Below are 57671 nucleotides of genomic sequence, written 5' to 3' on the forward strand. Positions count from 1 at the left end.
TCTTCCCTTTCGGTATTGGAGGGACTCGCGGAACGCGGGTACAGCGTGCCAACACCCGAATCCAGTCACCTCGACCAACATTTGGAATCCGGTAGAGAACCGGGTTCCTTTTTTATTATAGTTAAAAGGTGACTGGGTGAGAACCAGCCGGTGCAGATACCATTTTCTTTTCTTTCTTTGCATTTTATATTTATAGTGCTATTATATTAATATATGTATGGGAAATTTTTCGGGGCCCCCCTACCTATCATAATGTATAGCACGCAATGAAACAGGAATTTGCATAAGAGTAATAATAGTAAGGTTGGAGATGAATTTATGGAATATTCGCAGATAAGGCAAAACTTTGAGCGGCATGGATTTACAACACAGTTTTTTTCAACAAAGGAAGAGGCTTGCTGTTATCTTGCCGATGTTTTACAAAATCAAACCATTGGATTTGGCGGAAGTGAAACTTTAAGGGAAATGGGACTGTTTGAGGCTCTGCAACAAAAAAATGCTGTCATATGGCACAATAAGATTCCAGGCTTGGCAGTGCGGAAACTTGCAAATTGTGCGGATACTTATATAACCAGTGCAAACGCAATAGCGGAAACTGGAGAGATTGTTAATATAGACGCAACGGGAAATCGTGTTGCCATGACTGCCTTTGGCCCTCAATCCTGTTACTACGTTATAGGGAGAAATAAAATTACAGCTAATATCAGCGAAGCCTATTCGCGGTGTAAAAATGTAGCTGCCCCCTTAAATGCCAGACGACTGGGCGCAAAAACACCATGCGCAGTTAAGGGAGATAAATGCTATAATTGCAACAGTCCTGACCGAATTTGCCGCATTATCTCGGTAATTGAACGAGTACCACGGGGTATGAAGTGTGAAATTATCTTTGTGGATCAGGAATTAGGATTTTAACCTTAATTATTTGTATGATAGCTATAAGCAAAAATTGTAATTGCTCTTTATTATATAATATTAAGAGAGATAATAGAAATTTGTGGAGGCTTGAAATGATTATCGATAATAATCCAAAAGAAATTGAGGCAATGGAAGCGTTTCATCGTGGGGATAGAAAAGAAGGGTCACGATTACAGGAAGAATTTGCTTCGGAATTTCGGGAAGAGTATAAGACCAAAGACCATTGTCCATGTAAAAAAGCGTGCCGTTATCATGGAAATTGTAAAGAATGTGTAGCCATTCACAGGGCACACCAAGAACATGTTCCGAATTGCATGAGACCATTGATAAACAGGAAGGTTAAGCTATTATCAGAACTTACCGAGCATACTATTTCCTATGAGATTGAACCACCTAAAGAAATATTGAGAAAAGAATAGATTTCCTGAGTAAATTCACATACAGAAAAAGGTGCAAAACTTTTTATTGTAGATTGAAATTATGAGTACAGTGTCTTCCGTTCCTTTGAAGCTACGCATTGTGTTTAAATAATGCATCTCTAATTTATTATTAATGATTTTCTAATTCTGCTTAAAACTGTTTTCGTTATAATGTAATCATAGTGATTTGCAATTTACTGTGCGCCATCGCGCCATAAATAAAACGCCAATGATCTATCAGGATTTACATTGAGGATTGTGATGACGTCTGATGACTTTTGATAACCGCTGCAAAACGAACTACCCGATTATTCTTATACATGGTACAGGGTTCCGTGATAGGAAATGGCTGAATTATTGGGGCAGGATCCCGAAGATTTTGATGAATTACGGCTGCGAAATATATTACGGACATCAAGACAGCTGGGCAACCATTGAGCAAAACGCAATAACAGTGAAGAAAAGTATAGAGGAGGCACTCGCAACTTCCGGATCAGAAAAAGTCAATTTGATTGCGCATTCCAAGGGCGGCATGGAAGCAAGATACATAATCTCTACCCTCGGTCTGTCGAACCATATCGCCAGCCTAACAACCATAGGTTGCCCCCATCACGGCTCCAGAACCATGGATTTGGTTTGTAAGCTACCGGTGATGCTGTTTCGTCCGGTGTCTGTGTTTATCAACCTGTGGTTTCGAATTCTAGGAGATCGGAATCCGGATTTCCATCAGGTATGTCGCCAGTTTACCACATATTTTGCCGAAGAATTCAATAGACAGAATCCCGATTCCGAGAGTGTATATTATCAAAGCTATGCCGCTGTGATGAAGAATTCGTTCAGTGATTTTATTTTGGCTGCTCCACATTTTGTGGTTTCCATCATCGAGGGTGAAAATGACGGCCTTGTTACCCCGATGTCTGCAAAATGGACGAATTTTCGAGGTGTTCTACGAGGAAGCACCAACCGTGGGATTTCTCACGCGGATGAAGTAGACATACGCAGGAAAAGGCTGGCCAAAAAGGTACAAGCCGGTCGTGTTCGGGATATTTGCGATGTTTACGTTCAAATTGTTGAGGGACTCAAACAGCACGGTTTTTGATTTACATGAAAAGGTTTGATGGAATGATTCTTTTGTTTGTAGAAACAGATGATATACCGTATGATCCACCCGTTTGGCCGGAAGAACAAGGCAAGCAGCAGAAGCAAAGGCATTTTAATTTTCAGGTTGACGACAGGAGAATTAGAGTATGGAAAAAAAGCGAAAACTTTTCTGTGAGATATCGCCATTTACATATAAAATATCTTTACTGAGGTGCCGAGTTGTTCGCCATATTTTTAATTTGTTCTCCTTTAAAAAATTCGCTGTAAAAAAGAGTAGTGATACTTTGCCTGTTTTGGTATACAGTCATAAATCTTTAATTCGTCGAAATCTGGGAAATGTAGATGCACAGCTACAAGAAAATAAAGCGGTAAATTTAAGTATTGCCGCACCTAAAGTGTCAAATGTTTTAATACGTCCCGGAGAATACTTTTCATTTTGGAAGTTAGTTGGCCCATGCACAGCAAAAAAAGGATATAGAGAAGGTTTGACCATCAATAGCGGGCAAGTAGGGAAAGATATTGGCGGCGGTATGTGCCAATTCACAAATTTAATACATTGGATGATCCTACATACCCCTATGCAGATTACGGAACATCATCATCATGACGGGATGGATTTGTTTCCGGATTATGGCAGGCAAATTCCTTTTGGAGTGGGGACTTCTATTATGTACAACTATCTTGATTACTGCTTTAAAAATACAACTGAGAATGTCTTTCAGCTCATCGTCTATACTACGCCAGAATATTTATGTGGGGAACTAAGGACGGATAAAGAGCTTCCATACAAATATCATATCAAAGCGGAAGAAGAATTTTTCTCTAAAGAGCAGGACGAAGTGTTTCGCAACAACTGTATCTATAGAGAATGTTTTGATAAGAAAACCGGTAAGCTTTTCACAAAAGAGTTGATTAAAAGAAATCATGCAAAAGTTATGTATGATACAAGTAAACTATTGATAGAATCTACGGAATGAGTATAAATTTACAAATGCAATGGGAAGCAGTGAGGTTTCAGCTCACTGCTTCCCATTCTCATGTATGTTTCACGGTTTTAGTTATCGGTTTTACATTATTAAATTTCCGTATCCTTATTGCAGCTGCTTCCGCTTATTGAAAAAGCCCCTGTAAGAAAGATAGCAGGCCATAAATGAGGAAATAGCGGTTGTCGACATCAGCATGAAGGTTACCAAAATCTGATACCGGATAGCCAGTAGAGGAGATGTTCCCGCAAGAATGAGCCCCGTCATCATGCCCGGCAATGAAACGATCCCAAGCGTTTTGGCTGAATCAATCGTAGGAATCATACCCGTCCGGATGGAATTGCGGATAATCTCAATAGAGGACGGCAAGATATCCGCGCCCAGTGAAAGCTTGGTTTCCACTTCGTCCCGCCTGCTTTTAAAATCGGAAGACAGCTGGCGGAAGCATAGTCCAAGCGCAACCATAGCATTGCTTATAATCATCCCGCTGACTGGTATGATCTGGTTGGGCTGATATTTTATCGCGCCTGAAAAAACAAGGATGGACAGGGTAATCCCAGCTCCAACTGCAATTGATACGAATGAGACGAGCAGCCCGTTTTTAATTTCTTTTCCTCTTTTGGATGCGTTATAAGCGGCATTAAACGTCATAATCAATACCAGCAGTGTCGTAAATAACGGATTGTTCAGGCCAAAAATATACTCAAGGATATAACTGACCGCAATAAGCTGGATAACAGCTCTGACAACACTGATGATGGTTTCTTTCTCAAGCTTGAGCTTTTGAAAATAGGAAAACAGCAAAGATACCATCACAAGAGAAGACGCGATCAGAAGGGAACCAATACTGATGTTGGCATTGTTCATTTAAGTTCCTCCAGCGAATTTATTTGGCCGTCCTCAATGGTCAACAGCTTTCCGGCGTATTTTCTGCCTTGCTCAGGGTTGTGTGTAACCCATAGGATAGTTACCCCTTCCCCATTGAGCGCCTCAATCGCTTTTTCCACGATGAGCGTGTTATCGGCATCAAGAGCGGAAGTCACTTCATCCAGCAGCAAAACATCGGGCATAAAAAGTAAAGTCCGGATCAGGGCAATCCTTTGCTTCTCCCCACCGGAGAGGCCCTGAATTTTATGACCCAGATAATCCTGGCTCATATTAAACCGGGAAAAGAGAGAATGCACCCTTTCCCGATCTACATTTTGTTTACGGATTGCATAGGAAAACGATATATTATCCTCTACCGTTTCTCCAAAAAGCGTAGGCGTTTGAAAACAGTAGCTGATTTTCTTCCTTACTTCAATTGGATCCTGCTGCATAAGATCGTCACCGTTAAACAAAATCCTGCCTCCGGTTGGGCTAATCAGGTGGCAGCAAAGCTTCAACAAGGTGCTTTTCCCGCTGCCGGAAGGTCCCATGACGGAAACATAGTCGCCCGGCTCGATACTGATTGATATGTCTTTCAGTATGGATTTTTCATCATTGCTGTACGAAACGTCCTGAAACTCTATTTGAGTCAACACAAGCCCCCCTTTCTATTTACCTTCATGAAACAGGGTTTCTTTACTCACATTGCTGAGCAGTTCATTCAACAGGTACAAAAGCTGCTGACGCTGCTCAGACGGAAGGGTATGAAACATATTCCGCGCAAAAAGCCTGTCTTCACGCATATGCCCCTGTAAAATGATATTTCCTTCATCAGTTGTCACAAGTTCAATCGCCCTCCTGTCACGATCCTTTCTGACACGCTGAATATACTTTTTGCGTTCCAGCCTGTCCAATATTCCGGTAAGGGTGGACGGCGGAATACCATAGTTTTTTGTTAGATCTCTGATCTGGACTGTTTTATGAAAATGAATTCTTTCGAGTACATACATATCCTGCGGCTGGATTCCCGAGCTTTGCAGTTGATATGCATCCTTATACTGGACAAGGCCAATTATCCGGTGCAAAATCATGTTTTCATCCATTTACTCACCTCTCTGTTATTAATACGATATTAAAAATTTTCGATACTCGTAATTTATTTAATAATATCACTATCTGTTTTGAAAGACAATGTAAAAACAAAACTCCGCGTGGTTTAAAGCCCACACGGAGTTTTTTTGTATAGATTAATATTAATTAGCCCTATCTCCATTTTATCTCCACATTAATACGTTAATATCAGGATGACCCCAAGCTGGCATGCCAGTAAAAATGGGGATGATCCGGGGTTCAATCACAGTCAACAGACCTAAACTGCTGAGTTCGAAGGAGGGGAATGAATATGGAGTTTCTGATAAGTCATTGGCATTGTATTTTACCTGCCATTGGCATAATCGCTGCGCTATTTTTTATGCGGGAAAAACCGAAAGAAAAAGAGGCTGATTATAGCGAAGATAAAAGACGCAATGACTAATCAAAACACACTGTGAAATTTGGAGAGGTGATATATTTATGGATAGTCAGGTATTGAGTATAAGGGGAATGACGTGTGCCGCCTGTGCGCAAAGAATTGAAAAAACGGTGCGCAAACTTTCCGGTATCGGTCAGGCTACGGTTAACCTTGCTAGCGAAAAGCTGTTCGTGGAATACGACGACAGCGTTGTACAGCTTACCGCCATTAAAGAGGCTGTGGCAAAAATCGGCTATGAAGTCGTTGAAAAAACCGACAACAGCAGTGTTACCATCCCAATAGGGGGCATGACATGTGCCGCCTGCGCCCAGCGTGTGGAAAGAGCGATTAAAAAAGTGGATGGCGTGACGAGCGCATCTGTTAATTTCGCCACAGAAAAGGCTACAGTCGTATATGAGCCACAAAAAGCACGGCTGTCGTCCGTTCGGGAAGCGATTGAAAAAGCTGGATACAAAGCCTTAGAAATCAATAAAGCGGACGCGGCAGACGAGGATCGAAAACGAAAGCAAAAAGAAATCCGGATTCTCTGGACAAAGTTCATTGTTTCCGCCATGTTCTCTGTTCCGCTTTTGTACATTGCCATGGTGCCGATGATTAAAGTGATTCGGCTGCCTTTCCCGGCGGGGCTTGACCCGATGCAGTTTTCCTTGATCTATGCACTGGCGGAATTGATGCTGGTAATTCCAGTGATCGGCGTGGGATATAAATTTTACACCATCGGATTTAAATCGCTATGGCAGCGCAGCCCCAATATGGATTCCCTGATTGCGATCGGCACAACTGCCGCAGTTCTGTACAGTATCTATAACACATGGCAGATCGCGCAGGGAAACTTCAAGGCAGTGGAGCATCTGTACTTTGAAACAGCGGGCGTAATCATTACTCTGATTTTGCTTGGCAAAACGCTGGAGGCGGTTTCAAAAGGCCGGACGAGCGAAGCCATTAAGAAGCTTATGGGGCTTGCGCCGAAAACCGCAATTATTATGCAGGATGGTATGGAAAAGGAAATTCCCATTGATGAAGTGGAAATCGGCGATATCCTTGTAGTCAAACCGGGGGCGAAGATCCCCGTTGACGGTACTGTCTTGGAAGGACACACCGCGATTGATGAATCTATGCTGACCGGGGAGAGCATGCCGGTGGATAAAAAAGCCGGCGACCCTGTTTACACCGCTTCTCTGAACACTACGGGTACCATTCAGTTTAAAGCTGAGAAAATCGGCAGCGATACCGCCCTTGCACAAATCATCAAGCTGGTGGAGGATGCGCAGGGGTCGAAAGCTCCCATTGCACAAATGGCGGATATTGTATCCGGTTATTTTGTTCCCGTCGTTAGTATGATCGCCCTACTGGGCGGGATTGTGTGGTACTTTGCTACCGGCGGCAATCTGGAATTCGCCCTCACGATCTTTATTTCCATTCTGGTTATCGCCTGCCCCTGTGCATTGGGCCTCGCGACTCCCACCGCTATTATGGTTGGAACAGGCAAGGGAGCCGAAAACGGAATTCTGATCAAAGGCGGTGAAGCACTGGAAACCGCGCATAAAATCAACACGATCATTTTTGATAAAACAGGAACCATTACTGAGGGTAAGCCTGCTGTAACAGATGTGCTTCCCGCGGATGGAATCGAAAAAGAATATCTTCTTCGCATAACAGCGTCGGCAGAGAAAGGATCCGAGCACCCCCTCGGCCAGGCAATCGTTCATGGCGCGGAGAATGCGGGACTGAAGCTCCTTTCGGTAGAGAACTTTGAATCTCTCACAGGGCGGGGAATTGAAGCAAAAATTAACGGCAGGGCTGTGCTGGCAGGAAACCGTAAGCTGATGGATGAACGGGGGATTTCCCTTGTAACCTTGGAGAATGCAAGCGACAAGCTGGCTGGGGAAGGTAAAACACCCATGTATGTCGCCTTGGACGGCAAATTATCCGGAATCGTCGCTGTGGCCGACGTTGTAAAGCAAAGCAGCCAAGCGGCAATTGAAAGCCTGCACAAAATGGGGATTGAGGTTGCCATGATTACCGGGGACAACAAAAAGACCGCCGCCGCAATTGCAAAGCAGGTTGGAATTGACCGTGTGCTCGCGGAAGTGCTGCCGCAGGACAAATCAAATGAAGTTAAAAAGCTGCAGGCCGAGGGCCGGAAGGTAGCAATGGTAGGCGACGGCATTAATGATGCGCCCGCTCTGGCGCAGGCCGACATCGGGATTGCAATCGGCTCCGGCACTGATGTGGCAATGGAGTCCGCAGACATCGTACTGATGCGCTCCGATCTGATGGATGTCCCGACTGCCATTCAGCTTAGTAAAAAGACCATTCGCAACATTAAGCAAAACCTGTTTTGGGCGTTCGGTTATAACGTAATAGGAATCCCGATTGCCGCAGGTGTTCTGTATTTGTTCGGCGGGCCGTTGCTCAACCCGATTTTTGCTGCCGCGGCCATGAGCCTGAGTTCGGTTTCCGTACTGACAAATGCGCTGCGTCTGAAGAGATTTAAAGCAGCAACGAGAAAGAATAGAGAGGTATCAACATGAAAAAAATTCAAAGGTTATGATTGCTGTTGGGGCGGCCGTCGTTATAGTTGCTGTATTGCTAACAGTTATCTTTAAGACGGCAGGCGGCAATCTGGACGTGGTGGGAAAGGAATCCATTACCTCGTTTGAAAGTATATTAAAAGCAGTACCGGATAAAGTAACAGCAGACCAAACAAACGCGGGCTGGTCACTGGCAGCTCCCGACGGTTCCGTTCGCTTCATTTGGAGCGAGGATTACAGCAAGAGCCCTCTGCATGATGTGATGCTTGAATTTGATGCGGAACCCTTTGTAAATGCCGGACTTGATAAAAGCAAACTGCCGAAAAATTATGCGGCATATGATGAGATGCTGATGGTTGGAACCAAATTGGGAAATAATAAGCTGACTTATAAGGGCGACCCGACGCCTCTTGCAGCCTATGAGCAAATTGTTGGCAAATACCGTAGCTCTATCGGTTACCATACGGCTTTGGACCATTACAATGTAAATCTTGGCAACGGGAATCTGTTTGAATGGGCAAAAGACATGAAAATCAACAAATCTACGAACGAGAATCAGGACAAGGACATCGTATTTGTCCTGAACCCCGAGCCGCTGATTGCAGCTGGGGTTAATCCCGATAAGGTCAAGGGTTGGGTCTACACCACAGTGAAAGTCGATATAGACGGAAAACCCACAGATGTGTATAAATTTTTAAAACCCTTTAATTTACAGTAAATAAACAAAAGGAGTCAGTATGGAAAAAATATTATTCAATGTAAACGGTATGTCCTGCGAGCATTGTGTCAGGTCAATCACTAAGGCAGTCAGCGCACTGTCGGGAATTGGAGGCGTTTCGGTCAGTCTGGACGCCAAAACCGTGGAAGTGGAGTATGACCCTGCGAAAAGTTCGCCGGACCAGATTAAATCAGAGATTGAAGATCAGGGCTATGATGTAGTTTAGTAGTCCAAAGGGGAGCCGCCAACCAAGCGACTCCCCTTTTCGTACGGCCAAAAAAGCGGTGGTATCGTTATGCGTTACCACCGCTTCTTTTTGCCAATTCTTATCAGATCAACAATTTTACCTAAACCGGTAGAGCCTATCCCTACGAAAGAATAACAGACTCGCTTGACTTTATGTCCGTAACCGCTTTTATCTCAAACGGTTAAAAGTTTGTGTCATAATCCCAAGGCTGACCACCGCAGACGCAACCGCCGTCAACGCGGTATTCGCAGCCGGTGATGTAGGAGGAAGCGTCCGAAGCGAGGAGCAGACACACGCCCGCAATATCCTCCGGATAACCGGGACGGTTAAGCGCGATGCGGTCGAGCAGGTATTTGCTGCGCGTCGGGTGCGCCCAAGTCACAGTTGTAAGATCCGTTTTGATGTGCCCGGGGCTGATGCAGTTGGCGCGGATATTGTATTTTGCCCACTCCACAGCCATAGAACGTGTCAGCGAAAGAAGTCCGCATTTTGTTGCGCCGTAAACAGAACAACCACCCAGGACAGGCCCTGTGTTATGCGAGCCAATATTGATGACGCTTCCGCATTTTTTCTCTTTCATATATGGCGCGACAGCCTGTGAAACAAAGAATGCGCCTTTGAGGTTGATCGCCATAATTCTGTCGTAGGTAGCTTCGTCAACGTCGACAAGTCCCTCGCGCTTGTTGATTCCTGCACAGTTTACAAGAATATCGATCTTCCCGTATTCAGCCACGACAGCCTTTACCGCCGTGTCAATGCTCTCGCGCTTTGTAACGTCAAGAATAACGGCAGACGCTGTGCCGCCCGCGTCTTCAATAAGTTTTTTGCGCTTATCCAAAGCTTCGGCGTTGATATCGCACAGCGCGACGGACGCACCCGCTCCCGCCAGCGTCGACGCAAGTTCTCCACCAATGCCGCCGCCCGCTCCTGTGAACAGGACTGTTTTTCCTTCAAGCGAAAACATTTTAAGTAAATTTTCAGCTACACCCATTAAAAATTCCTCCCCTAAACGGGGACAGCTGCGAAAGCCGTCCCCGCGCATAATAGTTTCTTGTTATTTTATTTGCCAATCTTCGTTCCAGAAACTTTCGCGTAGTAATTTGCCAAACTGCTGTGATCCTCCTGACCACGTCCGTCTGCATGGAGCGTCTGCAGCATTTCCATTACCGCGGCTGTCAGCGGCAGCGGGGAACCGACGCCGTGTCCGGTTTCGAGTGCATTGTTCAGGTCTTTGATGTGCAGGTCAACTTTAAAGCCAGGTTTGAAGTTGCCGTCGATCATCATTGGAACCTTTGCGTTCATTACGGTGGAACCCGCAAGACCGCCCTTAATTGCTTCAAAAACAAGCTGCGGGTCTACACCGGCTTTTTTAGCCAGCGTAAATGCCTCTGCGCAGGCTGCAATGTTGCAGGCCACAACGACCTGATTTGCAAGCTTGGTCGTATTGCCCGCACCGATTGTTCCACAATATACCGCTGAAGCGCCCATCTTCAGCAAAATGTCCTCTTTGACACTCTCAAATATTTCTTTATCGCCGCCAACCATAATGGAAAGCGTACCGTCGACCGCTTTCGGCTCGCCGCCGGATACCGGCGCATCGATCATTTTAATCCCTTTTGCAGCACAGGCTTTGTGAATCTCCTGAGAAGCGAGCGGTGCAATCGAGGACATGTCGATCAGGACGGTACCGGCCTTCGCGCCTTCCAGCACACCATTTTCGCCCATGACCACTGTTTTTACATGGGGGGAGTTAGGGAGCATGGTAATAATCAGGGAACACTGTTCAGCAACAGCTTTTGAGGAAGCAACGGATTTTGCACCGGCCGCCACTACATCGTCAACATTTGCCTGCACTACATCGAACACGACTAATTCATGTCCGGCCTTCATAAGATTTTTTGCCATGGGTTTCCCCATAATGCCAAGTCCGATAAAACCTATTTTCATATCCATAAACCTCCGTAAAAAGAGAATTTTCCTTTTGTATCCGCTGAATTGGCGTTATTTCCGGCCTTTATTTTACCGATAAAATCGCCTTGACGATGTGATCCTTCGTAATGCCGAAATGTTCGAGCAGCTCGGTGTAATTGTGCGCGCTACAGCCAAATGTGTCCTCAACGCCGACGAACTCAATCGGTTTGCGGGACTTGCGCAGTGCTTCCGCAATAGCGCTGCCCAATCCGCCAACGATGTTGTGCTCCTCCGCTGTGACAACGGCTTCGCAATCTGCGGCAAGCTCGATGATTTTCTCGTCGTTCAGCGGTTTGATTGTACTAACGTTGACAACTTTGACAGAAACTTCGTCTTTCAGCGCTTCCGCTGCCGCGAGTGCAAGGCTTACCGGGTATCCCGTCGCAAACACAACAACGTCTTTGCCCTCTTTGAGCACAGATGGTTCGCCAATCTTGAACGGCTTGCCCTCTGGGGTAACATTATCGTAGTCATTGCGGTTAACACGCAGGTAAACAGGGCCGCAGTAATCTGCGATCGCCTTTGTTGCCTCTACCATTTCATTGGCATCGGCGGGGTTGATAACAACCATATTGGGAATTGCTCTCATAATCGCCATGTCCTCAACGCTCTGGTGGGTCGCGCCGTCACCGAAGTCGGAAAGCCCCGCGGACGAACCGACGACTTTTACATTGAGTTTGCCGATCGCAATTGTCTGGCGAATCTGGTCATAGGCACGTCCAGCCGCAAATACGGCGAACGTGTTGACAAACGGAATCTTTCCGGTCTGGGCAAGCCCTGCCGCGACAGAAGTCATATTCGCTTCCGCGATACCCATTTCCAGGTGACGTTCCGGGTATTTCAGCTCAAACAGTTTCCCCATCGTAGAGCCGCCCAGATCAGCGTCAAGCACAAAGATATTGTTATTTTTTTCACCGAGCGCAACAAGCGTTTCGCCGAATGCCGTTCTTTGGTTTACATAACCCATAATCAAGCCCCCCTTACGCTTTCAGCTCGTCAAGAGCCTTTTGGTATGTTTCTTCCGTCAGAGTACCGTTGTGGAAGCCTACAACACCCTCGGCAAAGCTGACGCCCTTACCTTTGATTGTGTGTGCGATAATTACCGTCGGCTGTCCTTTGACTTCGTCGGCGGCATCGAGCGCTGTGAGGATTTCTTCGATGTTGTGCCCGTCTATCTCAATGACATTCCAGCCGAAAGCTTTCCATTTTTCAGGCAGGGGGTTTGTGTCAAAACGATCGCATACCTTACCCTGCGCCTGCAATGTGTTCTGGTCTACTATGGCCACAAGGTTATCCGCTTTGAAGACCTTCGCCGCCATAGCCGCTTCCCAAATCTGACCCTCGGCGATTTCGCCGTCGCCGCATATTACATAGACGTTCGCGGGAATTTTATCCGCTTTAAGTCCGAGTGCCATGCCGAGACCGATGGAAAGTCCCTGCCCGAGAGAGCCTGTACCGGCCTCAATTCCGGGAGTTTTGCGGACATCGGGGTGCCCTTGCAGCATCGCGCCGATTTCCTTGGTGTGCTTCAGCTCTTCAACAGGAAAATACCCCGCTTCGGCAAGTGCCGAATATTGCAGGATCGCCGCGTGTCCTTTGCTGAGCAGAAAACGGTCGCGGTCGGGTTTCTTCGGGTTTTTGGGGTCGTGGTTCATCTTGTGAAAATACAGAGCTGCGACAATATCTGCGGAAGAGCCCGATCCGCCGAGATGCCCCGCGTGACCCACTCCCATACTGATTACCACGTCGCGGCGTAAAGTCTGTGCCTTTGCTTTGATGCTATCCAATAACTCTTTGGGATATGCCATAAAAAATCAACCCCCATTTCACATTTCATACCTGCGGCAGACATTTTTGCCGCAGAGAATACAAATTTTACAATCGCGCGGAAGATTGAATGCCGCCGGTTATTGCTGCCCGAAAGGCAATATTCGCACTCCCGCACGATATGTATGGCTGAGCCGCAACGCGGCCGCCCTCGCTGAATCTAAATTCTAAACCCGTACCAAGTCCCACGACTCAATACCATTCGCTGCAAAGCGATACATATATTGACAACTGTCAATTGTCAAATTCCCAAATACGCCTTGCGTATGTCGGGGTTGGCGAGCAGTTCTGCGCTATTGTCGGCCATTACGACTTTTCCTGTTTCCAAGACGTAACCTCTGTCGGCAATTTGCAGCGCCTTAACGAGATTCTGCTCGATAATAAGCATTGACGAGCCGTTTTCTTTCATTTTTTTCAGGATATGGAACACCTCGTCCACGACGATTGGCGCAAGCCCGAGTGACGGCTCGTCGAGGATGAGAAGCTGCGGTTCCATCATCATCGCACGCCCGATGGCAAGCATCTGCTGCTGACCACCTGACAGCGTACCGGCAAGATAGTTTTGTCTCTCCTTAAGAATCGGGAATGTATCGAAAACCATTTTCAGCAGTTCCTGCCGTTTTGACTTTGTGCGCTTTGTGTAAGAGCCAAGAATCAAGTTATCTGTAATGGAAAGATTGCTGAGGATACCGCGCCCCTGCGGGATGTGGGCAATGCCCATTTCAGCACGGGAATAAGCGTGTTTTGACGCAAGATCGTTGCCAAACCAGGAAATCGATCCCGACTGAATTTTCACTTCGCCCGATATTGTGCGGAGGATCGTTGTTTTGCCTGCGCCGTTTGAACCGACAAGTGCCACAACCTCGCCCTCGTTTACCGAAAGGTCGATGTCAAAGAGGATTTTTAGGTCGCCGTAACCGGCGCAGACCTTTTCGAGTTTAAGCATCTCCATTTTTGTAATCCTCCCCTAAGTACGCTCTGATAACCTCAGGCTTTTTCATAACTTCAAGGGGATCGCCCTCTGTCATAAAGTGACCTTCCTCCATAACCACCACACGGTTACACAGTTTCGTGACAGCAGACATAACGTGCTCGATAAACAGAACCGTTATCCCCTGCTTGTTGATTTTGCGAACCATATCAAGGCTTGTTTCCATCTCGCTGGGTGTAAGCCCCGCAAGGCACTCGTCCAGCATCAGGATTCGCGGGCGAATTGCAAGTGCGCGCGCCATATCAAGCCATTTGCGCTTTTCGATAGGCAATTTGGTGCATTTCTGCTCTGCGATGTCGTCGAGCTGCACAAACTTCAGAATCTCTTCCGCTGCCTTATACGCCTCTTTGAGCGTACGGTTATACAGCATAGCGATCGTATAAATATTTTCAAACACGGTCAAATCCGAGAAAGGTTTTGGGGTCTGAAAAGTTCTTCCCATACCCAGTTTAGCCCTGTTCGGCACAGACTGTTCTTTGAGCGTAACGGAACTGCCGTCGGCGTTATAATAAAGGATTTCGCCTTTGTCATGGATATAAACGCCTGTCATAAGGTTGACGGACGTGCTTTTACCGCAGCCGTTCGGTCCGATAAGTCCAAGGATTTCCCCCTCGTATATGGAGAAACTCAAATTATTGATGGCGTGTACGCCCCCGAAAGACTTATCCACATTTTTCAGTTCGATTATTTTTTTACAGTTTTCAGGCAATTCTGTCACCCCCGACCGTCTTTTTAGCGAAGTACTTCGCCTTAATATCTTCAACAATTGAAACGATGCCGTTCGGCTTGAACAGAACCATAACCACGATGAGCAGACCGTAAAGTGCCCAGCCCGCGCCGCCGCCGCCCAAATCCTGCAAATAGGCATTGGAGAGTTCCAGCAGGGGTATTGAGATCAGTGCGCCAACCAACGGTCCCCAGATTGTGCCCATACCGCCAAGGATTGCTACGATGCCGATACGCACCGACATATCCTGAGATGCAAGCGTGTTCGGATCGGCAAAGCCGGTCTTAAAAACGTAGAGCATTCCGGTAAACGCCATCATCGCTGAACTAATAAGAAAGGCCTTCAGTTTGACGTTCTGCGATTTCATTCCGAGCGATTCCGCCGCGTCCTGATCCTCACAAATAGCCCTCAGATAATACCCGAGTTTGTGGCTGTCAATATAAACGACAATCAGCGTGGTGATAATCATCCATATAAACGCCACGAAATAGTAAGGCAGATCCGTGTCGAAATGCAGCCCCCAAAGGGTGTTGCCACTGCGGATTTTGAAAGTAAGTCCGAGCGACCCGCCTGTGAAACGCTCAAAGTAAATCAACAGCTGCCGAAAGATTGTTGTACAGGCAATGGTCGCTATGGAGAAGAACACTCCGCGAAGCCTGAAGCATGGCCAGCCGATGACAACGGCGAGCAAAAGAGCCAGCGCGATTCCGAGCCATACGCTTATCCAGGGGGAAATGCCAAGCGCGGGAATAATTTTTCCGCCCGCCTGCCCCGAACCGGCAAACAGTATGATGGTTGTATACGCGCCGATTGAGAAGAAAATTGATGAAGCCCACGAGGTCTGCTTTCCGTATCCGCCGATGATATTCCAGGCGTTTCCAAGCGCGGCGAAGAAGAATACTTCCATAAGCACACGCGTAAAATAAGTCCTGCTTATCACAAACGGGAAAATCAGGCATATTACCATAAATGCCAGCGCAACCGGGTGCTTTTTGATGGTCGCCGGGTTGAAAATATTCTTAATCATTACGACGCACGTCCTTTCTTTCCGAAAAGTCCGTATGGCCTGATTATCAACACCAGCATCAGCACTGCGTTGATTGCCGCCTGAGAGAGAAGCACACCAGCATAGGAACTTGTCATTGATTCAACCAGCCCGATGATCAGACCGCCGATCAGCGCGCCCTTGATGTTGCCCAATCCGCCGAGAACCATTGCAGACATTGCTATGATAGAAAACTGGGAGCCTACTTTAGGCGACAGCAAAAATATCGGAGAGATGAGCAGTCCCGAAATTCCCGCAAAAACTGTTCCTAAAGCGAACGCCGTGATAAAGACTATGCTGGTCTTTATTCCGAGGGATTCTGCTATTACGCGGTTTTCGCTCGTCGCCCTCATAGCCCTGCCGATGTCGGTTGAGGCGAGGAACCAGTTGACGAACACGGCAAACGCCGCAGCAGCAATAAACGCGATAACCCTCGCTGTAGAAAGCGACACACTTCCGAGCGCAAGTGCCCCATTACGGAGCTGGTCAGATACCGCCACGCTCTTAAAGTCGGGCCCGAAAATTAGCTGTATCACGTTCTGTATGATATAAGACAGCCCTATCGTCAGCAGAATATAGTTGCTGTCGCCCTTGCCGATCACCTTTTTGATGGTGGTGGAAAAGAAAATACAGCCCGCGAGGTACATCGCCGCGCCCACCGGAACAAGAAGCCAGTAGGGCAGGCTTCCCTGCGGCATCAGCGAATACATCGCGTAAGTAAAATAAAGGCCCATAGCCAAAAAATCGCCTTGTGCGAAGTTGACTATTTTCATAACACCGTGAATCATTGTTATTCCCACGGCGACCAGCGCATAAACCCCGCCGATTAACAGCCCATTAATTATAACCTGAAGCATTTTTTATCATTCTCCTCTTTACGGGGGTGATTTCCAAAATACGCGATGCGTAAATGAAAGATTAAGGACGGGCGCGCGGCGCGTGCCGCGCGCCCGTCTCCACTCAAGTTTTTATTTCTTTTCGAAAGGTTTCATTGTATCCGGGTTAAGCAATACGCCTGTCGCGTATTCCTGTGGATATACGCTGGTAGGTTTGCCGTTCTGCCACTGCAGGATGATAGCGCGGGAACCGGTGTTAAGACCTGTTGTGTCATCGAAATCGCCGTCGCCGTTGATTACGCCAAACCATTTGCTGTTGCTTTTGTTGAGCTTGCGAAGTTCGTCGCGAACCTTAACAGGATCGTCGGATTTCGCGTTTTCAACTGCCTCGTAAGCAAGCATGATGGAGAAGAGAGTCGGTCCGCCCTGACCTGCGAGGAATTCTTTGTTCTTCTCTTCATAGTGGGCATTCATTTCCATCCAGCCGGCGTTTTCCTTTGCGCCCTTCTGATCCCAGCACCAGGAGTCAACAGAAGTAAGACCGTTTACTTTATCGCCAAGATCTTTATAGAGTGACGGCCAGGTCATAGCTGCACCGCCGCCGACTACGAGCGGGTGATAGTTCAGTGTATTCATCGCCGTAAAGATCAGTTTGAGGTCGTTCGGGTATGCGCTCGGAAGGATAACGTCAACGCCCGCATTCTGGATCTTGGTGATCAGCGGGGTCGCGTCTGTAAACGAACTGCCCTCATAGCCTTCATCGGAAACGAGTTTGAGTCCGCGCTCAGAAACCTGTTTGCGCGTATTGTTGGACTGGTCTGTGCCCCAAGCATCATTGGAATAGAGCAGACCGAGTTTCAGATCTTTGACGTCTTTGCCGATACGCTTCGCGTAATCAGCGAGGAAGTCAAGCTGTGTAGGAATGAACGAACTTGATGTAGCCGCCGGTTGGAACACGAAAGAGCATCCTTGGTCGGAAACAGCTTTGTTCGCCGCCGCGCCCGTGACTGTGGGCACCTTGTATTTTTCAAGTATCGGAAGCATAGTCAATGCGATGGACGAGTTGGAGTTGCCAATAACGCTCGTGTAGCCGCCTTTGGAAAGAGCACGCTCAAGCGGCAAAGTTGCCGTAGCCGCATCGGATGTAGAGTCGAGAACTTCAATTTGGATTGGGCGTCCACCCAAAGATGGGAAACCGCCGAGTTTTTCGTTAATGTACCATTGCGCCGTTTCAGCCGCGAGTGTGCACTGACGACCCGATTCGGACGTGCCGCCCGATACGCAGGCGTAAACAAGGAACTTGACAGGATCCCCTGATTTCCCCGTATCAGTGGAAGCTGCTGTGCTTGACGTTGCGGGAGCCGTCCCACTTGACGTTGACGCTTTGCCGCCAGAGCATCCCGCCGCAGCGGAAAACGCTATAATCGCAGCAAGAATAAGTGCCAGTTTCTTTTTCATAATGCATCCCCTTTTCAATTTCGCTATAATATCGTTCAGCGCCAAGACGGCGCATAAACCCCAAATCACATTATTAGCATTTAAGGCCTTATTATTTCCCTTTTAACAGAAATTTTTCATTCGCCGCAATGTGTTCATACATAAATTTACGCGCTTTCTCCGCGTCCCCGGCTTCGAGCGCGTCCACGATGATGGCGTGGTAATAACACCCAGCCTCTCCGCCGATAGCCCGCACTACCCGTTTCATATGCGCTGAATAAACTTCGCTGATAATTTCGTATGTCTTGATAATCAGGCTATTGCGCGATATCGCGGCTATGCGGTAGTGAAACTTCAAATCAGCGTCCGCGAGCGCAGAACGATCGTTTTGCAAAGCGAGCATTTTCGCGAGCATGTCCCGCAAATCTGCTATATCTTCCGTTTCTGCGCGCCCCGCCGCGATTGCACAGGCGCCGGACTCAAACTCGCGTCTGAACTCAAGAATGCTTTCGATGTTTTCCTCTAAGTATGCAACCGGAATTAAACTGTTCAGCCCGCTGCTTTCATCAATTGTAGCAACATATGACCCGTCACCGAGTCGCGTTTCAATAAGCCCTAACCCGACAAGCCTATGCAGCGCGTTTCGTATCGTCACCCGCGAAACCCCGAACATCGCGCTCAAATCGCTCTCCGACGGCAGTTTTGACGCCGGCGGCCATTCGTGTGAACGTATCCTCAGTTTCATCTGTTCCAGCACCTGACTGCTCAGGCTGATATGCTGTATTCGCTCAATCAACGCAATCACCACATTTTCTGATGGTTTGTGTCTAACTATACTGCTTATAAGACAACTACCTGTATCACAGGTTGCTGTTATTATTATATATAATATCATTTCTCAATGTCAATGCATATAACCATAAACATTTGTGGAAAATATTTGGTGATTATAACTAATAAAAGAAGGGGCGAGAAATATGATAGGTAAAAAATCGTTTGTCCAATACTCAGTATAGTATCCTTTTAATACAGTATAATACAACTAATCGGAAGGCCGTCCCCATTGCAGGCTTCAATCTATCGCATCTGCTCCCTATTCATCAGTCCGGCCTGCAAATTCTGAATGAATGCGATTCTATCCGGAGAATGAGAAAGCGGGTTAAAAAAGCCGAATTGTAACAAAAGGCAATAAATAGGAGAAATCGTTGTACACATTAACAAAATTTAAATAAACGTTGACTTTTATTTCAATATAATACTATAATATGCACAGAAGGCGGTATTACAGGCTGTCAGGCAGGCTGTTCAACAGGATATACACCTGGTAAGGTGATATGAAGCATCAACTGTGACAATCAAGCAATGCTTGCGGTTGAAGACAAAAGGAGGCGGAGCTGCCGTAATCATGATGTTGGCACAATATCATATAGTTTTTCTAAAATTGGTAGGAAACGTCCGGATCGGTTTCCACGACGTCTCCCAGGCCTTAAAAAACGAAAGGATAATTGCATGAAAGGTATTGTATACGAAGGACCAAATAAATTGAGTTATCAGGATGTTCCCGATGTTTCCCCCAAACAGGGCGAAGTCAAGCTGAGAGTCAAAGCCTGCGGTATCTGCGGCAGCGACGTACATGGTTATCTGGGCTTGACCGGGCGGCGGCTTGAGCCTATGATGATGGGTCATGAGTTCGCCGGCGAGGTCGTGGAGCTGGGCGCGGGTGTAACCGGCCGCCAAATTGGCGAAAAGGTTGCGGTTTATCCGGTCGATTTCTGCGGAGAATGCGAAATGTGCAAAAAAGGCGATGTTCATCTGTGTCTTAACAAACGCGCGTTCGGTGTTCTGGATGTGGACGGCGCATTTGCCGAATATATCTGTGTACCTGAAAAATGCTGCTTTACAGTGAAGGACAATGTTCCTTATGCAATCGGCAGTCTAATGGAGCCACTGGCTGTATCTTACCGCGGAGTGGGGCATGCCGGAGATCTGAGCGGAAAAAATGTTCTTCTGGTCGGCACCGGAACAATCGGCCTGTTGGCGCTGGCATGTGTAAAAATGAAGAATCCCCGTAAAATCTTCGTTTCCGATTTGAGCGATTCCCGTTTAGAGGTTGCCCGCAGCATGGGAGCAGACGTGCTTATCAACCCCAGCAAACAGGATTTTAAAGAAATCATTATGGCGAACACCGACGGCAAAGGTGTGGATGTGGCGATTGAAGCGGTGGGCGCGACCCCGACCGTACAACAGGCAATGTCAGCGCTGGCTTTTGGCGGAACAGCTGTCTGGATCGGCAATAACAAACCCATGGTAGAGATCAACATGCAGGAAATCGTTACACGCGAACTGACCGTTCACGGTTCTTTCCTTTACGGTTACGAAGAATTTAAAACAGTCGTCTCACTGCTCAACGAGGGAAAACTCAATGTTGCTCCGCTTATTAGCAAAGAAATTACGCTGGCTCAGGCTCCGGACTATTTCTATAAACTGGCGCATGACCCAGGTGAGTTGATTAAGGTGGTTGTTGTAGATTCTTAAGCTGCAATACACAGTTTTTCGGCCTAAATCGATATTGGCATTCGGTTGCATTGTTATAAAACAGCCTGTTGCAATATTTCGAAACAGGCAGTATCATTATATCTATAATGTAATATTAGCAGATACGCAGGAGGGTATAACAATGAAAATTAAACCGATTGTCTACCAGAGGATAAGCGATCAGGTGTTTGAGCAAATGAAACAGCAGATTTTACAGGGAGCCTGGAAACCTGGGCAGAAACTACCCTCTGAAAATGATTTGGCGGCCAGTTTTGGGGTAAGCAGAATTACGGTGCGGCAGGCAATGCAGAAATTGTCCGTACTCGAACTGGTTGATACCCGTTCCGGCGAGGGTTCGTATATTAAAGAAGCAAGCCTGTCCCCAATCATGAACAGTATTATGCCAATCGCTTATTTAGGCGATTTCGATATCCGACAAGTACTTGAATTTCGGCAGATGGTGGAAGTGGAAACCGCGGGCTTCGCCGCCGAAAAGGCAACACCGGAGGAAATCGCACAGCTGAGGGCACTCTACAATGAGATGAAGACGATTGAAATAGATAAAGAACGGCATCAATTTGCCAAGCTTGATTTGGATTTCCATTTTAAGATTGCGGAGATGACCAAAAACGAACTGATTATTGCCACCCATAACATTTTAAGAGAAATACTGAGCAACGCTATGGAACAGATTGTAGAGCATCTCGGAAGCGACATCGGCATCTACTATCATGGAAAGCTGCTTGAGGCAATAGAAGCACACGACGTTAAACGGACAAAGGACATTATGCGGGAACATGTGCAGAAAACATTGGAGAGTATGTGCAGTAATAAATGATGTTACCGGCAAATTAAATAAACCATACTTGTCAGTATGGTTTCCAGTCGCATAATTGAACATAGGAGGTAATTATTATTATGACAAATCAGGATACAGTGAAAAAAATTAAAAAACTGGCAATCAATATCCGTCGTGATGTTGTCAATATGATTGGCGGAGAAGGGCATGTCGGCCATTTAGGCGGTTCCTGCTCCAGCGCCGACATTGTAGCCGCGCTTTACGGACATAAAATGAAATTCGATCCGAAGAATCCGCAGTGGGAAGGCCGCGATAAATTTATATACAGTAAAGGCCACGCTGCTATCGCACAGTACGCAGCACTCGCAGAAACCGGCTATTTCCCCGTTGAAGAGTTGAGCACCTGCAAAAAACTCGGCTCCCGTCTGCAGGGGCATCCTGACCGCTGCAAGACCCCCGGCATTGAGGCGGGCACCGGTTCACTGGGTCAGGGCCTTTCCATTGCCAACGGTATGGCACTGGCGATGCGCCTTGACAAAAAAGATAATAAAGTTTACTGCATTATGGGTGACGGTGAAATGGACGAAGGTCAGATCTGGGAAGCCGCTATGGCGGCCGCCAGTTTCAAGATTGACAACATCGTCGGTATCATTGATAAAAACTGCTTACAGGCTACCGGCGCCTGCGCCGACCGCTTCAATACAGATCCGCTGTCGGAAAAATGGAAAAGTTTCGGCTGGCATGTCATTGAAATTGACGGTCACAACGTAGAACAGATTCTCGCTGCTTTTGATGAAGCGGATACCGTTAAGGGTATGCCGACTGTTATCATCGCACATACCATTAAAGGCAAGGGCATTTCATTTGCGGAAAACGTAGTTGGCTTCCACAATGGCTCTTTGACAAAAGAACAATATGAAACCGCGCTGAAAGAACTGGATTCCCAGTTCGCAGCTTTATAAGAAAGGGGATGTGTCAGATATGAGTAAGACACAAAGCCAGCGTTTAGCATATGGTGAGGAAATCGTCGCACTGGGCGCTGAAAATCCAAACGTGGTCGCTCTTGAAGCGGATCTTGGTAAATCCACTATGTCCTGCCTGTTCCAGCAGGCATATCCTGATCGTTACTTTGAAATGGGTATTGCGGAGCAGGACATGCTCTCTACAGCAGCCGGACTGGCTGCCAGCGGAAAAATTCCGTTTTGCAGCACTTTCGCGGTTTTCGCTACCGGCAGAGCTTATGACCAGATTCGGCAGACGATCTCCATTGGAAAGCTGAATGTAAAACTTTGCGGATCCTCTTCCGGTCTTTCCGATTTCGGCGACGGTTCCACCCATCAGGATATCGAAGATGTCGCACTGATGAGCGTAATTCCGAATATGACAGTGTTGACCCCCTGTGATGCTACTGAAACACGTCAGGCGGTACGTATGGCTGCTGCAATCGACGGCCCGGTGTACATCCGCGTTGTCAGAAATGATCTTCCCGATTATATCGGTGAAGATGACAAATTTGAAATTGGAAAACTGCGTGTGCTCAACGAGGGTTCTGACGTTGCAATCTTTGCGCAGGGTTCCATGGTCAGCGCTTCCATGAAGGCTGCCGAACTTTTAAAAGCTCAGGGAATTTCTGCAAAAGTGGTCAATGTTTCCACTATGAAACCATTTAATTATGCAGGTGTGGCGGAAATCGCGAAATCTGTTAAGGCGGTGGTAACCGCTGAAGAACATAATTACATCGGCGGTCTTGCTTCTGCCGTTGCACTGTCCCTGCGGACATCCGCCGTACCCATGGATTATGTCGCGGTACAGGACGTCTTTGGACAGTCGGCCTATGGTTCTCCGGAACTCATGGAACATTACGGGCTGACCGCAGAAAATATTGTAGATAAGGCAAAGAATCTGCTGTAATCATTATCAAAAAGGAGAACTGATTTCATGAAAATAGGATTTATCGGACTTGGCATTATGGGGAAACCCATGGCAAAAAATCTTATGAAGGCCGGACATGAATTAGTCGTGTTCGATGTGGTTCAGGCAAATGTTGACGATGTAGTGGCGGCCGGCGCAAAATCTGCTGCTTCCTCAAAAGCTGTTGCTGAACAATGTTCCCTGATTATTACCATGCTCCCTAACTCTCCCCATGTAAAAACGGTGGTCATGGGCGAAAATGGTGTGCTGGAAGGTGCGAAGGCCGGTACTGTCCTGATCGACATGTCTTCGATTGCACCCCTCGCTTCCCAGGAGATTAACAAGGCTTGTGCTGCAAAAGGGATTAAAATGATCGATGCGCCGGTATCCGGCGGCGAACCGAAAGCGGTCGACGGTACACTTTCCATTATGGTTGGCGGCGATAAAGAAATATTTGAGGGTGTCAAAGAGGACATCCTGCTGAAGATGGGCGCTTCAGCGGTATATTGCGGAACAATCGGCGCGGGCAATACGACCAAGCTTGCAAATCAGGTCGTTGTGGCTTGCAACATTGCAGCCTGCGCAGAGGCATTTACGCTTGCTAAAAAAGCCGGTGTAGACCCGCAGCTCGTTTTTGAAGCAATCAAGGGCGGCCTTGCTGGCTCCACCGTAATGAATGCAAAGGTTCCAATGATGATCGACGGCAACTTCAAACCTGGCTTTAAAGTTGACCTGCACATCAAAGACCTGAACAATGCACTCGAAACGGGACACGGCGTCGGTTCCCCCCTGCCGCTGACGGCCGCGGTAATGGAAATGCTGCAGACGCTCCATGCAGACGGACGTGGCCAGGAGGATCACAGCAGTTTGGCAAATTACTACGCAAAAGTTTCCGGAACCAAGATTGGCAAATAAAATCAATTTGTTAATCCTGATTTAATCTTTCTACAGCGGGGGCGCGTTCTGTTGTTGTCAATACAATGGAACGTGCCCCACTGTGTATTTGCCCAGTATTCCCTTTCTAAGGCCGTTACGGGAATTCCGAATTCAAGTCAGTCTTGGGGACGTTCAACAGATTACAATAACGAAGGAGATTAAGAACATGAAAAAAGTCATTTTAATTCCTGATTCGTTTAAAGGCACAATGGATTCCGCTGCTATATGCGAAATTATGAAAAGACAAATCGAAATCCATTATCCTGATGCAGAAACAGTCTCCATTCCGGTGGCGGATGGCGGAGAAGGAAGCGTAGATGCATTTTTGACAGCTGTGGGCGGAGTGAAAAAAGCTTTGACCGTTACCGGGCCGTTTTTTGAGCCCGTCGATTCTTTCTACGGAATCATCAACGACAGTACGGCCATTATAGAAATGGCGGCCTGTGCAGGCTTGCCGCTCGCCGGCGATCATCTGGATCCGGCCGCAGCAACGACTTTTGGTGTGGGCGAACTGATTTTAGACGCGGTCAAGTCCGGGTGCACAAAAATCATTATTGGACTTGGCGGAAGCTGCACCAATGATGCCGGCGCAGGAATGGCAGCTGCTCTTGGCGTTAAATTTTATGATGAAAAAGACCAGGAATTTATTCCTACGGGCGGAACTCTTTCAAAAGTCAAACGTATCAACAGCGAAAGTGTTTCTGAAAGGATTTCCGGCATTGAATTTGCGGCCATGTGTGATATTGACAATCCGCTTTACGGTCCGACAGGCGCCGCTTATGTTTTTGGCCCTCAGAAAGGCGCCGACGCGTCTATGGTTGCAGAACTTGACAAGGGTTTGCAGAGCATTGCCCAAGTCATTCGCAACGACCTTGGAAAAGAGGTATCCAATATTCCGGGCTCCGGTGCGGCAGGCGGTTTAGGAGCCGGCGTGGCGGCTTTTTTGAATGCTGCGCTGCAGCCCGGTATTGATATCGTGTTGGATACCGTCCACTTTGACGACTTGTTAAAAGAGGCTGATCTGGTCTTTACAGGCGAAGGAAAAATGGATACACAGAGTCTTCGCGGAAAAGTTGTCATCGGCGTTGCACGCCGCGCAAAAACAGTCGGCGTTCCGGTCATTGCTGTCGTTGGAGACATCGGCGACAATATTGAAAAAGCATATGATATGGGGGTCACTTCCATTTTTAGCATTAACCGTGTCGCAGTACCATTTAAGGAAGCTAAATTGCGCAGCCGAAGTGATCTTGCCCTGACTGTCGATGACATTATCCGTCTTTTAAAATGCACACATTTTTAATTTTAATAAAATGTCCCCACCCCCCAGCAAGGACGTAGAGGCTGCTGGTTCGAATCCAGTCGCCTCGACCAGCATTTGGAATCCGGTAGAGAACCGGATTCCTTTTTTTATTGCAGTCAAAGGGTGACTGGGTGAGAACCAGCCGGTGCAGATCGGGAGAAACACAAAATTCCCCTCTCCCCCTAAGTGCTGCAGGGACTCGCGGAACGCGGGTACAGCGTGCCAACACCAGAATCCAGTCACCTCGGCCATAGAAAAAAGGGTCCGCAAACGCGGACCCTTTTTTCTATGGCAACGCGATCGGTAGACAGAAACAGCCGGTGCAGATTCCTTATACCGTCATCCCAACAAAAAATTTATGGCTTTATATATGCATATCCCTCTTGCTGCTTATCGATTAGTTCCCTGACACCTACTGGAACAACTTTTACAAATGGGAAAAGCTGTTCTCTGGAGATATTCATTCCATTTAACGCGTTGTTGCATGCTACGAAGGCAACATTTTTCTGTGATAAAAACTCCAGTGAGTTTGTATCAATCAAATCGCTGTTATAAACATAACCTTTCACAGCTTCCGAATTAGCTAAAACTTCTATGAATATGCCGGAAAGATCGTCATAGGAAACCAATAGATTTTTGATATTATTGAGAAGTAAATTCCACTTATGAAATTCATCAATATGAAAAATTACGCGAGAATCCATACAATCACATCCTGTCAATATAAAGGATACCAATTCGCACCTGACTCTTTCGAGCTACTTTACGGGGGACTGCTTCGATTTTCCGCATATTTTTAAAAAGCGCTGCATGGGTACGGTCAAAAACTTATCCGTGCGGTAAATGACGGAGAGCGCCCAAGGAAATTCCGGGTTCTTCAGGTGGAGCTGACATACACGGCCGGCGTACAGCTTGTCGACCAGAGGCTTTGGCAAAATGCTGACGCCCTGATTGTTTGCAACCATCTCCAGCAGCAAATCCCACTGGGAGCTTTCAAAAACGATGTTCGGCGCAAAGCCTGCGGCTTTGAAGCGTTCCAGCACTACATCGTAGTACATATAATCCGGAGAAACCATTAAGAAACGCTCCGTCCTCAGCGCCCCGAAGTCCACGCAGCTCTGGGTGGCAAGCGGATGCTGCTTGGGAACGACCAGCACAGCCTCCGAGCGGAAAACGGTTTGGCTGTAAAACTTGCTGTCCGAAAACGGTTCGATCACTACGCCCAAGTCGAGCGTTCCGTCGTCCACCAGATCCCGGATCGATTTGGAGGTAATCTCCGTAATCTGTAAGTCGGTTTCCGGGTAAGCCTGCCGGAATTGATAAATCAGGGAAGAAAAATAGATGGTTCCGGCGGAAGGGGGTAATCCGAGCGTCAGGGCACCGCCCGCGCAGCGCAGCTTCTGCTCCAGTTCCTGCGTTTGCGTGTGATAATAGTCCAGCAGTTTTGCTGCGTATTCATAAAATGCCAAACCGTCCTGCGTAATCAGAAGATCTTTTGCCCGGCGCCCGATGAATTCCGCCTGAAATTCATTTTCCAGTGCGCGAATGGCCTTGCTCAGGGTCGATTGGCTGACGAAAAGCTTCTCGGCCGCTCTTGTAAAATTGCGTTGCTTTACCACTTCCACATAGTAAGCCAGCTGAATCATTGTCATTGGGGATTTTCACCTCAATTTCTATATTCTATTTTCATTATACTTGAGAATTTTTTGTTTGCAATCCCAATTCGGGGCGTCTTTGTATGAATTTGATTCATACGGGTATGAATTTTTTGTATTTTTCTTCTGAAAAACACCGTGCTATGATACTGGCAGGAAATGCTTTGGCCAAAGCAGAGGAACTAGAATGAATTGCTTGCGTGCAACCGTATGCAAGCGAGAGGAGAGGTATTTGTGCAAGAGCAAGAGAAAAAAGTATCTTCCGTCAGAGCCATACTGATCGAAACGGTGATGTTTTTTACATACGCGTTTTTTGCCGTAAACTGGGTTGCGGGCAGCACGCTGACGCCGCAGATCATGAAATATTTCAATCTGCAGTCGTTTGCGTCGGCAACCTTTATTTCCAACGCCATCACGATCGCAAAAATCATCGGTAACTTCATGGCCGCCGGAATTCTTGTCAAGCTGCTGCCCAAAAAGGCGATCGGCCTGGGTTCCGGACTGATTGTCGCGGGCAGCGCGCTGGCCGTTCTGGCGCCGCAGTATTGGATTTTTATTTTGGGCCGCTTCCTTATGGGGTTTGGCGGCGCGCTGTATGTGGTTTATTTCAGCCCCGTCGTCATTCACTTTTTTGCCCCTGAAAAGCGCCCGACGGTCAATGCGCTCAACAACGTGGCCTACAATGTCGGAGGAATCATCGCAATGCTAATCGTCGGCCCGGTCATCCGCTGGATGCAGACCTGGCAGTACAGCATGGCATTTTTCGCGGCAATCAGCGCCGTCTTGTTCATCACATGGCCGGTTTTGGGACAGGACTTTGAGCTGAACCGTTCCTCCGGTGCGGATACGGAGAAATACACCATAGGGGATGCGATCAAGGAAAAGAACAACTGGTTTCTGCCGCTTACCTATTCCGGATTACTTACCTTCTACATAGTACTGCTTAATATTTTCCCGATTTCCGGCGTAACCGCAATCAACTCTAAAACACTCAGCACCCTGGTGGCGGTCGGCGGTGTCGTCGGTTCCGTACTGGCGATTATGCTGTCCAAGGTATACTTCAAGCGCCTGCCCGTAATCCGTTGGAGCGGTCTGGCCATGACCTTGTTCGGCGCGCTGATGTTTAACACGAAAAACGGTATGCTTTCGATCATTGCAGCCTTTGCCATCGGCGTGCTGATGTTCCTGCCGATCACCTCCCTCGTAATGATTCCACAGGAATTGCCGAACATGTCCCCTGCAAAGCTGACGACCATTATGGGTCTGTTCTGGGCGCTGTCCTATGTAATCGAATCGGTTGTGTTCTATCTGATCGGCATTGTGATCGACAAATCCGGATATTCGGCCGGACTGACCATTGCGCTGGTGATGAGCGCAACTTTCTTCCTCGGATCGTTCCTCCTTCCGGAAACAGGACGTTCCGCAAAGGAAAAGAAGCAGTAAGTATGGAAAGGAAATTTTTATGAAATCGTTTGAAGAAATATATCGTGAGAAAAAAATGACCGCCGAACAGGCGCTGGAATTAATTCAGGACAACGACTATATGTTTTCCGCCCAAGCGGCCGGGGAGCCCGAGGCGATTCTTGAAAAACTGCAGTACCTCAAGACAACCGGCGTAAAAAATACGGTTCTGAACACCTGCCTGCCCCTGAAGTATTACGAGGCGTTCAAGGACCCTGAAATGAAGGGAGTTATGGCGCATAACGGCTGGTTTTTCAATGCCGGTCTGCGTGACGCACAGACCAGAAAACTGGTGAGCGACGTGCCCCAAAGCTCTACCTCCATTCTGCGCAAAACCCTTGACCGCATCGCTTATGAAAACCGCCGTCCCGTGGTGCTGACCACCGTATCCCCCATGGATCAGCACGGCTATATGTCCCTGTCCGTCAGCGCGATTTATGAGCGGGACCTGATTAACAAGGGGGCTCTTGCCATCGTGGAGGTGAACCCCAATTTTCCCCGTACCTTCGGTGACACACAGGTTCATATTTCCGAGGTTGCGGCAGTTGTGGAATCCGACCGCCCCATCTTCAAAAGCAAGCTGGCTCCTTACACCGAAACAGATGCGGCAATCGGCAGATATATTGCCTCACTGATTGAGGACGGCTCCACGATTCAGCTGGGAATCGGCAATATTCCGAATGCGGTGGCGACGGAGCTGAAGAGCAAGCACCATTTGGGAATCCACACGGAAATGTTTACGGAAACCATGGTGGATTTGATTGAATGCGGCGCGGTGGACAATTCCCAAAAGGGTCTGCTCAACGGCTATTCGGTTTGCTCCTTCACCATGGGCAGCCAGAGGCTGTACGACTACATTGATAACAATCCCTCTGTTTTGTTTAAATCCTGCACCTTTACCAACGACCCGTACACCATTGGAAAAAACAACAAATTTGTATCGGTGAATGCTACGCTGGAGGTTGACCTTACCGGTCAATGCGCGTCGGAAACAGTCGGCCACACTCAGTGGTCCGGCACGGGCGGACAGTCCGAAACCGTACAGGGCGCGCAGATGTCTCCCGGCGGCAAGTCGATTATCGCCATGCACTCCACCTATACCACCAAGGACGAAAGCGGAAAAGAGGTTCTCCACTCGAAGATCGTGCCGTTTTTGCAGGAAGGCTCGGTCGTCACCACGTCCCGCAACGACACGGATTATGTGGTGACGGAATACGGCATTGCCTGGCTGCGCGGTCTAAATGTGAGCCGCCGCGTCGAGGCTCTCATCAACATTGCGCACCCGGACTTTCGCGAGGAGCTGCGCCGCCAAGCCGAAATAAACAGAATTTGGTAAAGAACCGTTTTCCCTCGCATAGCAACACCCCCTGTTGTAGTTGTTTTTCTTCAGCAGGGGGTGTTTTGTCATTCTAAGGATTAACTACCTTTGCTTAAATTCCATATGAATTTTACCTGAAACATCCAAATCAACCAAATTAAATTGACGTATAAACCATACCTGTGGTGTTATCTGTGTAAGTCCCCGGATGTCTCTACCTGCAAATTACACTATTTTCTTTTCGACCTGCGCTTCACTTCTCATAGCCAGCTTTTTGCATGGCCCCATAAGGAGAACGCAGACCCCGTTGAAAATAAGACTGCCCACAATGAAGGTACCAAAAAAGAGTGGTATATTTGACGAAAACGCGGTTACGTCAATACACGCGCAGGTTAAGTACGCAAATCCAACGTTGTTAAGAACCTTCGGAGCATACGGATGCAGCACGATCAGGATGAAAAGGACGACGGCCAGAGGAATGAGGAAACCGAAAAGGCCGCCCAGAACCGGTGTCAGCGCCGAAATAGCCAAAAGAGCCGCCACTGTGAGTACAAGCCCGACAAAGCCGCCCACCTCAACGGAAATCAGTCTGTCCTTTATTTCGCCTTCCATAGTAAACAGCATGATGTTACTGATAAAAATCAGCCACCCGTATTGAAAATTCATAATGTTGAGAATCGCGTTTGCAATCAGGATCCAAAGGAGCAGAGACAGGCGGAAGTAGAGCAGAAATCGCTTCTGTACTGTTTCATTCATGATTCTTTTCTCCTTATTATTTTTTTAAGAGGGAAGGATCGACAGGTTCCGTTCTGTTTGCCTGATAAATTCCCTGCTGCTTTAAGAGTTCATCATAATTTTCGTGCGTCAGAATGTAGAACTGCTTTTTCGCGAGGGAAGCGAATACCTTTTCAACCGTAGGCTCCAGCGGAGCGCCGTTGTCGAGAATCTGCTTATTGAATTCAATGAATTTCTGATATTTTTCCGATGTGTAATAAGGATCGCCCTCCGGAACAGCAAACCGCTGCGGGCGGTGCCGGTCCGTCAGATGCATCTCCGTCTGTACGAACCCGGGACAGAACACGGAAACATCGATGTCGGCGCCGGACGCCTTGAGAGACTTGTATACGCACTCCGACAAAGCAACTGCCGCATGCTTCGTGCTGAAGTAAACCGGGGCGGAGCCCAAAGTAATCAGTCCCGCAATGGAGCAGACGTTTAAGATCTGACAGTGTGTGCCTTGGCTGCGCATCTGCGGAATAAACCTCTGCATCATAAACCAGTGGGCGTACACGTTGACTTCCGTCACCCACTTAATATCCTGCTCTTTGATGTCTAAAATATCGGCGCCGTTTGATACGCCAGCGTCATTAATCAGGATATCGCAGCGGCCGAATTCTTCCATAGTACGGTCGAATATTTTCTGACATTCTTCCGAAAGAGAAACATCTGCCTGCACAGCAACCGCTCTGCGGCCCATTTCTCTGATTTCACCGGCGACCGCTTCCGCTTCATCCCCGTGGATATCGGCGATCAGCACATCGGCTCCCCGTTTCGCGCAGCCCAGCGCCAGGGCGCGCCCGATACCGTTGGCGCCCCCCGTGATGACCAGTACTTTTCCGTTATAATTATCAATCATATCGGTGCATCTCCTTACTGTGGATTTTTTCCGTTGACCAGATTTTGAATGCGCATCCCGGCAACAACCTGAGATTCCGGATGGGTGAAGATGTAGAATTTTTCATCTTCCACGGCGGTGAACACACAGGTTCCCACATAATCGATGGGAATGCCCGCCGTTACCTGACGTTCACTGCGGATATAGCCCGATTTGAACTCCTGTCCCTGATAGTAGGGATCATCGTTAATCGCGTAACGTTCAGGCCGGTGAGTATCCGCCAGATGAATGCCCGTCTTCACAAAGGCGGGTACCAGGCAATGTACCTGGATACGCCCGAGGCCGCGGTTCTTCAGCGCGAGATAGGTGCCCTCCGAAGCGCCAAGTCCCGCGAATTTTGTAGCGTGGTACATAACCGCGTTTCCGGAGGTCATCAAACCTGCAGTAGACTCCGTATTGATAATGACGGCTTCGGTTCCCTGCTGAATCATCTGCGGAATAAAGACATGCATGCCGTAAAGATGGCTCATCATGTTAACCTCGGTAATCCATTGGATATCCTGCACGGGAATCTCCCAGATTGGGCCGGATACCGATACCCCGGCGTTGTTGACAAGCATGTCTACCTGCCCGAAAGTGTCCAGAGTCAGCTTTAAAAGCCCCTCTACGTTTTCAAGAAGGGAGATATCCGCCTTCTGCCCTACCGCCTCGACACCCATCTCGTGCAGCTCGTTTACAACACGATCCACCGCCGGTGCGTCAATGTCGTTAACCACGATTTTCATGCCGCGCAGCGCGCCTTCTTTGGCAATTGCCTCTCCAACACCGCTTCCGCCGCCCGTAACAACCAAAACCTTACCTTTAAACTCTTTCATCTCTGTCCCCTCCTTTAAAACACAAACGCCTTGTCGTTTGCACTATGCATTGCGTTGACAATCGTTCCCGGTTTTTCCGTGTCGCCAACCAACACCACTTTGTCAAACGAAGCTTCCATTTCCTCATACAGAGCGCGGTTCGACCGCACGCCAAGCGCCAGAACAACTACGTCGGCTTTGCGGGTGACTTCAGCGGCGCTGGCCATGACGCCGAGCGTAATCTCTCCGTCCCCGACCGCCTTGATGGCATGACCTGTCAGAATTTCAACCTTATTCTTATTCAGGCGCTCCATAAGGTAGTGCAGAACGCTCGGATAAAGAGTGGTGCCAACGGCGTTCATCATCTCTACCACGGTAACCTGATTATTGGGGCTCAGATATTCGGCTGTTTCCAGACCTGTGACGCCACCGCCGATAACGGCGATGTTTTTCCCGCTGAGTTTTACTTCCCCGGACAGTACCTGTTCCGCCAGAACAGCTTTTTCGACGCCGGGGATTCTGGGAACAATCGGGTTTCCGCCCTGAGCAAGGAATACTCCGCACGCGCCGATTTTCCTGCATTCTTCCACGGTGCCCTGTGTATTCAGGCGCACATCCACGCCCCATTTTTTGAGTTCCGCTTCCTGTGTGTCAATCAGTTCAGCCAATAACTCCTTGTGAGGAGGCACGGAACCGAATTTAATGGTTCCGCCAAGCCTGTCGCTTTTTTCAAACAGCACCGTTTTGAACCCTCTCTTAGCCAGCACCAGCGCGGCCTGCATGCCGCCCGGCCCACCGCCGACGACGGCCACTGTACGCCCGTTACCATCCTTTACAAGTTTGTCGTCACCGTGGGTCAGTTCCCGTCCGAGAATCGGGTTGACCGTGCATTCGATCGGTCTGCCCTGATTGGCCACAAGGAAGCAGTTCATACAGCCAATACATTTGCGGATCAGGACGTCATCCCCGCGTTTTGCCTTATTGGCCCACTCGGCGTCAGCGAGCTGACCGCGCGCGACACCCACAAAATCGGAAACCCCCTCTTCCAGAAGTGCTTCGGCAAAGTCCGGATGTTTGATTGTATTGACGGCGATTACCGGGATTTTCACATTCGCCTTGATATTTTTTGCCAGGTGCTTTTTCCAGCCCTCCGCGAAGCAGGACGGTTCAATAATGGTTGCGCCGGACTCATAGGTTCCGCAGCTCACATTCAGGCAGGCAATCCCCAAGCTTTCGAGGTATCTTGCAATATGAATGCACTCCTTTTCATCGAGGCCGTCCTCAATGAATTCGCTGCCGTCGATACGGACGCAGACCGGGAAATCCGGGCCGCAGGCAAAACTGATGCCGACGATAATCTCGGTGATAAAGCGCATACGATTGAAGAAATCACCGCCGTATTTGTCTGTGCGCTTGTTGGTGTGCGGGCTTAAAAATTGGTTGACCAGATATCCGTGAGCGGCGTGGACTTCCACTCCGTCAAATCCCGCGGTCTTGGCGATCACAGCACCCTTTACAAATTTCTGCGCCATTGCCGTGACTTCCTCCGTGGTGAGCTCCCTTGGCATTTCGCCTATAATCCTGCACATCACCGGAGAGGGGGCAACGATTTGCTTTCCGTGCAGAAGTCTGCCCATTGTCTCATTTCCCGGGTGGTGGAGCTGAAGAAAGATCTTCGTGTCGTACGCGTGCACTGCCTCCGCCAGCCGGACAAGGCGCGGAATGTGCTTGGAATCCGTCGCGCACAGCTGGTTGCTCGTACCGATCCCCGTCTCCTCGTCTATCCGGCAAATTTCGGTGATAATCAGTCCGCATCCGCCCTTTGCCCGGTCAGCGTAATACCGGATAATTTCGTCGGATGCTTCTCCTGTGGAGGATGCGAACCCCGTCCCCATCGCAGGCATGACGATTCTGTTTTTCAGTTCAAGTTTTCCGATTTTCCCTTTTTCAAAAAGCTTGGTGTACTTCATGAAATCAGCCCTTTCTTACTTAAAGTTTGATTTTTTAGCAAAATACTTTTTGCTCCAGCAGGATCTCTGTTAATAATATAACATACCTAACCAGCAAAAGATATGGACTCCCCATACAAAACACTTGCCTTTTTTATGCCTGATGACTAAAATATAATTGAGGTGATGGAATTGCTGTTTAGCAAAATGATTGCGATATTATCCGGAAAATTAAAAATAGACCAACAAATAACTAGTAACAACTCACAAATTTATGAGCTGAAAGAGCTAAATCTCCAGTCCGAACTGAACAACTGCAAAAATGACATTTTGTATTTTGTGCGTGATGCAACCTGTTTGAAAGACGCCGTACCGCAGAATCTTATTTATGTTGAATGTACTTCCGATGAAGTGCGCAAATGTTTTGTCAACTCCGCACAGGTCGAAGCCGACAGTTTTCAGCCCGCCATGGCGTTTGCCTGCGATCTTCTGAACAGAGCTTACCGGATGCAGGCTCTGTATTCGTCCATGCTTCATATGATTCTGGACGGAAAAGGAATTTCCGGTATCCTGAGCGATATTGCCGACAGGGCTGAGAGCTCTATTGTAATGATTGACATGAGCGGCAAAATCATGGCTCACTCGTCCCCTTTCCGGCTTCAGAACCCTCTTTGGACACAGAGCGTAAAACAGGGTTACTGCCCAACGGAATTTATGGAACACATCCGAAAGCTTCGGCAAGAAAAGGGAAAACTGCCGGGTTCCGACCCATATGTCCGCGTCTGCGAAGAGATGCAGCTCTTTTACCTCTGCAGTAAAATTTCAAAAAACGACACACTTTTCGGTTATATCTTTATGATTCAACCAGACAGCGAATTTGGTGCGGACTGCTATGAGATGCTGTCCATCGTCAGCAAAGCGCTGACGGAAACGACGCTGAAGCATCAAAATAAAATCACCCTGCAATCACACCTTTACGGTGAAATGCTGACGGACATGCTAAACGGAATTTCGGAAAAGCAGGCGGAAACCCGCATTCATGTCAGTGAACTCACGTTTCCCAACTATATGCGTGTTCTGACGGTCAAGCCGCTTTATTACCACGGTGAGGTCAGTCTGGCCGCGTCCATACAGCCCCAACTCGAAACGATTTTTCTGGTTGAACAGAGTATTGTCTACCAAAAATCGATTGTGCTGATTATCGGAGTGAAAAAAGACCGGACAATCCCTCCGGAGCAATTGGAACAGCTCCGGGCGCTGTGTGCGCAGAATTACCTTTTGGCCGGTATCAGCAATTCCTTTTCCAATCCGACGAAATTCCCGGAATATTACCGTCAGGCGGAAAAGGCCGTGATTCTCTCGCAGAGAATGGATGCGGACGGTTTTATACACAGCTATGTGGATTATGCTTTTTTTGATATGCTGGATAACCTTCCCGAAGAGCTGCGGCTCATGCGCTACTGCCACCCGGCTCTTCCTCTTCTCAGGGAATATGACCGGCAGAAGGGCACGAAACTGTACGAGACTCTGCGCTCCTTTACGCTTACCGGCTTTAATCAGAACCGAACGGCAGAGCTTCTCTTTCTTCACCGCAACACGCTGAACTACCGTCGGCAAAAGATTATGCAGCTTTGTGGAATTGATCTTGAGGATTCTCAGACTAAATTCCTGCTGAGCTACTCTTTTGCCATTGATCTTTTTCTTGAGAAAAACACCCTGTATTCATGATCGGTATCAATCGCTTCTGCCCTGTGAAAACATAGTTAAAACGGCATGTCGCAATTCGAGTTTGTTCGAAAAGCGGACATGCCGTTTCTTTATGATTTTATTTAGATGAGTCTGGTATTATTCTTATCCTACCGTGGCAACAAAAATCCTTGTACCGTTTACATAGATTCCGGCTGCTGAACCTGCCGCACCGGCGGACGTGATTCTGTAGAGATAATCGTTTCCTGATTTTCCGACATTGGCAAGGCTGAAGGTTGAAGATCCGACAGCAACAGCCGGTGCCGTTGCGGAGGTAATTTTAAAGGTATAGGCGCCTTTCACGGTTACGTCCATCGTTGTATCGGTCGTGAAAGAAGCGCCCTTTACCGTGGCGACAAAAATCCTTGTTCCGTTCACATAGATTCCGGCTGCCAAGCCTGCCGCGCCGGCGGATGTAATTTTGTAGAAATAATCATTGCCGGATTTGGAAACATAGGAAAGCTGGAAAGAAGAGGAACCAACGGTAACGGCCGGAGCCGCCGCCGAGGTAACCCTAAAGGTGTAGGAACCGTTCACAGCCAAATCCATAGTGGTATCGGTTGTGAAAGCAATTCCTTTTACTGTTGCGACAAAGATTTTATTCCCGTTCAGGTAGATCCCTGTTGCGGAACCGGTGGAGCCGACTGCGGTAAGCCGGTAGAAGTATTCATTTCCGTTCTGGGAAGCCAGTACCGCTGTAAACACGCCGTTTGTACCGGTAACAACGGAAGGCGTGGACGATGCTGTTACTTTCATAAGGTAGCTCCCGCCCTTCTCGACCGAGAGAGCGGCATTTGTGTCGGAAACTGCGGTCGGAGTTGGAATGGCGGTGACAGCGCAGCTGGCGGCGCCGTAATCGTCCATTTCATAACCGTCCGCGTCGTAAAGGACTGCGGTCAGGGTCGCTTTGTTTTCCGATGCGAAAACCGGGTCCACATTGTTAACCTTTACGGTTGCGGAAGCGCCGGAGGAAGCGAGTTCAAATATCTCGCTGCTGCCGTCAAGCTCCCAAACAACTTTCGCCCCGCTGGGGATAGAGGTGCCGACCGGATAAGCGCTTGCGGTGAATGTCTCTGAATAGCCCTTGGCAATACTGGAAGATTCTTTATTCATGACAAGACCGGCAAAAGAAAGAGACGCGATTTTAAAAGTATCGATTGAAGTGCCTGTTGTTTTTGCAAGTGTGAATCCAAAGGTGTCGAAATCGTCCTCATCGACGGCATCTGAAGCGGCCTTAAAGACTGTGGTGCCGACCGCAAAGGTTTTGTCGGTCAGCTTCAGTGTGATCCCGTAGATACTGTCGGTTACATAAAGATTTCCGGCCGCAATCCTCATTGTACCGTCCCCGTCAATCGTATCTGCCGTGACCATCCCGTCAAATGTCAGAACGGTGTCGGAGTCCAGGGAAATGGTGTCAATTGTAACAGCGCCGCTGACGGTTGCTGCCGTGTCCTCGCTCTGAGCATCCATCGTTCCGTTTACCGCGTTGGCAGGAGCGGGAATCGTTCCGGTGAAGGCTTTGCTGTCATCACCGACATATACCGTTGTTTCACGGTAATCGAGGTCGATGGCATTCACGTTAACGCTGTCCCCGACGAGTGTGATGGAGCCGTCCGCGCCTGACTTAACACCGGCGGAGGTAATTTTGGATTCCTTAGAAGACATAAAGATGTCCCGGGCGGAAATCTTTCCGGTTACGACCGGAGTATCCGAATCATTCGCGGTAATGGTAACAGTGCCGTTGGCATTGATTGTTCCTGTTGTGCCTGCGTTTACGGTCACGTTGCTGTCCGAATCAACCGTTTCATCGGTAACATCAATATTTCCGACTTTTCCGCCGCCGATCAAAACCGCGTTTCCGTCCGGTGTAACCGGTGCGCCGCTTGTTTTAATATTGCCGACGGTACCGTCCGTAACTTCAACGGTGCCGTTTTTTACATCGATGGAACCGACTTTTGCGTCACTGATTTGGAGATTTCCGACGCTGCCGGAAATTTTCTGCACACTGGTTTTCTCCTCCACATTCACGCTTGCGGTGCCTTGCGGGAATACCACTTCGCTGTCTGTGACATTGGCTGTTCCGGAATTTGCATTGCCGGTCAGCATCGTTTTTCCGTCCGTTCTCTTAATGGTAAAAGCGTTGCTGTCCGGCAGTAAGGTTGCCGCGTCGGCTTTTTTATCAATTTTTGTTTTTAAAGTATAATAGTCGCTGGAACTGGTCGAGGCCTTGTAGGTGGAACCGTCCGCAACCAGCTTCTTCACGGTAACACTTACGTTCATGGTACCGGCGTCCTGTGTATACAGATGGGTTTCGGAAGAAAAGTTTCTACCCACGGTAACGGTCGGGAACTGGGTAAATGCCGAAGCCGTGTCGGAAACCGAAACATGTGCATCACTGCCCGTCACGCTGAGGCTATAGGCGTTTCCATTTGTAATGCCGGAGGTTGCCGCGGTTAAGTCGGCAGCCTCATAAAGTGCCAGCGCGGAATCAGAGCTGGGCTTTGCTTGATAGATCCCGAGCGTTTTTGTGTAGTTGGCGGTTTGGGCAAAGGTTTCAAAATTGGAGAAACCGGTGCCGGGCTCTTTTGCTGTGAAACCTGAATCATATTCGCCGAAAACGATCTGATCCTTGTCGTAAACATATACAGTAAGGTTGTTTCTGGCTTTCACCGTATAATCATTTCCGTCTTCGTCTGTGCAGCTGCCTTCATAAAGAACGGAAATGACCTCTTTGCCGGAAGCCGAGCTGCTTTTCAGCTTCAGGGTCGCCACATCGGTGGAGCTGTCTGTCTTTAACGAAACAAGACTGTCGCCGGAAATATGGGCGATGGCGGTAATTTTTTCGTCGTCGACCGTCTGATGGTCCGTTGTTTCAAAAAGGAAATCACTGCCGCTGTTAAGCAGGAAATCCGTAAGGTTGGCGGTATTTACCGTACCGCCGTTGACAAGATAAATTGCGTCTTGATTGGTGCCGCTGATTGCACCGGTCGTTGACCTGGTAGCCGCCGTGGCAACGACGGATGAAAAGCTGCTGATAATCAGCGCAGAAGAAAGTACAATAGAAAGTACTTTTGCTGTAAATTTTTTCATTCTTCAAATCCTCCTGATTGAGTGTTGTTGGTAAATTAAATGGTAAGTTTGGTAATAATTTTTTCGGAAGCAGGTCGGTTCAATGCCGCAGCCGTGCTCCATGTGAGCTGACTCAGCTTACTGCGGTAACTTGCTGTCGTTGTTGATGGCTGAAGAGGAGGAAGAGGAGCGACTGCCGGTTTCTGTGCTGCCGGAGCTGCTTTGCGTCTGAGAGGATGTAATCCCGTTTTTACTGGAAGCGGGCTGTGAATCTACTTTTTCCGGGTCACCGGATGAATCGGAAACACTGTCTTTGCCCGATTCACCGGAAGAAACCGGGGAATCCTCATCGTCCGTCTCATTGGCTGTATCCTGTGTATTTTTGTCAACGGCTGTGCCGGATGAACTCGGCGCATCTTGGCCGTCCGCTTCGTCGATAGCGGTGTTGTCATCCTCCGGAGCGGAGCTGTTGGCTTTGGCTAACTTTTTCAATTCGTTGATCCTTTTCATAATATCCTTTACTTTGGCATCTTTGTATTCACTGACAGTGACGGAAGGATCAAGCGCCTGCAGCTTTTGTATTAAACTCAGTTTACCCGGAGTAAGGGCGAGCTTTTTAGCTTCGTCCCGTTTTTCCAGCGGAACGTGATCCTTGCTGATCGTTGCGGTCTTACGCTCTGATTGTATTGCCGTTTCTGCACCCTGTGCCGCGGCGTTTTCCAGTTCGATCGCGGTCGAAGCATCGTCGGTTTCAGAGGTCACGGAAATGACCGTTGACCCGTCTTGCGCGACAAAGCCCTTCTGCGCGGCTGACTTCACCAAAGTATGGACAGCGCTTTTGACATCCGCATCCATGATGTTTTGCCCGTTCAGAATCGTTGTTCCGTCGCTGTTATAAGCGGTTGCGGACACGATTCTCCCCAATCCATTTACGCCCAGCTCCACACTGGGGTTAATGTCAAGACTTAAATAGGAAGCCGGAGTTTTATAATAGGCAACCGTGGCCGCAGACATTGCGCACACAAAGAAAACGGTACAGGCGGCAATAACGACCCTTTGCCTCACGGACCGTGCGGACCTGCTTTTGGTTGCAGCGGGCGATGCATTTAAACTGGCAATAAGGTAAGCTTTTGTGTTCCTTTTCAGATCTTCCTTGGCACGGATATGGTTCATAGCGGCCCTAAAAATAGTTTCCATCATCAAAACCTCTCAATTTGTTCTTTAAAATTGCTTTCGCCCTTCGTAGATGTGTGTGAATGGTATTCTGATTTCTGCCAAGAATCGTTGCAATTTCAGGAACGGAATAGTCCTCAAAATAGAAGAGATAAATAACATTTCTATATTTCTGCGGAAGAGATAACACTTCACGCAGTACACCCTCTTCGGATTTATCCTCTATGGGAATTTCTAAATTGTCGATGGAACAAGTATTTTTACGGAAAAAGCTTTTGTGGAAATCCTTGCATTCATTGATCGTAACTCTGCAGAGCCATGCCTTTTCATGCGTGTCGTTTTCAAATGGTTTTTGATACTGCAATAGTTTTAAAAAGACATTTTGAAAAATGTCTTCCACATCCGCTTCATTCTTGAGATACATAAAGCATATTCTTCGAACCATATCGGAATATTTGTCGAGAGCTTCTGTTACAACATCGTTGGTACCGGACGATGTTTTTTCCATTTCATTTCCTCCCTTCATTACTACATACGATTGAAAAGAACAAAAACTTTCAAAATTCGGTAAAGTTTATACAATTTGCATTCCAGTATATAGCACCCCGCTAAAACAGATCTGCTTATTCAGAGCGATTTCCGAGTCAAGAGCAGACGGTTTTGTTAAAAAAAGAGGGAGAAGTGTTTCTCAACACATCTTCCTCATTAAGGATCTTCTCTGGGAGCTGCCTATACCATTTTACCGTCAAATTTAACCCAAGGTCAACTCCAATATTTACCGCTTTCCCTGCTTTCCGGGCCGAACCGCAGGAAACATCATTATAAAAGCCAGAATCCGATGATTCCGATCAAAAGGCTGAACGCAACACCGGCGGCCACGTCCCTGGGAAAATGGATTCCGGCAAGGGGACGAATCACGGAGATCAGCAGCGCAATCACCGACATGGCAAAGCCGGCAGGCGGCCAGATATACCAGCAGGCAACCGCAATAATGGTCACCGACGCGACATGGCGGCTGGGGAAAGATTGCCCTTTCTTTTCGCGGGGAATCAATGGCTCTATCCCCAGTTTTTCATAGGGCCGCGGCAGATTCCAGCGCTTTCGCACAACGGTCACCGTACCGAAAACGGCGGCGGGTATCAGCAGTGCCTTGAAAAACCGCCCGTCTCTCCGGATTGCCAACATCGCCAGCAGAGCGGGATACGCGCAGTAGACAATACGCGGCAGCCAGAGGTTCAGTATCTTCATGACGTTTAACCATCCCGGCCGGAGTAAAAACCATTGTCTGATCTTGTCATATTGTTCTTTTTTCAATAGAAAAATCCTTTCTGCGATTCTCTCACGGTTGATTTCGCGGATAAGTGAGATTGTTCCCACTGTTTGATTGATTCCGTTTCGCCGATAATTTGGGGGCGAATGAGCAAACTAATAAAAATCAGTAAAGGAGGAACTGAAGTGGATCAAGATCAACCGCAAAGCACACTGGCTCTGAACACACTGGACAATATCCCGTCACCCGCACCAAATGCCCGAAAGATCACCGGGCTGGTAAAAGAAAGCGGAAGGATAACCGGTTACCAGCTTTCAGACAGCACGGTTCTGGATAAAGCACAGGCTGTTGAGTTAGCCCGGAAAGGCGAAATTACCGGCGTGGGCATCGCGCACCGGGGCGACACCGAGTATCTCAAGTCGATTCCCGACGGCAGCGACAGCAACAACCTGAGCAACCTTCCCTCAATATCCCGTTCTTAAAAATCATAAACCATCCTATCAGGGCGGCTGTAAAATCAGCCGCCCTGAAATTCGCCATTAGATATACGAAGCGACTCCCGATCAGGAAATCCGAATGCTGACCCCGTTGACCTCCACCCCGTCATCCGCCCGGATCAGGATGTATTTTGAACCGTTAATCACCCTTGTTTCCAACAAATCGCTGCGCTCCGGGTTAACCTGAATGGTCACGTCGGGGGTACGGACCTCGAACTTTTTTGTGTCTACAAGGTTCTGCGGACTGATTGCAACGTCGGCGCCAAACTCATCGTTGAATTTCTCATCAAAGGCATCCATATTGGACTCGGCAACTCCGCAGGATTTCAGGACGGATTTGACCGTACCCTTGGAAATTGCCAGAGGGTCAGCTTCTTTATTGGTTTTGTGTACTTCGATCATTTCGCTCAATTGCCCGTGGACCGATTGCAGGACTTCGTAACTGCAGTCGTCCGCAAGGGCTTCGCCCAGCACGGACTGAAAGGTCTCTTTCTGCGCGGCAGCCGGCATGGGGACGTCGGTCTTAAACACAGCGTCAACAAATTCCGCGTGATTTTCCTTAACATCCCTTGAATAGTAGAGAGCGTTATAAATATTGGGACTGCGGTCGTCAAACGCCGGGAAAAGAAAGCCAAGCTCCGGCGGGGAAACCAGCCAGTCGGCTTTGCGGTTGTGGAACTCATTTTCCACAACATAGTAGCTTAACGCGGGCTGCGTCGGCTTGATTGGGCAGATGCTGCACAGGATATAGGAATACACTTCAGAGGAAGCGTCGTCCTGTTTTTCCCCGTCCTTGGAGCGGTAAAAGACATCATAGGTATCGTGTGTCAGCAGAATCAGATACTGGCCCTCCAAAGCGATGTTCTGAATGACCCGCTCAAAAAACGCCTGTACGGCGTCCTCGTTTTTCAGGGAGGAATTCCTCAGTTCCATAAGCAATTGATGTTCTTCCCCGGCGACAACCTGCTCAGTGGCAAAAGAAAGATCAATCAGATTTTTCCCCAGGGTTCCGGACAGCGTACGCTTGAGAATGGCCAAAAACTTTTCGGATTCTTCCTGTGACATCAGCGCAAGTGATTGGTCGAATTGGGAAACAATTTCCCGCTTGTCATTGACAAAGCAGCCCCGTATATGGGTAATATTACTCTTGTCCTGCCGAAAACGGCGGCGAATTTCAGAAACTTCCTTTTCGTTCATAATAACCTCTTTTAAATATGTAATATCAGTATCGGCTGACTGAGAAAGGGCGGCGGGAAAGATTCTCTGCTCGAACAAATATTATAGCACATGGCTCCGCAGAGTTCCAGCCATTTGAAAAGACCCGACCCGAAAAGAGAAGAATCTCTTGGGTCAGGTCTTATTTAAATAGCTGCACTTGAACGGTTTTCACCGCCTCCGCTCAGCGGAATTGCTCTGCACACGGGTTTCCCCGCGTCTGCGGAAACATGATGCGGCAGCTAATGCACCCGGAATGATTTCACTTCAGGATCAGGTGGACGGATTCCCGAAGATTCGCGGCCTGTGAAAGCTTTTTCCAAACCGCATATTTTTTGGGATCGTAAATATAGGTTCCCCGCAGCCCTTCCAAAAATCGGCTGAGCTCGTCAAACAGGGACGTATCGTCTGCGGCGCCCGGCGGGAGCCGGTATTGGAAGCCAAGAAGCTGGCTGCGGCAAAGGAAACCGTCCTCTTTTTTAATGATCGTAATAGGCACCTTATCCTTGCGGTACCTGTCGAGTTTTTTCGCGAGATTTTCGCTGCCCACCCACTCAAATTCGGTCGCACAGCCACAGTGGATGCACACAAAAAGCTCATCGGTCACCCGGTTGCGCCGGGTTCTGGTTCCGCAGCGCGGACAGGTAAGGAAAAGACTGTTCGCACTTACCTCAATCGGCGGCGGCAGCCCTTTTTCGGGTAATTTATATTTTAAGGTTTTTACCAGTGACGCGTAATCTCTGACAGAAAAACAGTGCTGTGCGTCTTCAGCCGAAACCGGGATTCTGTCGTTGGCTCCGCCGTTTGCCTCCAGTATCACCTGGGAACCATTCTTCACGGCAATTTCCGCTATTCTGTTTGACAGATAAAAAACCGTATTTTGATTCACTGATGCGGAAATAGAATTGTTTTCCAAAACAGCGCCGCCCTCGCCGCAAACCGTATAACTTAATCCTCCCCGCGCATTGCGCGCAACCCCCATGGTTGTAACCGTTTCATCAACGATGCCGGAGCCGCACTCCATATAAATCATTAAGTAATACTTATTGCCTTTTTTAACCAGTCTGGCGGAATGCAGCAGCCGCGGCTGCTGCAGTGCCTGCTTCAGGTCGGCAAGCTGCTTTTTCCCAAAGGCCAGCGGAACAACGATATAGCGCCTCTGTCCGGGAAGATTGTTCATATAATACGATCCTTCACAGACATATTTCAGGCTGAGCCCGCTGTTGCCATATTCGCCGGAAATGCTGTCCTTCCGGTTCAGAAGATATAATTTTGCATAAAAACGGTCTTTAAATTCATCGTACAGCAAGCAGTAATCTCGCTCCCTGGCATAGCGGCCAAAATAGACGGAACGCGGCTTTCCCGCCTTTCCAACCAGTTTAGAACAGCGGTGTTCAAGGCCCTGTGTACCGATGTCTCCCGTGTCGAACAGCCCTATGCATTCCTCCATTGCCAGCGAGTAGCGCGGAGCGTCCAAAAAAGCGAGCGGATACCCGGTTCGCGAGTTTTTCTGCTTTTGGGCAAGATAGGTTGCCGCAGTAGCGGCAAAATCTAATTTTAAGGAATCCTTGAAAGGCTGCACCCCAAACTGATTCAGGCTTTCGGAAGTTTCCTTATCAATCATTTTCAGTATCCGGTGCTGTGGAACAGGCGCTTCTGTTTCGCACAGAATCCCGATTTCCTTCTCGTACCGGTCCAGAAGAAACTGCAGCGCCTGTGAATAACGCAGAAGAGCGGCATCCATCAAATCCCGCTTATGCCTGCTGGGTTTGTAGATCTGCAGCATCAGTGTTTTATAAGTCATAACACAACCTGCCTTGCAACATCCGGCGCCCCTCTTCTACGCAAGGAAGCGGAAGGTTCTATTCGGAAGGCCAGCGCGGATAAATCGCTTTTGGGTCTTCCAAAAGAAAGGGATTCCCCTGCCGCCAGGAGCAGCCGAACCGGTTCTTCCGCCGACATACCGGGATGATAGGCATTCTCCATATAAGTTTGTATGTTCCGCAAGCTCCAGCCATCCTTCAGATTTCTGTCCGCTCCGGCGTTTAGCATACCGCTGCCGACCGCGATCACCGTATCGGCCTGCTTGGCGGTGAGTTCCGTGCTCCGGATTGTTTTTCCCTGCAGTACCCGGCCGGCAGTCTTTATGGTTACCGGCTTTCCGCGCCGGAGAAAAATCACATCGGGTGTTCCAAACTGCTCCACATAGATATGCCCGTCAAAACGCGCAAGAATCAGCGTGAAGCCAATGTTGTTTCCGTTTTCCGCCTGTCGGCCTGACGGCTGGGACTCTACAAGCATGTTGGCAATGTGTGCGACGGACACCCCGCCGCCGCCCATCGTCTCCATCATCCTGACGGCGAAGGATGTAAGAAGGTTTGCTCTTGCCCCGCCGTTTTCCCCGCCGGCAAGGATAGCCGTAACACCCAGTTCATTTCGGATAATTTTCATCCGGTCTTTACAGAATTCTTCCTGAAACTGGGGAATACACGCACTGTAGGTGTCAATTTTTACGATGTTCTTCATCCCCCGTCAGCGGAACGATATTTTCGGTCAGCTGCAGAAGCGCGACTTTGGTTTCGCAGGTTGTTTCTCCCAAAAGATCCGCAATTTCCTGTACGACCCGCATCTGCTTATTCACGATCTCTTTTGCAAAGGCGGCGGTTTTCTCCGTAACCTTACGCTGCTCTTCCAGCACCTGTTCCTGCTGGGTAATATCCTTCAGAAGCACAAACATCAGCTGGTTATTGCTCACATTTACCACTGTCTGTTCCAGAATCACACCCAGTCCGCTGTAAGACTGTTTATGGTTCAGAATGTTTTCCCCGCTCTGCAAAACTTCCTGAAAATCCGCGCTGGGAAGGATGGCGCTGATCGGCTGCCCGACGCACTGTTCGTCAATTTTCAGCAACTTCGCGGCGGAAGGATTGAATTGCTCTATATTGAGTTGATCGTTAATGACCAGAATCCCGGTTGGCGTGTGTTCGACAACCGTATTGGACATACTTTCGGCCAGTTCCCGCATATAGGGAATGCACATATTGATATTTGCTTTTCCCTGCAGAACGGCGATCGCTTTTTCCCGGCAGGTATTGTAGCCGCAGCATCCGCAGTTCAGCTCTTTCTCCGGCGTCGTTTTTCCGGTGGAAGCCAGAACGCTGCGGATTTTTTCTTCATCGATCGTCTCTTTCTTGGCGGAACGGTTTCTGAATTTTTTGGTAAACTGTGACGCTACTCCTTCTGTAAGGGCGGGCGGCGCTTCGTTCATCTGCTTCACATTGTTGACCAGCACATTTTTTGAATTTAAAAAGCTGTGATTCATCAGTTTCAGAATAGGGCCGCCCAGGCATCCCCCGGAACAGGCGTTTAACTCCAAAAAATAGCCGGACAGATGGTCCTGAACAATAGAATCCAGAATTTCAATGCAGCGGTCCACACCGTCGACACTCAGGCACTCATAGGTGCCGCGCTCTTTTTGCCGCAGATTCTTGATGATCCCCCCCGGCGCGGGATAATAACGGGGCAGGGTATTTTTTAAGGTGCGGCTGTTCTGGTCGCGCCGGGAGAGATCTACTTTCTCTTCATGGAACCATTTCTCCAGTTCGTCAAAGGTGAGCACGGAAAATAAGAGATTGCCGTTGTCGGGGTCGGCACACTCATATTTCTTGGAAATACAAGGCCCGATAAAAACAATTTTTGCCCGAACGCCGTAAATCTGTTTAATCATGCGCGCATGCGCAATCAACGGAGTCACTACCGGCGCAAGCTGCGGGATCAGCGAAGGATAGTTCTTTTCTACAAGCAGATTTACCGAGGGACAGGAGGTGGTAATGATGTTCTGCATTTTATGTTCCCGAATCAGCTTTTCATACTCACGGGTAACTTGTTCCGCGCCGATAGCCGTTTCCTCCACATGGGTAAATCCCAGCTTTTTCAGCGCCGCGGATATTTTTGTAATACCGGTCTGCGGAAAAGCCGCAATATAGGACGGGGCCAGAGAAACATAAAGTTTCTCCCCCGCACGGATCGCCTGTTTTACCTTAAAAAGATCGCTGTTGATATATTTTGCGTTCTGCGGACAAATCAGCAGGCAATTCCCGCAATAAATACATTCGTCGCCAATAATGTGAATCTGTTCATTGCGGTATGCAATCGATTTTACCGGACAATTGCGAATGCACTTATAGCAGTTTTTACAATCAGATTTATTTAAACCAATAATTTCTTCCATTCAAAATACTCCAAATTAATGAACCCAATTAATATTGTTTTATCCTACCATAAATCAAATCAAAAAACAACGCTGCCGGTACTTGTTTTCATTTATTGTATTATAAATATGGTTTTTAAATACAAAGTGTCTTTTTGTTAAAATATTAACTTATCGAATGCGTAAATTCCACTGTTCATGGGACTTTACACTGTTTACGGTCTGTTTCGGGTCCGGATAAAGCTGCCGAAATCCTCCTGAAAATCCGGATTTCATTGACGATTTGCTTTTGACGTGTTAATTTTACTTTGCTATTAAGAAGTGATTTTCGCAGCATAGAAAATTACAGGAAAAGGATTGGTGTGTTTTTATGGTGATTGAAGTATATATTGGAAAAACGTTGCGGTTAACGTCCTTCGATGTGTTAAAGGACTTTCAAAGGCTGATCAAACAGAATCATCTGGAAAACAAAGTTTCACTGAGCGCTTCCCTTTGCGTCGGTGATTTTGCCCAATCAGGAGTACCGGTGAAAATAGGAGAAGCTTTTACCGACTTTGTTTCAAAAGATAACCTGGAGCATGTGTTTGGGAAATATGTCCTGCAGGCAGTGGGTTCCTGCTGAAACAGAAACCGAAAGGTTTCCGATACAGTCTGATTCTATTCCCCCATCATGAGGGGTTGATTTGTGGAGGGTGTGTGAATTGCTGGTTTTTGATTCCAATGTACAGGAACTGAAATACAGAGTACTGAAAGAGGTGGTTCGGCTTTCCGAAAAAAATGAGCTGACCACAAAACTGTATGATATCCCGCGAACGATTGTACCCGGCCCGAAGGCTACTATGAGATGCTGTATTTACCGGGAAAGGGCAATTGTGGAGGAACGCGTAAAAATGGCGATGGGTGGAAACCCAGACAACAAAAACGTTGTCGAGGTGATTGACATTGCCTGTGAAGAATGTCCCAGCAAACGGTTTCTTGTTACGGAAACCTGCCAGGGCTGCATTGCGCACCGCTGCCAGGCCGCGTGTCCGGCAAAGGCAATTACCTTCGTGAACCATAAAGCGGTCATCGACCCGGACAAGTGCAAGGGATGCGGCCAGTGCATGCGGGCCTGCCCCTACCATGCGATTACAGAGCAGGAACGGCCGTGCATCAATGCCTGCAAAGCGAAAGCAATCTTTTTGGATGAGCAGAACAAAGCGGATATTGACCCGGATAAATGCATTCGCTGCGGGGCATGTGTCCGTCAGTGTCCTTTCGGTGCCATAGTGGATAAGTCATATGTTCTGAATGTCATGCAGATGATTAGAGACTCCAATCACGGAAAGAACTACAGGGTTTACGCCGCCGTTGCGCCCGCAATCGCAAGCCAATTCTCTTACGCCAAAATCGGGCAGATTGTTTCAGGCCTGCATCAAATCGGTTTTCACAAAGTGGTGGAAGCCGCCCTTGGCGCGGACATCACTGCGCGGAAAGAAGCGGAGGAACTGGCTGAGAAAGAGTTTCTGACGACCTCCTGCTGCCCCGCATTCGTTCAGTATATTAAGACAAACTTCCCTGAATTGGAACAAAACATTTCCGGCAACGTTTCTCCGATGGTGGAAACAGCCCGATTGATTAAAATGATTGACAAAACGGCGAAAGTGGTATTTATCGGCCCCTGCATCGCGAAGAAAATGGAATTTCAGAAGGAAGAACTGCACGGGATCGTCGACTCCGTCATTACTTTTGAAGAACTGCAGGCCATATTCGGCGGTTTGAATATTCAGCCGGAGGAACTGGAAGAAAAGAAGCTGAACGACGCTTCTTACTTCGGCAGAATTTTTGCCAGAAACGGCGGAGTAACGGAAGCGGTATTCAACGTCCTGCAGCAAGAAAATTCTGATTTTCAGGTAGACCCGGTCATTTGCGACGGACTGGAAGAATGCCGCGCCGCACTGCTCAAGGCTTCTAAGGGAAAGCTGGCTGAAAACTTTATAGAGGGTATGGCCTGTGTCGGCGGATGTGCCGGCGGAGCCGCCTGCCTCAGCTTAAACCACGCGATGAAAAATAGAATGAGCATTGATAATTTTGCAAAACAGGCACACACCGGAATCAATGAATCCGTACCTGTCAGATAATATAGGAGGCTTGTGATTATGTTGGATTGTAAATTGTGTAATTACTATCAATCGGTTTCGGGACGGGATTTCCGCGGAATGGATCTGGGGATCTGCGAGTTCACCGATATGCTGTTTGTAGAAGATACCGACAATATGATGGGAGAATATCCCTGCAGAAAGATAGAATACAACGATTATCTCCGCAAAAAATCAGCGGCCAGCATCGATACCGTCGCTGCAGCGAAATTAGTGGACGCGGAACTGTTTCATGAACTGAAGCAGTGCGGAGTTTCGATGATAAAATTTCCGGAAGGAATCATTAAAAAATGTTTTGAGAACCAGCTGGAAAAGAAGAGCCGGGAAATGCACCGCGAAGTACAAGTAAACTTACTTGAAACTAGAAACGCATAAAGTCGGATGTCTCCTCATTCGAACTGTTTGTGGCGATTCTGTTTTAAATAATTGCTAGGTGACAAAAAGGTTTGAATTCTGTATAACACAGGACTCAAACCTTTTTGTCTTTATCGTAATTTTAAATTTTCACTACGCCCGTTATCGTAAGATTTGCTAAATTCCTATTATTCTTAAGGTCTAAGTACATCGGTTTGTTTTCGTTGCTGCACACGACTTTGACTTTTGGCCTCAGCACGCAGTCTTCATAGTTTTCAACAACAATGGCAGTAAGGCCATTGTTCAGCAGTACACAGGTTCCAAGCGGAAATGCGGCGACTTTTCTGGTGAACAGTTGGATCAGTTCCGGGTCAAACAGCGTTCCAGCGCCTCCCATCAGATATTCCATCACCTCCGAAGGCATCATTGCCGGTCGATACGGACGGTCGGATGTCATAGCGTCGAAGACATCCGCAATGGAAATAATACGGCTGAATCGATTGATACCGTCCCCTGACAGCCCGGCCGGATAACCGCTCCCGTCCATGCGTTCGTGATGCTGCAAAATGCCAATAAGGCCTAACAGCGGCAAATCCAGATTTGCGCGGGTAAGGTATTCATATCCCAGGTCAGGATGCTTTTTGACCTCTTCATACTCTTCGGGAGTTAACGAATCCGTTTTATCAATAATACCTTTGCTGACAAACACCTTGCCGATATCATGCAGCAAAGCGCCCAGCCCAAGTTTAAAAAGATCTGTTTCATTCAAGCCAAGCGTCACCCCCATCACAATGGAAAGAACGCCGACATTGACGGAATGGAAATAGGTGTAGTTGTCATAGGATTTCAAATCGATCATATTGACCATGATGTTCTGGTTCAAAATAATTTCTTCCACTATATCCTGCACAATCACTTTTGCATTATCGGCCATGATCTGGTTGAATCCGGTGGTCAGGGTTTGATTATACATATCCTTGACTGCTGTGACCGCCGAATTTCTCAGCTGGTCGTTAATAACGGTCTTGATCTCAATCTCGTCCGACAGCTTGTCGGAAATGTAGACACCCTGAAACCCATTATGCGCTATATGAGAAATATACGACGGTTTCAGGGGCTGTCCCTGCTGCAATAGCAGGCTGCCGTCGTTTCCGTATAAATTTTTTGCCAGCACCATGCCTTCACGAAGACAAAGAGTCGGGACATATCGCATAAAGCATCCTCCCAAAGATGTTAATCATTTTTAGTATCATAAAATTTTCCAAAAAATCGGGTATTATTTGTCAAATTCAGGTATTTCTTTAGCTATTTTATCATACACAAAGCCTTCAATATGAGTAAAACGAATTATAAAAAGAAAAATGGTATTAAATACTTGAAGCTCAAGATTTAATACCATTTTCTATCTCAATCGACTCCTCAACGGAATCTGAAAACTTCGCAAAACACGGCAAAAAGCGCCGCCTGGGGTTATTTCAAAGAAAAATATACGTCCGCCGTATATCCGGGTTTGAGCAGCTGATTCGGGTCGGACGGTTTGACCAGTACGCGGACAACCCGTTTCCCGTCTTTTTCCTGCGCGAGGTTCGGTATCTGCGTAACGGTTCCGGAAAGCGCAACGTCCGGAGCTGACGTGGGAACAATCCGGACGGTATCGCCCAGCTTTACTTTCCCAATAAATACCTCATCCACTTCCGCGCTGATCGTAAGCGAATCCGCGTCGATGATTTGGAGCACACGGGTGGGAGCGTTCTGCACGCCAAGGGGATCGGCATTACTGACGGCAATCCCCTGTATAATTCCCTTTTTCAGGCCGCATACGATCTGATTCCCTTTCAGGTAGTCCTTCGCGGTCTTCGCCGTCATCAGGTTGAGATCTACCTGTGCGGCGGTGAGTCCGCTCTGCTGCTTTGCGGTATTTGCCGTATTGCTGTTTTTGAGGGTGTCAAGCTGCGTCTTTTTGGATTGGAGCGAAACGGTCAACTGATCGACTTCCTCTTTCAAAGCGTTTTTCGCCTTCGTAAGGTTGTACTGTACATCCGTAAGCGCTTTCTGCTTCTGATTCAGCGCCGACACATACTGATTAAGAGTCGCTTTGGAGACAGCGCCCGAATTGTATAACGTCTGATTATTCTGCAGGTCGCGTTTGGCGTCCGCCACTTCCTGATTGGCCAGAGTCAGGGAGTTCTGCAGAAGCTTGAGATCGGGGCTGGTTCCGCTTCGGTATTCTCCCGATTTACGGTTCAGCAGGCTCTGTGTCTGGGCAATGTCGGCTTCCAGCGCGGCAATACTCTGCTCGGCGGCCGGAAGTCCCGCCTCGTTGGCCGCGACCTGCTGTTTCAGCTTATCAAGGATTCCCTGATATTCCGAAAGGTCCAGCGTCACCAGTATCTGACCAAAGGTGACCCGGTCGCCCTCTTTGACGGAGACACCGGTTACAATTGACGGAAAATCAATATTAATGTCAACCGCGGTGCCGTATTTTACTTCGCCCCACGCGTCGAGCTCATTGCTTTGCGCAGCGGACGGTAAAGGAATGTTTCCTTTCGCGGCAGGCTCTTTTTGAAATTGACTGATCCCAAATACGACGACCAGGGCAACCAGAACCCCGCCCAAAATCAGCGAGATCTTTTTATGTAATGAAACCCATTTTTTCAATTTTGCAAACCCTGTTTTCACGGAAAATCCTCCTGTTTTTATTCAACGCTCTTTAGAGCCGAAAGCATATCAAGATTCTGCATCTTCTTCGCAACCACCTGATTGATAAATCCGGCGAAAAGAAACGTCATTGCGCCGGAAATCAGGATATTCTGAAAGCTGAGCGAACCAATCAGATCCATTCTCTTATCAAGACCCGCCGCCACAACTTCGGCAATGAACCAGCCTACCGGAATTCCAAGCAGCAATCCAAGGAAGCTGGAAATGTAATTTTCCAGCAGCACCAGGGAACGAACTTCCTTCTGGTGGAACCCGAGTACGCGCAGTGTGGCAAGGTCTCGGATCCGCTCTGTGTAATTGAGAACACTGCAGTTGTAAAGAACCACAAAGGCAAGCGCCGCTCCGATTACGATAAGCATAATCACAGCAATCAGCATGACCTGTGTCGTCGCGGCAAAATCCGCCGACTGCCCCGTTCGGTCCACCGCTTCCTCAACGGCGTCGCTGCTGAGGAATTTTTTATCGGGCGCTCCGTTCCATTTGATCAGAAGCGCCGTTGGCTGAAACTTTTCTCCGAGAGATTTCCAGTAGGTATCCGTTAAATATATTCCCTGTCCAGAAGCTAAATAGACTGTCTGCACAATCGGTACCGAAACGTACTGATCGCTCGTCCTCTTAATACGGATGCTGTCGCCCTGCTTCACTCCCAGCGTTTCCGCCAGCTTGCGGGTCATCGTGATTCCGTCGTTTGTCAGGGTTACCTTTTTCCCCGAAAGCTCCCTGAGGTTGACCAGCGGGCTGTCCTGTGTGGTAATTGTCAGGGGTTCCATTTTCCTCTGTCCATTGGGACAGACTACTTCCGCCGCGGTTTCCTGAATCTGCTGCGTAATGCCGTCCAATTGCAGATTGTTCAGATAGCGGAAATCCGTCTTTTTCTGATCGACCAGCACTTTTTGATCGTAGGTAAACGTCTGTTCATAAACCTGAATCGGAATAGCCGCGACCATATCATTAATGGTAAAGGCGGAAAGGATGGTGCCGGTACAGCCCATGATGCCGATAATACTCATAATCAGGCGCGACTTGTTCCTAAAAATATTACGCGCAATCAGTTTTCTGCTGAACCTCATTTTTCTCCAAAGCGAGGGAACAGATTCCAGAAGAATATGACTGCCCCTTTTGGGCGGTTTATCCCGCAGGAGCACCGCGGGGGTGTCCCCCTGCAGCTTCCAGCAGGCGTAGAACGAAACGCCGCCAGTACAGATCAAAATGAGAAGAAGCGCAAAGAAAAAATTCGGGTAATTGACCGAAACGGAATAGTCCGGCAAAGTCAGTCGGAGTCTGGGAATCAGAACCTTTCCGAACAGAACGGGGCCAATGGCCAGCCCGGCCAAAGCGCCCAAAAAACCGACCCCAAGGCCGTAGGAGGTATAGTGCATTAGAATCGTTCGGCGGCTGTAGCCCAGTGCCTTCAGGGTTCCAATCTGGCTGCGCTGATTTTCCACCAGACGCATCATAGTGCTTTGGGTAATGAGGGCAGTCACCAGAAAGAAAAGGAGCGGAAAAGCAGTCGCCAGCGTTTTAAACTGCTGGACAAGAGAATCTACGCTGCCTGCACTGCTGCTGTCTTTCCACGCAATCAAACCTATCAGGTTTTTCCCGATTATTTCGTCCGCCTGCTGTTCCACCTGACTGACATCCGCGCCCGGCAGAAGTTTGATGCAGATCTGGTTAAACACCTTTTGCCCGTATACACTTTCAAGGGAATCCGCGCGGATGGTTAAAAAGCCGTACTTTTGGCTGTTCGGAGATAAATCGGTTGAATTTTTCACCGAAAAAATATGTTCACTGCTTAACGCCAGCCCGGTAATCGGCAGCCGTACCCAGGTACCGTTCAGCTTGACGGACAGAGAGTCACCAATTTTCAGTCCGTGCGCTTTTGCAAAGGCTTCGTCCAGAACCGCGCCGCCGTCCTGCTTTCCAAACCGTCCGGCCCGTAGATCCGGCTGATCTAAGGTGTTTTGATTATCGAGTGCGTAAATATGCAGGGTGGGATTCCCCGGAAGATCCGTATCCGCATCAGCGGTAAAGCGCCGTTCCGCCAGCGCAACTCCCGGTATTTTCTGAATTTTCCAAACCTGCTGTTCCGAAGGGTTTGCCACGGTAACCCAGAGGTCGGAACGGTTGGTGGCCCGGTACATGGTGTCCGTATGGTTTTCAATGGATATCCAGACGCTGTCCAGTCCGGTTACGATGCTCACAGCCAAAGCCGCCATAATCAGAATGGAAATAAACTGTGCCTTTGATTTTTGCATATCCCGGATTGCTTTTTTCCACAGAGCGCCCTTTACCATGCAATTTCCTCCACTTTTTTCGGGTGCCTGTGGATTTTTTTCTCTGCAATTTTTCCGTCGCTCATATGGATAACCGTCTGGGCCATTTCCGCAATCGGCGCATTATGCGTCACAATAATCACGGTTTTCCCAAGGTCGCGGGCAACGTCCTGAATCAGCCGGAGCACAATCCGTCCGGTTCCGGAATCCAGCGCCCCCGTTGGCTCGTCGCACAGCACGATCTGTGGATTTTTCGCAAGCGCCCGGGCGATGGATACCCGCTGCTGCTCGCCGCCGGACATCTGGCTCGGAAAGTTGTCCATGCGTTTAGACAAGCCCACGCGCTCCAGCATTTCCTGTGCGTCAAGCGGATCAGTGCAGACTTCCTCCGCAAGCTGAACATTTTCCAGCGCTGTCAGGTTCGGCACCAGATTATAAAACTGGAACACAAAGCCGATTTTCGTTCTTCGGTAATCGGTCAGTTCCTTTTCCGTCATGCCGGAAATCACTTCTCCGCCTACGGAAATGGTTCCCGCAGTGGGCGAATCCATGCCGCCAAGCATATTGAGCATGGTGGTCTTACCCGCGCCGCTTTGTCCCAGGATGACGTTGAACGTTCCCTGTGTCAGACTAAAGCTGACATCATCCACCGCCTTGATGATATTCTCACCGACACGGTATTCCCTTTCTACATTTCTCAGATCAATAAATTCCATAGACGATCTCCTATAAACTTGCGGAATACAACAATTCTTTATGGATTGTTCGGCAAAGATGATTCCATTCATTTCATTCTATCTTGTTCAATTTTATCGAACAAGCTGTTGCTTTATTATAACTGTTATATTATAATACACATAGTATAATAATCAACATGCAGTTCGCTGATATAGTGACTTTTCCTATACACTTGATCGGAAAAGTGTCTGTTAACTCAATTGGAAAATATTATTATTTTACTGGAATGGGAGATTTATCGTTATGAAATCGGGAGAACAAGACCGAAGAGTAAAATATACCAAAATGGTGCTCCGGGAAAGCCTTCTTGAACTCATGAAGGATAAACCGATCACCAAAATCACTCCGACAGAGCTTTGCCGTCTGGCGGATATTAACCGCAATACGTTTTACGCGCATTATTCAAGTCCGATGGATCTGCTCTCAACCATTGAAAACGAGCTGTATGAGGAAGTGATTCAGGCGTTTGAATGCTCCTTTCATACAGATACCATGGAGATCCTCCTTACGGAAATTTGTCAGGTAATCCGGAATCACAGCGCGATCTGCAAGATACTTTTTTCAGAATACGGTGATAAAGACTTTCTAAAGCGTGTGATTTATCTGGCGCACGATAAAACCGTGGTGGAATGGAAAACCCTGATGCATGATTCCAGTGCGGAGATGGTTGAGCGCCTGTTTACCTTCACCGTCAACGGCAGCATGGCCATTATACAGGACTGGATTCTAAAAGGAGCCAAGGAAAGTCCTTCGGAAATCGCTCATTTTATTAACAGTGTAACCCATTACGGGCTGCGGGCCTTTACAGGTTCCAATATGAAAACAAAAAAGCAAAATTCATAACAGAAATCCCCACGGCAGAGCCGTGGGGATTTCTGTTCCTCTATTTTTGCGTGACTTTGGCAGAAAAGCATTCCTAAAAAAGATTATCATTGAGCATCGGCTCAATCGCCGATATAGGTAAACCGGCTGACCTTAGCGCCGTCGCGCTCGACGGTTTCGTTCCACATGGAAGCCGGACGCACCCAAATGCCCCGTTCCCCGTACAGTGCCTGATAGACGACCATGTCCTCCAGCGTTTCCGAATGTTTTGCTAGATACAGCACTTGATATTCATTTCCCTTGAAGTGGCGGTATCGCCCTGTTTTAATCCCGTTTTCCATTACAGCACATCCCATTCTTTTACACTCTTTTGTTTTTGATTAATTCAATCCCGGCAGCAAGGGTTTTTTCATCAATCGCTCCCTGATATGCCCGAACAATATATCCGTCCTGATCGATAAAAAAAGTATCCGGTATAGATGAAATTCCATAAATATTGGCCGCCTGCTGCTCACTGTCAAAATAGACCGGGAATTCAAAGCCCTGTTCTTTCACATAATTTTCTGCCTTCGTCTGCGTTTCGCGCTCACCGTCCGTAAGGTCTATCATCAAAAATACCACATCATTCCCGGCGTTTTGATACTGGGCATTAAAATGAGGCATTTCTCCCTTGCAGGGCGGGCACCAGGAAGCCCAGAAATTCAGCACAACCGGTTTCCCTTGAAAATCCGATAGCTTTACTTTCTTTCCGTTTGCATCAAACACCGTGAAATCCGGCGCCGGAATTTTATCCCCCTGGGAAGAGAGAGTGCCTGCAGATTCGTTTTGGTTCGGCTTATAATGACTTGATAAAACACTGTACGCAAAATAGGCCGTGCCCAAAAAAGCCGCAAACAAAAAGATGCCTAAAAATGTTTTTCCTCTGCTCATATACCCTCCTTAAAATGTCAGCAGTGATAAGAAATA

56 protein-coding genes (1 of these 56 running past the window's edge) are annotated in these 57671 nt (G+C 48.1%); 22 read left to right on the forward strand and 34 right to left on the reverse strand.

All coding sequences use genetic code 11. The annotated features are described in order from the left end of the window. The first annotated feature begins 318 nt into the window (after positions 1-318). From J5W02_RS04355 to J5W02_RS04370, 4 genes are all read left to right on the forward strand, one after another. A complete protein-coding gene (locus tag J5W02_RS04355; RefSeq protein WP_219964463.1) occupies positions 319-912 on the forward strand; it encodes a lactate utilization protein in 594 nt (197 codons plus the stop codon). A 95-nt stretch (positions 913-1007) separates the two neighbouring features. Further along, complete coding sequence (locus J5W02_RS04360) at positions 1008-1334, forward strand: LPS biosynthesis protein (RefSeq protein WP_219964464.1); 327 nt, start codon at positions 1008-1010, stop codon at positions 1332-1334. Between the two features lie 271 nt (positions 1335-1605). Then, a complete protein-coding gene (locus J5W02_RS04365) occupies positions 1606-2433 on the forward strand; it encodes a lipase family protein (protein WP_219964465.1) in 828 nt (275 codons plus the stop codon). Between the two features lie 148 nt (positions 2434-2581). Further along, the gene (locus tag J5W02_RS04370) at positions 2582-3412 is read left to right on the forward strand and encodes a VanW family protein (protein WP_219964466.1); all 831 of its coding nucleotides are present in this window, start codon (positions 2582-2584) and stop codon (positions 3410-3412) included. A gap of 114 nt (positions 3413-3526) precedes the next feature. On the opposite strand, the gene J5W02_RS04375 is transcribed toward J5W02_RS04370, so the two are convergent. Genes J5W02_RS04375 through J5W02_RS04385 form a run of 3 tightly spaced genes read right to left on the reverse strand, consistent with a single transcriptional unit; the run spans position 3527 to position 5388 of the window. Further along, positions 3527-4285 (reverse strand): ABC transporter permease, encoded by a 759-nt coding sequence (locus tag J5W02_RS04375; RefSeq protein ID WP_219964467.1) that lies wholly within the window; start codon positions 4283-4285, stop codon positions 3527-3529. Beyond that, a complete protein-coding gene (locus J5W02_RS04380) occupies positions 4282-4938 on the reverse strand; it encodes an ABC transporter ATP-binding protein (protein WP_219964468.1) in 657 nt (218 codons plus the stop codon). The genes J5W02_RS04375 and J5W02_RS04380 overlap by 4 nt, the downstream gene beginning before the upstream one ends. A gap of 15 nt (positions 4939-4953) precedes the next feature. Then, entirely contained in the window at positions 4954-5388 is a 435-nt protein-coding gene (locus J5W02_RS04385; protein WP_219964469.1) for a MarR family winged helix-turn-helix transcriptional regulator, read from the reverse strand. A gap of 299 nt (positions 5389-5687) precedes the next feature. Here J5W02_RS04385 and J5W02_RS14695 point away from each other — a divergent pair, with 299 nt between their 5' ends. From J5W02_RS14695 to copZ, 4 genes are read left to right on the forward strand one after another with little or no spacing between them, the layout of a single operon-like run. Further along, complete coding sequence (locus J5W02_RS14695; protein WP_255575564.1) at positions 5688-5819, forward strand: hypothetical protein; 132 nt, start codon at positions 5688-5690, stop codon at positions 5817-5819. A 38-nt stretch (positions 5820-5857) separates the two neighbouring features. Beyond that, entirely contained in the window at positions 5858-8350 is a 2493-nt protein-coding gene (locus tag J5W02_RS04390; protein WP_219964470.1) for a heavy metal translocating P-type ATPase, read from the forward strand. Between the two features lie 16 nt (positions 8351-8366). Beyond that, positions 8367-9068 (forward strand): hypothetical protein, encoded by a 702-nt coding sequence (locus tag J5W02_RS04395; RefSeq protein WP_219964471.1) that lies wholly within the window; start codon positions 8367-8369, stop codon positions 9066-9068. 19 nt (positions 9069-9087) lie between these two features. Next, positions 9088-9294 carry a copper chaperone CopZ gene (copZ, locus tag J5W02_RS04400; RefSeq protein ID WP_219964472.1) on the forward strand — a complete coding sequence of 69 codons (207 nt, stop codon included), beginning with the start codon at positions 9088-9090 and terminating at the stop codon, positions 9292-9294. Between the two features lie 202 nt (positions 9295-9496). On the opposite strand, the gene J5W02_RS04405 is transcribed toward copZ, so the two are convergent. The 10 genes from J5W02_RS04405 to J5W02_RS04450 form a co-directional block, all read right to left on the reverse strand. Then, a complete protein-coding gene (locus J5W02_RS04405) occupies positions 9497-10306 on the reverse strand; it encodes an SDR family NAD(P)-dependent oxidoreductase (protein ID WP_219964473.1) in 810 nt (269 codons plus the stop codon). Positions 10307-10374: 68 nt separating this feature from the next. Next, a complete protein-coding gene (gene garR, locus J5W02_RS04410; protein WP_330659711.1) occupies positions 10375-11289 on the reverse strand; it encodes a 2-hydroxy-3-oxopropionate reductase in 915 nt (304 codons plus the stop codon). 40 nt (positions 11290-11329) lie between these two features. Next, positions 11330-12253 carry a transketolase family protein gene (locus J5W02_RS04415; RefSeq protein ID WP_219964475.1) on the reverse strand — a complete coding sequence of 308 codons (924 nt, stop codon included), beginning with the start codon at positions 12251-12253 and terminating at the stop codon, positions 11330-11332. Between the two features lie 13 nt (positions 12254-12266). Beyond that, positions 12267-13094: a transketolase gene (locus tag J5W02_RS04420; protein ID WP_219964476.1), complete on the reverse strand. Its 828-nt coding sequence runs from the start codon at positions 13092-13094 to the stop codon at positions 12267-12269. A gap of 260 nt (positions 13095-13354) precedes the next feature. Beyond that, positions 13355-14065, reverse strand: a complete 711-nt coding sequence (locus J5W02_RS04425) for an ABC transporter ATP-binding protein (RefSeq protein ID WP_255575566.1) — start codon at positions 14063-14065, stop codon at positions 13355-13357. Beyond that, a complete protein-coding gene (locus tag J5W02_RS04430; RefSeq protein ID WP_219964477.1) occupies positions 14052-14813 on the reverse strand; it encodes an ABC transporter ATP-binding protein in 762 nt (253 codons plus the stop codon). Before J5W02_RS04430 ends, J5W02_RS04425 begins: the two co-directional genes overlap by 14 nt. Next, on the reverse strand, positions 14806-15858 hold the full coding sequence (locus J5W02_RS04435) for a branched-chain amino acid ABC transporter permease (protein WP_219964478.1): 1053 nt from the start codon (positions 15856-15858) through the stop codon (positions 14806-14808). The genes J5W02_RS04430 and J5W02_RS04435 overlap by 8 nt, the downstream gene beginning before the upstream one ends. Further along, positions 15858-16733 carry a branched-chain amino acid ABC transporter permease gene (locus tag J5W02_RS04440; protein ID WP_038323600.1) on the reverse strand — a complete coding sequence of 292 codons (876 nt, stop codon included), beginning with the start codon at positions 16731-16733 and terminating at the stop codon, positions 15858-15860. Before J5W02_RS04440 ends, J5W02_RS04435 begins: the two co-directional genes overlap by 1 nt. Positions 16734-16844: 111 nt before the next feature. Beyond that, complete coding sequence (locus J5W02_RS04445; RefSeq protein ID WP_219964479.1) at positions 16845-18239, reverse strand: ABC transporter substrate-binding protein; 1395 nt, start codon at positions 18237-18239, stop codon at positions 16845-16847. 22 nt (positions 18240-18261) lie between these two features. Then, positions 18262-18957: a FadR/GntR family transcriptional regulator gene (locus tag J5W02_RS04450; protein ID WP_219964480.1), complete on the reverse strand. Its 696-nt coding sequence runs from the start codon at positions 18955-18957 to the stop codon at positions 18262-18264. Between the two features lie 734 nt (positions 18958-19691). On the opposite strand from J5W02_RS04450, the gene J5W02_RS04455 reads away from it, so the two are divergent. The 6 genes from J5W02_RS04455 (at position 19692) to J5W02_RS04480 (ending at position 25630) form a co-directional block, all read left to right on the forward strand. After that, on the forward strand, positions 19692-20684 hold the full coding sequence (locus J5W02_RS04455) for a zinc-dependent alcohol dehydrogenase (RefSeq protein WP_255575568.1): 993 nt from the start codon (positions 19692-19694) through the stop codon (positions 20682-20684). Positions 20685-20826: 142 nt separating this feature from the next. Beyond that, positions 20827-21522, forward strand: coding sequence for a FadR/GntR family transcriptional regulator (locus tag J5W02_RS04460; RefSeq protein ID WP_219964482.1), 696 nt, complete (start codon positions 20827-20829; stop codon positions 21520-21522). An 80-nt stretch (positions 21523-21602) separates the two neighbouring features. Then, positions 21603-22445: a transketolase gene (locus J5W02_RS04465; RefSeq protein ID WP_219964483.1), complete on the forward strand. Its 843-nt coding sequence runs from the start codon at positions 21603-21605 to the stop codon at positions 22443-22445. 19 nt (positions 22446-22464) lie between these two features. After that, positions 22465-23394 (forward strand): transketolase family protein, encoded by a 930-nt coding sequence (locus tag J5W02_RS04470; RefSeq protein WP_219964484.1) that lies wholly within the window; start codon positions 22465-22467, stop codon positions 23392-23394. A 27-nt stretch (positions 23395-23421) separates the two neighbouring features. Next, positions 23422-24309: a 2-hydroxy-3-oxopropionate reductase gene (garR, locus tag J5W02_RS04475; protein ID WP_219964485.1), complete on the forward strand. Its 888-nt coding sequence runs from the start codon at positions 23422-23424 to the stop codon at positions 24307-24309. Between the two features lie 187 nt (positions 24310-24496). Beyond that, on the forward strand, positions 24497-25630 hold the full coding sequence (locus tag J5W02_RS04480; RefSeq protein ID WP_219964487.1) for a glycerate kinase family protein: 1134 nt from the start codon (positions 24497-24499) through the stop codon (positions 25628-25630). 356 nt (positions 25631-25986) lie between these two features. Here the strand turns inward: J5W02_RS04480 and J5W02_RS04485 are convergent, their stop codons facing one another. Together J5W02_RS04485 and J5W02_RS04490 are read right to left on the reverse strand one after the other, a co-directional pair. Next, on the reverse strand, positions 25987-26334 hold the full coding sequence (locus J5W02_RS04485) for a DsrE family protein (RefSeq protein WP_219964488.1): 348 nt from the start codon (positions 26332-26334) through the stop codon (positions 25987-25989). 54 nt (positions 26335-26388) lie between these two features. Beyond that, positions 26389-27282, reverse strand: a complete 894-nt coding sequence (locus J5W02_RS04490; RefSeq protein WP_219964489.1) for a LysR substrate-binding domain-containing protein — start codon at positions 27280-27282, stop codon at positions 26389-26391. A 237-nt stretch (positions 27283-27519) separates the two neighbouring features. On the opposite strand from J5W02_RS04490, the gene J5W02_RS04495 reads away from it, so the two are divergent. Next, positions 27520-28728 carry an MFS transporter gene (locus tag J5W02_RS04495; RefSeq protein ID WP_219964490.1) on the forward strand — a complete coding sequence of 403 codons (1209 nt, stop codon included), beginning with the start codon at positions 27520-27522 and terminating at the stop codon, positions 28726-28728. 19 nt (positions 28729-28747) lie between these two features. After that, a complete protein-coding gene (locus J5W02_RS04500; RefSeq protein ID WP_219964491.1) occupies positions 28748-30082 on the forward strand; it encodes an acetyl-CoA hydrolase/transferase family protein in 1335 nt (444 codons plus the stop codon). A gap of 207 nt (positions 30083-30289) precedes the next feature. Here J5W02_RS04500 and J5W02_RS04505 read toward each other — a convergent pair whose 3' ends face one another. From J5W02_RS04505 to J5W02_RS04520, 4 genes are read right to left on the reverse strand one after another with little or no spacing between them, the layout of a single operon-like run. Then, a complete protein-coding gene (locus J5W02_RS04505) occupies positions 30290-30820 on the reverse strand; it encodes a hypothetical protein (protein WP_219964492.1) in 531 nt (176 codons plus the stop codon). Between the two features lie 16 nt (positions 30821-30836). Continuing rightward, entirely contained in the window at positions 30837-31700 is an 864-nt protein-coding gene (locus J5W02_RS04510; RefSeq protein WP_219964493.1) for an SDR family NAD(P)-dependent oxidoreductase, read from the reverse strand. A 14-nt stretch (positions 31701-31714) separates the two neighbouring features. Continuing rightward, the gene (locus tag J5W02_RS04515) at positions 31715-32554 is read right to left on the reverse strand and encodes an SDR family NAD(P)-dependent oxidoreductase (protein ID WP_219964494.1); all 840 of its coding nucleotides are present in this window, start codon (positions 32552-32554) and stop codon (positions 31715-31717) included. 14 nt (positions 32555-32568) lie between these two features. After that, the gene (locus J5W02_RS04520; RefSeq protein ID WP_219964495.1) at positions 32569-34503 is read right to left on the reverse strand and encodes an oxidoreductase; all 1935 of its coding nucleotides are present in this window, start codon (positions 34501-34503) and stop codon (positions 32569-32571) included. Positions 34504-34689: 186 nt separating this feature from the next. Here J5W02_RS04520 and J5W02_RS04525 point away from each other — a divergent pair, with 186 nt between their 5' ends. Continuing rightward, positions 34690-36210: a PucR family transcriptional regulator gene (locus tag J5W02_RS04525; RefSeq protein ID WP_219964496.1), complete on the forward strand. Its 1521-nt coding sequence runs from the start codon at positions 34690-34692 to the stop codon at positions 36208-36210. Between the two features lie 123 nt (positions 36211-36333). On the opposite strand, the gene J5W02_RS04530 is transcribed toward J5W02_RS04525, so the two are convergent. From J5W02_RS04530 to J5W02_RS04545, 4 genes are all read right to left on the reverse strand, one after another. Next, entirely contained in the window at positions 36334-39318 is a 2985-nt protein-coding gene (locus J5W02_RS04530; protein ID WP_219964497.1) for a hypothetical protein, read from the reverse strand. 117 nt (positions 39319-39435) lie between these two features. After that, positions 39436-40497 carry an anti-sigma-I factor RsgI family protein gene (locus J5W02_RS04535; RefSeq protein ID WP_219964498.1) on the reverse strand — a complete coding sequence of 354 codons (1062 nt, stop codon included), beginning with the start codon at positions 40495-40497 and terminating at the stop codon, positions 39436-39438. Beyond that, positions 40478-40978, reverse strand: coding sequence for an RNA polymerase sigma factor (locus tag J5W02_RS04540; protein ID WP_219964499.1), 501 nt, complete (start codon positions 40976-40978; stop codon positions 40478-40480). Before J5W02_RS04540 ends, J5W02_RS04535 begins: the two co-directional genes overlap by 20 nt. A gap of 311 nt (positions 40979-41289) precedes the next feature. Further along, positions 41290-41718, reverse strand: a complete 429-nt coding sequence (locus J5W02_RS04545) for a phosphatase PAP2 family protein (protein ID WP_219964500.1) — start codon at positions 41716-41718, stop codon at positions 41290-41292. A 207-nt stretch (positions 41719-41925) separates the two neighbouring features. On the opposite strand from J5W02_RS04545, the gene J5W02_RS04550 reads away from it, so the two are divergent. Further along, on the forward strand, positions 41926-42222 hold the full coding sequence (locus tag J5W02_RS04550) for a DUF3892 domain-containing protein (protein WP_219964501.1): 297 nt from the start codon (positions 41926-41928) through the stop codon (positions 42220-42222). An 81-nt stretch (positions 42223-42303) separates the two neighbouring features. Here the strand turns inward: J5W02_RS04550 and J5W02_RS04555 are convergent, their stop codons facing one another. From J5W02_RS04555 to J5W02_RS04570, 4 genes are all read right to left on the reverse strand, one after another. Beyond that, positions 42304-43434: a DUF4317 domain-containing protein gene (locus J5W02_RS04555; protein ID WP_219964502.1), complete on the reverse strand. Its 1131-nt coding sequence runs from the start codon at positions 43432-43434 to the stop codon at positions 42304-42306. Positions 43435-43714: 280 nt separating this feature from the next. Continuing rightward, the gene (locus J5W02_RS04560; RefSeq protein WP_219964503.1) at positions 43715-45256 is read right to left on the reverse strand and encodes a zinc ribbon domain-containing protein; all 1542 of its coding nucleotides are present in this window, start codon (positions 45254-45256) and stop codon (positions 43715-43717) included. Further along, positions 45253-45978 carry a PP2C family serine/threonine-protein phosphatase gene (locus tag J5W02_RS04565; RefSeq protein ID WP_219964504.1) on the reverse strand — a complete coding sequence of 242 codons (726 nt, stop codon included), beginning with the start codon at positions 45976-45978 and terminating at the stop codon, positions 45253-45255. The genes J5W02_RS04560 and J5W02_RS04565 overlap by 4 nt, the downstream gene beginning before the upstream one ends. Further along, positions 45956-47683, reverse strand: a complete 1728-nt coding sequence (locus J5W02_RS04570; protein WP_219964505.1) for a [Fe-Fe] hydrogenase large subunit C-terminal domain-containing protein — start codon at positions 47681-47683, stop codon at positions 45956-45958. Before J5W02_RS04570 ends, J5W02_RS04565 begins: the two co-directional genes overlap by 23 nt. 349 nt (positions 47684-48032) lie before the next feature. Between J5W02_RS04570 and J5W02_RS04575 the strand changes: the two genes are divergently transcribed. From J5W02_RS04575 to J5W02_RS04585, 3 genes are all read left to right on the forward strand, one after another. Then, positions 48033-48284 (forward strand): (2Fe-2S) ferredoxin domain-containing protein, encoded by a 252-nt coding sequence (locus J5W02_RS04575; RefSeq protein WP_219964506.1) that lies wholly within the window; start codon positions 48033-48035, stop codon positions 48282-48284. 79 nt (positions 48285-48363) lie between these two features. Further along, positions 48364-49782 carry a 4Fe-4S dicluster domain-containing protein gene (locus tag J5W02_RS04580; protein WP_219964507.1) on the forward strand — a complete coding sequence of 473 codons (1419 nt, stop codon included), beginning with the start codon at positions 48364-48366 and terminating at the stop codon, positions 49780-49782. Positions 49783-49800: 18 nt separating this feature from the next. Beyond that, positions 49801-50175 carry a hypothetical protein gene (locus J5W02_RS04585; protein WP_219964508.1) on the forward strand — a complete coding sequence of 125 codons (375 nt, stop codon included), beginning with the start codon at positions 49801-49803 and terminating at the stop codon, positions 50173-50175. A gap of 121 nt (positions 50176-50296) precedes the next feature. Here J5W02_RS04585 and J5W02_RS04590 read toward each other — a convergent pair whose 3' ends face one another. The 4 genes from J5W02_RS04590 to J5W02_RS04605 form a co-directional block, all read right to left on the reverse strand. After that, the gene (locus J5W02_RS04590; protein ID WP_219964509.1) at positions 50297-51367 is read right to left on the reverse strand and encodes an HD-GYP domain-containing protein; all 1071 of its coding nucleotides are present in this window, start codon (positions 51365-51367) and stop codon (positions 50297-50299) included. A gap of 257 nt (positions 51368-51624) precedes the next feature. Beyond that, positions 51625-52833: an HlyD family secretion protein gene (locus J5W02_RS04595; RefSeq protein ID WP_330659679.1), complete on the reverse strand. Its 1209-nt coding sequence runs from the start codon at positions 52831-52833 to the stop codon at positions 51625-51627. A gap of 17 nt (positions 52834-52850) precedes the next feature. Next, the gene (locus J5W02_RS04600; RefSeq protein ID WP_219964510.1) at positions 52851-55166 is read right to left on the reverse strand and encodes an ABC transporter permease; all 2316 of its coding nucleotides are present in this window, start codon (positions 55164-55166) and stop codon (positions 52851-52853) included. Next, positions 55160-55861 (reverse strand): ABC transporter ATP-binding protein, encoded by a 702-nt coding sequence (locus J5W02_RS04605; RefSeq protein WP_219964511.1) that lies wholly within the window; start codon positions 55859-55861, stop codon positions 55160-55162. Before J5W02_RS04605 ends, J5W02_RS04600 begins: the two co-directional genes overlap by 7 nt. A 265-nt stretch (positions 55862-56126) precedes the next feature. Here J5W02_RS04605 and J5W02_RS04610 point away from each other — a divergent pair, with 265 nt between their 5' ends. Next, positions 56127-56726: a TetR/AcrR family transcriptional regulator gene (locus J5W02_RS04610; protein ID WP_219964512.1), complete on the forward strand. Its 600-nt coding sequence runs from the start codon at positions 56127-56129 to the stop codon at positions 56724-56726. A gap of 101 nt (positions 56727-56827) precedes the next feature. On the opposite strand, the gene J5W02_RS04615 is transcribed toward J5W02_RS04610, so the two are convergent. The 3 genes in view from J5W02_RS04615 to J5W02_RS04625 are tightly spaced (at most 19 nt apart) and all read right to left on the reverse strand, a layout consistent with a single transcriptional unit that may run on beyond the window. Beyond that, positions 56828-57046 (reverse strand): DUF1653 domain-containing protein, encoded by a 219-nt coding sequence (locus J5W02_RS04615; RefSeq protein WP_219964513.1) that lies wholly within the window; start codon positions 57044-57046, stop codon positions 56828-56830. A 19-nt stretch (positions 57047-57065) separates the two neighbouring features. After that, positions 57066-57635 (reverse strand): TlpA family protein disulfide reductase, encoded by a 570-nt coding sequence (locus J5W02_RS04620; protein WP_219964514.1) that lies wholly within the window; start codon positions 57633-57635, stop codon positions 57066-57068. A gap of 9 nt (positions 57636-57644) precedes the next feature. Further along, on the reverse strand, positions 57645-57671 hold the 3' end of the coding sequence (locus J5W02_RS04625; protein ID WP_219964515.1) for a cytochrome c biogenesis CcdA family protein. The gene runs 645 nt beyond the window's last position; 27 of the gene's 672 nt are visible here — the last part of the coding sequence; its start codon lies off the right edge, out of view — the gene reads right to left on this strand; it ends in the stop codon at positions 57645-57647.

Origin of the sequence: Caproiciproducens faecalis, assembly GCF_019448085.1 — a bacterium.
GTDB lineage: Bacteria > Bacillota > Clostridia > Oscillospirales > Acutalibacteraceae > Caproiciproducens > Caproiciproducens faecalis.

Coding starts and splice junctions, on each gene's coding strand:
- J5W02_RS04355 (WP_219964463.1), top strand. CDS start 319: ATGGAATATTCGCAGATAAGGCAAAACTTTGAGCGGCATGGATTTACA.
- J5W02_RS04360 (WP_219964464.1), top strand. CDS start 1,008: ATGATTATCGATAATAATCCAAAAGAAATTGAGGCAATGGAAGCGTTT.
- J5W02_RS04365 (WP_219964465.1), top strand. CDS start 1,606: ATGACTTTTGATAACCGCTGCAAAACGAACTACCCGATTATTCTTATA.
- J5W02_RS04370 (WP_219964466.1), top strand. CDS start 2,582: ATGGAAAAAAAGCGAAAACTTTTCTGTGAGATATCGCCATTTACATAT.
- J5W02_RS04375 (WP_219964467.1), bottom strand. CDS start 4,285: ATGAACAATGCCAACATCAGTATTGGTTCCCTTCTGATCGCGTCTTCT.
- J5W02_RS04385 (WP_219964469.1), bottom strand. CDS start 5,388: ATGGATGAAAACATGATTTTGCACCGGATAATTGGCCTTGTCCAGTAT.
- J5W02_RS14695 (WP_255575564.1), top strand. CDS start 5,688: ATGGAGTTTCTGATAAGTCATTGGCATTGTATTTTACCTGCCATTGGC.
- J5W02_RS04390 (WP_219964470.1), top strand. CDS start 5,858: ATGGATAGTCAGGTATTGAGTATAAGGGGAATGACGTGTGCCGCCTGT.
- J5W02_RS04395 (WP_219964471.1), top strand. CDS start 8,367: ATGATTGCTGTTGGGGCGGCCGTCGTTATAGTTGCTGTATTGCTAACA.
- copZ (WP_219964472.1), top strand. CDS start 9,088: ATGGAAAAAATATTATTCAATGTAAACGGTATGTCCTGCGAGCATTGT.
- J5W02_RS04405 (WP_219964473.1), bottom strand. CDS start 10,306: ATGGGTGTAGCTGAAAATTTACTTAAAATGTTTTCGCTTGAAGGAAAA.
- J5W02_RS04415 (WP_219964475.1), bottom strand. CDS start 12,253: ATGGGTTATGTAAACCAAAGAACGGCATTCGGCGAAACGCTTGTTGCG.
- J5W02_RS04420 (WP_219964476.1), bottom strand. CDS start 13,094: ATGGCATATCCCAAAGAGTTATTGGATAGCATCAAAGCAAAGGCACAG.
- J5W02_RS04425 (WP_255575566.1), bottom strand. CDS start 14,065: ATGGAGATGCTTAAACTCGAAAAGGTCTGCGCCGGTTACGGCGACCTA.
- J5W02_RS04435 (WP_219964478.1), bottom strand. CDS start 15,858: ATGATTAAGAATATTTTCAACCCGGCGACCATCAAAAAGCACCCGGTT.
- J5W02_RS04440 (WP_038323600.1), bottom strand. CDS start 16,733: ATGCTTCAGGTTATAATTAATGGGCTGTTAATCGGCGGGGTTTATGCG.
- J5W02_RS04460 (WP_219964482.1), top strand. CDS start 20,827: ATGAAAATTAAACCGATTGTCTACCAGAGGATAAGCGATCAGGTGTTT.
- J5W02_RS04465 (WP_219964483.1), top strand. CDS start 21,603: ATGACAAATCAGGATACAGTGAAAAAAATTAAAAAACTGGCAATCAAT.
- J5W02_RS04470 (WP_219964484.1), top strand. CDS start 22,465: ATGAGTAAGACACAAAGCCAGCGTTTAGCATATGGTGAGGAAATCGTC.
- garR (WP_219964485.1), top strand. CDS start 23,422: ATGAAAATAGGATTTATCGGACTTGGCATTATGGGGAAACCCATGGCA.
- J5W02_RS04480 (WP_219964487.1), top strand. CDS start 24,497: ATGAAAAAAGTCATTTTAATTCCTGATTCGTTTAAAGGCACAATGGAT.
- J5W02_RS04485 (WP_219964488.1), bottom strand. CDS start 26,334: ATGGATTCTCGCGTAATTTTTCATATTGATGAATTTCATAAGTGGAAT.
- J5W02_RS04490 (WP_219964489.1), bottom strand. CDS start 27,282: ATGACAATGATTCAGCTGGCTTACTATGTGGAAGTGGTAAAGCAACGC.
- J5W02_RS04500 (WP_219964491.1), top strand. CDS start 28,748: ATGAAATCGTTTGAAGAAATATATCGTGAGAAAAAAATGACCGCCGAA.
- J5W02_RS04505 (WP_219964492.1), bottom strand. CDS start 30,820: ATGAATGAAACAGTACAGAAGCGATTTCTGCTCTACTTCCGCCTGTCT.
- J5W02_RS04510 (WP_219964493.1), bottom strand. CDS start 31,700: ATGATTGATAATTATAACGGAAAAGTACTGGTCATCACGGGGGGCGCC.
- J5W02_RS04515 (WP_219964494.1), bottom strand. CDS start 32,554: ATGAAAGAGTTTAAAGGTAAGGTTTTGGTTGTTACGGGCGGCGGAAGC.
- J5W02_RS04520 (WP_219964495.1), bottom strand. CDS start 34,503: ATGAAGTACACCAAGCTTTTTGAAAAAGGGAAAATCGGAAAACTTGAA.
- J5W02_RS04525 (WP_219964496.1), top strand. CDS start 34,690: ATGATTGCGATATTATCCGGAAAATTAAAAATAGACCAACAAATAACT.
- J5W02_RS04530 (WP_219964497.1), bottom strand. CDS start 39,318: ATGAAAAAATTTACAGCAAAAGTACTTTCTATTGTACTTTCTTCTGCG.
- J5W02_RS04535 (WP_219964498.1), bottom strand. CDS start 40,497: ATGATGGAAACTATTTTTAGGGCCGCTATGAACCATATCCGTGCCAAG.
- J5W02_RS04540 (WP_219964499.1), bottom strand. CDS start 40,978: ATGGAAAAAACATCGTCCGGTACCAACGATGTTGTAACAGAAGCTCTC.
- J5W02_RS04545 (WP_219964500.1), bottom strand. CDS start 41,718: ATGAAGATACTGAACCTCTGGCTGCCGCGTATTGTCTACTGCGCGTAT.
- J5W02_RS04555 (WP_219964502.1), bottom strand. CDS start 43,434: ATGAACGAAAAGGAAGTTTCTGAAATTCGCCGCCGTTTTCGGCAGGAC.
- J5W02_RS04560 (WP_219964503.1), bottom strand. CDS start 45,256: ATGACTTATAAAACACTGATGCTGCAGATCTACAAACCCAGCAGGCAT.
- J5W02_RS04565 (WP_219964504.1), bottom strand. CDS start 45,978: ATGAAGAACATCGTAAAAATTGACACCTACAGTGCGTGTATTCCCCAG.
- J5W02_RS04570 (WP_219964505.1), bottom strand. CDS start 47,683: ATGGAAGAAATTATTGGTTTAAATAAATCTGATTGTAAAAACTGCTAT.
- J5W02_RS04575 (WP_219964506.1), top strand. CDS start 48,033: ATGGTGATTGAAGTATATATTGGAAAAACGTTGCGGTTAACGTCCTTC.
- J5W02_RS04585 (WP_219964508.1), top strand. CDS start 49,801: ATGTTGGATTGTAAATTGTGTAATTACTATCAATCGGTTTCGGGACGG.
- J5W02_RS04590 (WP_219964509.1), bottom strand. CDS start 51,367: ATGCGATATGTCCCGACTCTTTGTCTTCGTGAAGGCATGGTGCTGGCA.
- J5W02_RS04600 (WP_219964510.1), bottom strand. CDS start 55,166: ATGGTAAAGGGCGCTCTGTGGAAAAAAGCAATCCGGGATATGCAAAAA.
- J5W02_RS04605 (WP_219964511.1), bottom strand. CDS start 55,861: ATGGAATTTATTGATCTGAGAAATGTAGAAAGGGAATACCGTGTCGGT.
- J5W02_RS04610 (WP_219964512.1), top strand. CDS start 56,127: ATGAAATCGGGAGAACAAGACCGAAGAGTAAAATATACCAAAATGGTG.
- J5W02_RS04615 (WP_219964513.1), bottom strand. CDS start 57,046: ATGGAAAACGGGATTAAAACAGGGCGATACCGCCACTTCAAGGGAAAT.
- J5W02_RS04620 (WP_219964514.1), bottom strand. CDS start 57,635: ATGAGCAGAGGAAAAACATTTTTAGGCATCTTTTTGTTTGCGGCTTTT.